44 protein-coding genes (1 of these 44 running past the window's edge) are annotated in these 57,671 nt (G+C 71.5%); 28 read left to right on the top strand and 16 right to left on the bottom strand.

Annotated elements, in window-relative coordinates; genetic code table 11:
• The 11 genes from AP234_RS14935 to leuA form a co-directional block, all read left to right on the top strand.
• A protein-coding gene (locus tag AP234_RS14935; RefSeq protein ID WP_055480257.1) for a phosphoketolase family protein crosses the window boundary here: on the top strand, positions 1-26 show its end. The gene continues 2,308 nt to the left of window position 1, outside the view; 26 of the gene's 2,334 nt are visible here — the last part of the coding sequence; the start codon falls outside the window, past its left edge; its stop codon occupies positions 24-26.
• A 182-nt stretch (positions 27-208) separates the two neighbouring features.
• The gene (locus AP234_RS14930; RefSeq protein WP_160330445.1) at positions 209-2,458 is read left to right on the top strand and encodes a PxKF domain-containing protein; all 2,250 of its coding nucleotides are present in this window, start codon (positions 209-211) and stop codon (positions 2,456-2,458) included.
• Between the two features lie 408 nt (positions 2,459-2,866).
• Positions 2,867-3,232 carry a helix-turn-helix domain-containing protein gene (locus AP234_RS14925; RefSeq protein WP_152990420.1) on the top strand — a complete coding sequence of 122 codons (366 nt, stop codon included), beginning with the start codon at positions 2,867-2,869 and terminating at the stop codon, positions 3,230-3,232.
• A gap of 26 nt (positions 3,233-3,258) precedes the next feature.
• Positions 3,259-3,627 carry a cupin domain-containing protein gene (locus AP234_RS14920; protein WP_083502122.1) on the top strand — a complete coding sequence of 123 codons (369 nt, stop codon included), beginning with the start codon at positions 3,259-3,261 and terminating at the stop codon, positions 3,625-3,627.
• A 51-nt stretch (positions 3,628-3,678) separates the two neighbouring features.
• The gene (locus AP234_RS14915; RefSeq protein WP_160330444.1) at positions 3,679-5,172 is read left to right on the top strand and encodes an amino acid adenylation domain-containing protein; all 1,494 of its coding nucleotides are present in this window, start codon (positions 3,679-3,681) and stop codon (positions 5,170-5,172) included.
• A complete protein-coding gene (locus AP234_RS14910) occupies positions 5,169-5,633 on the top strand; it encodes a hypothetical protein (RefSeq protein WP_055480252.1) in 465 nt (154 codons plus the stop codon). The genes AP234_RS14915 and AP234_RS14910 overlap by 4 nt, the downstream gene beginning before the upstream one ends.
• Positions 5,630-6,790: a cytochrome P450 gene (locus AP234_RS14905; protein ID WP_055480251.1), complete on the top strand. Its 1,161-nt coding sequence runs from the start codon at positions 5,630-5,632 to the stop codon at positions 6,788-6,790. The genes AP234_RS14910 and AP234_RS14905 overlap by 4 nt, the downstream gene beginning before the upstream one ends.
• Positions 6,790-7,026 carry a hypothetical protein gene (locus AP234_RS14900; protein ID WP_063842946.1) on the top strand — a complete coding sequence of 79 codons (237 nt, stop codon included), beginning with the start codon at positions 6,790-6,792 and terminating at the stop codon, positions 7,024-7,026. Before AP234_RS14905 ends, AP234_RS14900 begins: the two co-directional genes overlap by 1 nt.
• Before the next feature lie 9 nt (positions 7,027-7,035).
• A complete protein-coding gene (locus tag AP234_RS14895; RefSeq protein WP_083502119.1) occupies positions 7,036-7,788 on the top strand; it encodes an SDR family oxidoreductase in 753 nt (250 codons plus the stop codon).
• Positions 7,789-7,802: 14 nt separating this feature from the next.
• Positions 7,803-8,624 (top strand): PAS domain-containing protein, encoded by an 822-nt coding sequence (locus tag AP234_RS14890; RefSeq protein WP_055480248.1) that lies wholly within the window; start codon positions 7,803-7,805, stop codon positions 8,622-8,624.
• A gap of 438 nt (positions 8,625-9,062) precedes the next feature.
• On the top strand, positions 9,063-10,751 hold the full coding sequence (gene leuA / locus AP234_RS14885; RefSeq protein ID WP_152990419.1) for a 2-isopropylmalate synthase: 1,689 nt from the start codon (positions 9,063-9,065) through the stop codon (positions 10,749-10,751).
• Positions 10,752-10,821: 70 nt separating this feature from the next.
• Here leuA and mads6 read toward each other — a convergent pair whose 3' ends face one another.
• Positions 10,822-12,228, bottom strand: coding sequence for a methylation-associated defense system protein kinase MAD6 (mads6, locus tag AP234_RS14880; protein WP_055480246.1), 1,407 nt, complete (start codon positions 12,226-12,228; stop codon positions 10,822-10,824).
• Positions 12,229-12,455: 227 nt separating this feature from the next.
• Positions 12,456-12,581 (bottom strand): hypothetical protein, encoded by a 126-nt coding sequence (locus tag AP234_RS39185; protein WP_268778056.1) that lies wholly within the window; start codon positions 12,579-12,581, stop codon positions 12,456-12,458.
• Positions 12,582-12,712: 131 nt separating this feature from the next.
• Between AP234_RS39185 and AP234_RS14875 the strand changes: the two genes are divergently transcribed.
• Genes AP234_RS14875 through AP234_RS14865 form a run of 3 tightly spaced genes read left to right on the top strand, consistent with a single transcriptional unit; the run spans position 12,713 to position 14,567 of the window.
• Positions 12,713-13,762 (top strand): NAD-dependent epimerase/dehydratase family protein, encoded by a 1,050-nt coding sequence (locus AP234_RS14875; RefSeq protein ID WP_055480245.1) that lies wholly within the window; start codon positions 12,713-12,715, stop codon positions 13,760-13,762.
• Between the two features lie 42 nt (positions 13,763-13,804).
• Complete coding sequence (locus AP234_RS14870; RefSeq protein WP_055480244.1) at positions 13,805-14,053, top strand: hypothetical protein; 249 nt, start codon at positions 13,805-13,807, stop codon at positions 14,051-14,053.
• 52 nt (positions 14,054-14,105) lie between these two features.
• Positions 14,106-14,567, top strand: coding sequence for a DUF2243 domain-containing protein (locus AP234_RS14865; protein ID WP_055480243.1), 462 nt, complete (start codon positions 14,106-14,108; stop codon positions 14,565-14,567).
• A 745-nt stretch (positions 14,568-15,312) separates the two neighbouring features.
• Here the strand turns inward: AP234_RS14865 and AP234_RS14855 are convergent.
• Together AP234_RS14855 and AP234_RS14850 are read right to left on the bottom strand one after the other, a co-directional pair.
• A complete protein-coding gene (locus tag AP234_RS14855; protein ID WP_063842945.1) occupies positions 15,313-15,732 on the bottom strand; it encodes an ATP-binding protein in 420 nt (139 codons plus the stop codon).
• Positions 15,733-15,933: 201 nt separating this feature from the next.
• A complete protein-coding gene (locus AP234_RS14850) occupies positions 15,934-16,314 on the bottom strand; it encodes an STAS domain-containing protein (protein WP_055480240.1) in 381 nt (126 codons plus the stop codon).
• A 436-nt stretch (positions 16,315-16,750) separates the two neighbouring features.
• Between AP234_RS14850 and AP234_RS14845 the strand changes: the two genes are divergently transcribed.
• Positions 16,751-17,974 carry a carboxylate-amine ligase gene (locus AP234_RS14845; RefSeq protein ID WP_055480239.1) on the top strand — a complete coding sequence of 408 codons (1,224 nt, stop codon included), beginning with the start codon at positions 16,751-16,753 and terminating at the stop codon, positions 17,972-17,974.
• A gap of 16 nt (positions 17,975-17,990) precedes the next feature.
• Here the strand turns inward: AP234_RS14845 and AP234_RS14840 are convergent, their stop codons facing one another.
• The 5 genes from AP234_RS14840 to AP234_RS14820 form a co-directional block, all read right to left on the bottom strand.
• The gene (locus AP234_RS14840; protein ID WP_055480238.1) at positions 17,991-19,439 is read right to left on the bottom strand and encodes an aminotransferase class I/II-fold pyridoxal phosphate-dependent enzyme; all 1,449 of its coding nucleotides are present in this window, start codon (positions 19,437-19,439) and stop codon (positions 17,991-17,993) included.
• Between the two features lie 171 nt (positions 19,440-19,610).
• On the bottom strand, positions 19,611-20,021 hold the full coding sequence (locus tag AP234_RS14835) for an STAS domain-containing protein (RefSeq protein WP_160330443.1): 411 nt from the start codon (positions 20,019-20,021) through the stop codon (positions 19,611-19,613).
• 334 nt (positions 20,022-20,355) lie between these two features.
• Positions 20,356-20,550 (bottom strand): hypothetical protein, encoded by a 195-nt coding sequence (locus AP234_RS14830; protein ID WP_152990417.1) that lies wholly within the window; start codon positions 20,548-20,550, stop codon positions 20,356-20,358.
• Between the two features lie 177 nt (positions 20,551-20,727).
• Positions 20,728-21,168, bottom strand: coding sequence for a cyanase (gene cynS, locus AP234_RS14825; protein ID WP_055480235.1), 441 nt, complete (start codon positions 21,166-21,168; stop codon positions 20,728-20,730).
• An 80-nt stretch (positions 21,169-21,248) separates the two neighbouring features.
• Positions 21,249-21,887: a maleylpyruvate isomerase N-terminal domain-containing protein gene (locus tag AP234_RS14820; RefSeq protein ID WP_055480234.1), complete on the bottom strand. Its 639-nt coding sequence runs from the start codon at positions 21,885-21,887 to the stop codon at positions 21,249-21,251.
• Between the two features lie 205 nt (positions 21,888-22,092).
• Between AP234_RS14820 and AP234_RS14815 the strand changes: the two genes are divergently transcribed.
• From AP234_RS14815 to AP234_RS14780, 8 genes are all read left to right on the top strand, one after another.
• The gene (locus AP234_RS14815; RefSeq protein ID WP_055480233.1) at positions 22,093-22,989 is read left to right on the top strand and encodes an SPFH domain-containing protein; all 897 of its coding nucleotides are present in this window, start codon (positions 22,093-22,095) and stop codon (positions 22,987-22,989) included.
• 2 nt (positions 22,990-22,991) lie between these two features.
• The gene (locus AP234_RS14810) at positions 22,992-23,237 is read left to right on the top strand and encodes a hypothetical protein (RefSeq protein WP_055480232.1); all 246 of its coding nucleotides are present in this window, start codon (positions 22,992-22,994) and stop codon (positions 23,235-23,237) included.
• A 69-nt stretch (positions 23,238-23,306) separates the two neighbouring features.
• On the top strand, positions 23,307-23,831 hold the full coding sequence (locus AP234_RS14805; RefSeq protein WP_055480231.1) for a PadR family transcriptional regulator: 525 nt from the start codon (positions 23,307-23,309) through the stop codon (positions 23,829-23,831).
• Positions 23,828-24,541 (top strand): ABC transporter ATP-binding protein, encoded by a 714-nt coding sequence (locus tag AP234_RS14800; protein WP_200926524.1) that lies wholly within the window; start codon positions 23,828-23,830, stop codon positions 24,539-24,541. Before AP234_RS14805 ends, AP234_RS14800 begins: the two co-directional genes overlap by 4 nt.
• Positions 24,538-26,823, top strand: a complete 2,286-nt coding sequence (locus AP234_RS14795) for an FtsX-like permease family protein (RefSeq protein WP_055480230.1) — start codon at positions 24,538-24,540, stop codon at positions 26,821-26,823. The genes AP234_RS14800 and AP234_RS14795 overlap by 4 nt, the downstream gene beginning before the upstream one ends.
• 393 nt (positions 26,824-27,216) lie before the next feature.
• Positions 27,217-28,131 (top strand): pentapeptide repeat-containing protein, encoded by a 915-nt coding sequence (locus tag AP234_RS14790; protein ID WP_055480229.1) that lies wholly within the window; start codon positions 27,217-27,219, stop codon positions 28,129-28,131.
• A 289-nt stretch (positions 28,132-28,420) separates the two neighbouring features.
• Complete coding sequence (locus AP234_RS14785) at positions 28,421-29,527, top strand: PP2C family protein-serine/threonine phosphatase (protein WP_083502146.1); 1,107 nt, start codon at positions 28,421-28,423, stop codon at positions 29,525-29,527.
• 37 nt (positions 29,528-29,564) lie between these two features.
• Complete coding sequence (locus AP234_RS14780) at positions 29,565-29,834, top strand: DUF6343 family protein (RefSeq protein WP_200926523.1); 270 nt, start codon at positions 29,565-29,567, stop codon at positions 29,832-29,834.
• Between the two features lie 107 nt (positions 29,835-29,941).
• Here the strand turns inward: AP234_RS14780 and AP234_RS14775 are convergent, their stop codons facing one another.
• Complete coding sequence (locus AP234_RS14775; protein WP_055480228.1) at positions 29,942-31,648, bottom strand: serine hydrolase; 1,707 nt, start codon at positions 31,646-31,648, stop codon at positions 29,942-29,944.
• 118 nt (positions 31,649-31,766) lie between these two features.
• Between AP234_RS14775 and AP234_RS14770 the strand changes: the two genes are divergently transcribed.
• Together AP234_RS14770 and AP234_RS14765 are read left to right on the top strand one after the other, a co-directional pair.
• Positions 31,767-33,365 (top strand): amidohydrolase family protein, encoded by a 1,599-nt coding sequence (locus tag AP234_RS14770; protein WP_063842923.1) that lies wholly within the window; start codon positions 31,767-31,769, stop codon positions 33,363-33,365.
• Positions 33,366-33,491: 126 nt separating this feature from the next.
• The gene (locus AP234_RS14765) at positions 33,492-34,595 is read left to right on the top strand and encodes an alanine racemase (RefSeq protein WP_200926522.1); all 1,104 of its coding nucleotides are present in this window, start codon (positions 33,492-33,494) and stop codon (positions 34,593-34,595) included.
• Here the strand turns inward: AP234_RS14765 and AP234_RS14760 are convergent.
• The 6 genes from AP234_RS14760 to AP234_RS14735 all read right to left on the bottom strand — a co-directional run bounded on the left by AP234_RS14760 (position 34,564) and on the right by AP234_RS14735 (position 42,936).
• Entirely contained in the window at positions 34,564-35,295 is a 732-nt protein-coding gene (locus AP234_RS14760; protein ID WP_055480226.1) for an ATP-binding cassette domain-containing protein, read from the bottom strand. The genes AP234_RS14765 and AP234_RS14760 overlap by 32 nt on opposite strands.
• Positions 35,292-37,169: a dipeptide/oligopeptide/nickel ABC transporter permease/ATP-binding protein gene (locus AP234_RS14755; protein ID WP_055480225.1), complete on the bottom strand. Its 1,878-nt coding sequence runs from the start codon at positions 37,167-37,169 to the stop codon at positions 35,292-35,294. The genes AP234_RS14760 and AP234_RS14755 overlap by 4 nt, the downstream gene beginning before the upstream one ends.
• A complete protein-coding gene (locus AP234_RS14750; protein ID WP_055480224.1) occupies positions 37,169-38,098 on the bottom strand; it encodes an ABC transporter permease in 930 nt (309 codons plus the stop codon). The genes AP234_RS14755 and AP234_RS14750 overlap by 1 nt, the downstream gene beginning before the upstream one ends.
• Positions 38,099-38,101: 3 nt before the next feature.
• The gene (locus AP234_RS14745; RefSeq protein ID WP_055480223.1) at positions 38,102-39,715 is read right to left on the bottom strand and encodes an ABC transporter substrate-binding protein; all 1,614 of its coding nucleotides are present in this window, start codon (positions 39,713-39,715) and stop codon (positions 38,102-38,104) included.
• A gap of 489 nt (positions 39,716-40,204) precedes the next feature.
• Positions 40,205-41,722, bottom strand: a complete 1,518-nt coding sequence (locus tag AP234_RS14740; RefSeq protein ID WP_152990416.1) for a PucR family transcriptional regulator — start codon at positions 41,720-41,722, stop codon at positions 40,205-40,207.
• Between the two features lie 32 nt (positions 41,723-41,754).
• Positions 41,755-42,936 carry a pyridoxal-phosphate dependent enzyme gene (locus tag AP234_RS14735; RefSeq protein ID WP_055480221.1) on the bottom strand — a complete coding sequence of 394 codons (1,182 nt, stop codon included), beginning with the start codon at positions 42,934-42,936 and terminating at the stop codon, positions 41,755-41,757.
• Positions 42,937-43,118: 182 nt separating this feature from the next.
• Between AP234_RS14735 and AP234_RS14730 the strand changes: the two genes are divergently transcribed.
• From AP234_RS14730 to AP234_RS37235, 3 genes are all read left to right on the top strand, one after another.
• On the top strand, positions 43,119-44,669 hold the full coding sequence (locus AP234_RS14730) for an amidohydrolase family protein (protein ID WP_235558180.1): 1,551 nt from the start codon (positions 43,119-43,121) through the stop codon (positions 44,667-44,669).
• A 270-nt stretch (positions 44,670-44,939) separates the two neighbouring features.
• Complete coding sequence (locus AP234_RS14725; protein WP_083502114.1) at positions 44,940-54,191, top strand: type I polyketide synthase; 9,252 nt, start codon at positions 44,940-44,942, stop codon at positions 54,189-54,191.
• On the top strand, positions 54,188-57,671 hold a 3,484-nt coding region (locus tag AP234_RS37235; protein WP_200926521.1), incomplete at its 3' end, for a type I polyketide synthase. The genes AP234_RS14725 and AP234_RS37235, both read left to right, overlap by 4 nt.

The following is a 57,671-nucleotide window of genomic DNA, read 5'->3' as shown; positions in this document are numbered from 1 at the left end:
CTCCGCCTGCCGCCGACGCCCGCTGATTCCGCTCTTCTCAACGCTCCGCGGGGTGACCATCGGCGGTCAACCATGTCAGGAGCAATGTCTCTATTGACTCGTATTTTACCCTCCTGGTACTAATCGCGCACCTTGTCCGCGTCCTTCGTGACCCGAGGGGCGGGGGCGCCATGCGGACTCCATGTCCGCCAGTACCAGGAGGTTCTCCGTGAGGGGTTCACTCGAACGGCCTCGCCGGCTCAGACGACTTACCGTCGTCGGTGGGTTAGCGGCGGCGCTCGCTCTCGGTGCCGTGTCCGCGACCGCCGGTGTCGTCCAAGCACAGGGGCTGCCCGGCCAGGCCCTGACGGCCGGCACGTCCACGACGACGAGCGCTCTACTCCCGGACTACGACAACGAGATCGTCACTCGGTTCGACTCGGCCAACTCCGTCGAGCACATCCGGCACCTCGCCGTGAACATCGGCCCGCGGTTGAACGGCACCCCACAGGAGAGGGAAGGCGCGGAATACATCGGCGGCATCCTGGAGTCCTACGGCTTCAAGGTGTCCTACCAGACATGGGGTCCGGTCTCGACCAAGCGCGTCGCGAAGGTCACGTCCCCCAACGCCGACCTGCCCGGCGGCCCCAACTGGCAGATGGCCGCCTCGACCAGCGGTAAGTTCACCGGCGACAACGGCGTCGAGGGGCAGGTCGTCGACGCGAAGACCGGCCAGTCCGCCGCGGACTTCCCCTCGGACACCGAAGGCAAGATCGTGCTGGTGGACTACAGCACCACCGCATCGGTGCGGAACACGGCCGTGGCCAACGCGGTCAGCCGGGGTGCGATCGCCGTCATCCTGGCGTATCCGACCGGCAACAGCGCCCCGCCGTCGTTCACGCTCACCACGCCCCAGCCGAACCTCCCCGTGATCGGCGGCGGCAGCGCGCACAGCGCCTGGATCAGGGGACTCCTGGCCAAGGGGCCGCTCACGCTGCGGATCGCGACGAACGAGTACGTGAACCCGATGGGCACCAACGTCCTCGCCGTCCGGCATGCGGTCGGCGACCCGACCGGCACCAAGGCGCCGATCGTCATGGTCGGCGCGCACATCGACTCGGTGCTTGGCGCGCCCGGTGCCCACGACGACGCCTCGGGCAACGGCGTCTCCCTGGAGATCGCGCGGGTGCTCGGCAAGTATCCGCTGGACAAGGAGCTGCGCATCGCCGGCTTCGGTGGTGAGGAAGGAGGCCTCCTCGGCGCTCGGGAGTATGTCAAGACGCTGACCGCCGAGGAGAAGGCGCGGTTCGTCGGCGAGTGGCAGATGGACATGGTCGGCACGCCGTACGAGCCGGCCCGGCTGTGGGCGCTGACCCCGAACGGCCAGTCCAACTTCGTGGTGGAGGAGGCGTACAAGGCGGCCGATCGCGTCGGCTTCGAGGGACTGCGTAACTGCAGGCTCGGGCAGAGCGACCACCAGGCGTTCTATGACGCCGGGATCCCGGCCTCACTGTTCATCTGGCTCGACTACCGCCCGCCGGCCGTCTGCGGTTCCTCCGGCGGCTCGTACGTCACCGAGCCGGAGTACCACAGGCCGACGGACACGATGGACAACATCAGCCCCGAGCGGCTGCAGATCACCCTCGACGTCGTGGGCGGCGCGGTGGCGCACAACGCGCTGAACGCGGTCAAGGTGTCCGCGGTCTCGGACGGCGGTCAGCCGCTGGCCGGGGCGCCCGTGCGCGCCGACTGCGGCGACGGCGAGCGCAACGTCGGCATGACGGGGACCGACGGACGGCTTGACGCGGTGTTCCCGCACGCGACGTGCGACTTCACGGTTGTGGTCGACGGCGCGACGGTGGTCGAACGCGGTGTGTCCATCTCGGGTGACCGGGAGCTGGAGGTGACCGTCGACCTCACCAAGCCGACGATCTCGCTCACCAAGCCGGCCGACGGCGCGGTCTTCACGCTCGGGGCGGCGGAGATCGTGTCCTACCGGTGCGAGGACAACCTCTCCGGCGTGGCCGCGTGCACGGGTACGGTGCCCGACGGCGGCGCGCTCGACACCTCCACAGTGGGCTTCCACGAGTTCGCCGTGAACGCGACGGACAAGGCCGGCAACTCCGCCGACCAGAAGGTGACCTACCAGGTCGTCTACCCGTGGCACGCCTACTTCCCCGAGACGATGGACGGTAAGGCGGGCAGCGCCGTACCGATCAAGTTCAGCCTCGGCGGCGACCGCGGCACCGGCGTGATCGCCCCCGGCTACCCGGCCTCGCAGCAGGTGACCTGCGACACCGGGGAGGCGACCGGCGCGGCCGCGCCGACCGCCACCCCGGGGAACTCCAAGCTCAGCTATGGAGGCGGTCAGTACAACTACGTGTGGAAGACCGAGAAGAGCTGGTCCGGCACCTGCCGCAAGTTCGAGCTGAAGCTCGATGACGGCAGCAGCCACTTCACCACCATCCGGTTGAAGTAGATCCCCGGCCGGGAGCGGATCCAGACCCCGGGTCCTCCGCTAGGCCGGCAACGGGCTCCATCTCGCACGTCACGGCTCCGGTGGGCCGGCGACGTGGGAGATGGAGCCCTTTCGCGTAGCCGCGTATGGACGGTCGCGAGCGGTCCCTTATATCACCGTGTTGTGCGGCTTCCACAGTCGACCCCCATTGAAGTTTACAAAGAAGCAATCTACGCTAAACAGGCAGGGTAAACCGGGAACGAATTAGTCGAGTGACTCGAGGCTGTTCGGCGGATGTCCGGGGTTCGATGAGGAGCCCTCCCGGTGCCCCGGCGTGATTCTGCAGGTCGATGACCGCCGCCGGGATTCCCTGACTTCAGCGTCACGAGCAGTGGAGATGCGAACGGTATTCCCTTCGGATGAACAGGGGTGGAAAACGTGAATTCGCAGCGCAGTCACGTGGGTTCTGACCTGACCGTGAGCGGCGCCCTGGACATGCTGGTGGCCTCTTCCTGGGAGGACGAGATGGCGCGCGTCGCAGCGCTCTCCGGCCGGGAGCTCGTCATCTTCCTGCTGCTGGGGACAGGTGCGTCCAACCGTGCCATCGCCTCCAGGCTGAGCATCACCGAGCGCACGGTGAAGGCCCACATCGGGCAGATCCTCGCGAAACTCGGCATCGAATCACGACTGCAGGCGGGTCTCGTCTCCACGGCCTGGGCCCGGTCGGCGCCGTCCGATCATCGTACCAAAGTTCAATTGCGGAGCGGCGGGTTCGTAAAGAGGATTCAACCGTAACGGTCGATCTCGCCGAGGACACCGAAATGAAGATTAATTGGAGTGAGCACGAGGCCCTTCCGGACGGTGGAATTCCCATGGTCCGCCGCCTGGTTTTCGGGCAGAACATTTCCTGCCTGCATCTGACCGCATCCGAGCCCGGACCACTTGAACTGCAGCCGCATGCGCACGACAACGAACAGTGGGTGGTCGTCACAGCGGGCTCCATCCATTTCGTGTGCGAGGGGGAGGAGTACGAACTCAAAGCGGGAGATGTCGCCTACTTCCCCTCGGGGCGGCGCCACACCGCCACCCGGGTGGGCGAGGACGGCGCGGTGCTCCTGGAGCTGTCCGCCCCCGCCCGGCTGGACCTCGTGCCGGGATCGCTCGTCCCGTCCGCGATGCGTTTCGACTGAACGACGACGGTCTGGGAGAAGCCGATGACCTGGATATCCCGAGGACCGGCCGTGAGCGGGAGGACGATACACGACGCGGTCATGGCCGCCGCCCGGCGCGATCCCGCGCGCATCGCGGTTCGCTGCGAGGAACACGCGATCAGCTACGCGGAACTGGTCACCGACGCCGAGCGGATCGCCCGGCACCTCATCGGCACGGGTGTGTCACCCGGCGGCGTGGTGCCGGTCGTGGCGCGGCGCACCGCCGACCTTCCGGCCGTCCTGCTGGGGGTTCTGCTGGCCGGCGCGGCGTACGCGCTGCTCGACGTCCGCTGGCCGGTCGCGAGGATCGCCGCACTACTGGAGGCGATGCGGCCCACGGTGGTGCTCGCCGATCGCACGGGAGCGGAACACCTGGCCGGGGCGGCCCTGGAGTGCGTGTCGTTCGCCGAGCTCGACTCGAAGGCCGACCTGCCCCTGCCCGAGGTGACGCCGGACGACGTCGCGACGCTGTTCTGGACGTCGGGCAGCACCGGTGAGCCCAAGGCCGTGCTCTCCCCGCACCGGGCCACGACGAGGTTGTTCGGCGCCGAGCCCTGTGTGCCGTACGGCCGGGCCCCCAGGATGATCAGCGCGGCGGCGGTGGCCTGGGACGCGTTCACGCTCGAACTGTGGGGGATGCTGACCCGGGGCGGGACGGTGCTGCTCCACGAAGACGACGTGCTCCTGCCCGCCTCTGTCCGCGCCTATGTCGCCGACTTCGGCGCGACGCACCTCTTCCTGACTCCCGCGCTGTTCGACGTGCTGGTCACGGCGGATGTCGAGTGCTTCGGCGGGCTGCGGGTGCTCACGCTCGGCGGTGACCGGCCCCCCGTGGAGAACTGCCGGAAGTTGATCGACACGTTTCCGTCGATCGAGCTCTACAACGGTTACGGACCCGTCGAGAGCTGCGTCTTCGTCACCACCCACCGCATCGACAGAACCGATCTCGACGGCGACGGAGGGATCCCGGTCGGGCGGCCGGTGGCGGGAACCGACATCTACGTGGTGCGGGACGGCGCGCCGGTCCCGGGCGGAGAGCCCGGTGAGATCGCCATCGGAGGGACCGGTCTCGCCCGGGGATATCTCGGCGATCCCCGTCGTACGGCGGAGGTCTTCCGCGACCTCGTGGTGGAGGGAGGGACGCGCCGCGTCTACCTGACCGGTGATCGGGGGTGGCTGGACGGGGCAGGCACGCTGCACTTCGGCGGCAGGCTCGACAGCCAGTTCAAGATCGCCGGGCATCGGATAGAGCCGGGGGAGATCGAAGCGGCCGCCCGTGCCGTCGGGTGTGCCCAGGCGGTCGCGATGCCGGTCACCCGGAGGAACGGCACCCGGTGCATCGCCCTGTTCGCGGTGCCGTTCGAGGGACGGGTGACGGACGAGAGCATGCGCGCCGCGCTCAAGGAGAGGCTCCCCGGCTACATGGTGCCGGCGGCCGTCCATCTCCTGGACTCGATTCCCTTCACGGAGAACACGAAGATCAACAGGCGGGCGCTGGCGAGCCGGTTCGGTTATGCGCCATGACCACGGCCACGGCCGCGGCGGATCGGGAGGGATCGGATTTGACGGTACGCGCCCGGGCGGAAGAGCAGGTCGCCGTCGCGCTCGAGTACGTCCAGGGAAAACGCAGGATCGAACGGGTGCTGGAGGCGGCCGACGTGCTCCTCACCCGCTTCGCCGGCGAACCGGACATCCACCGCCGGCTGGAGATGTTCTTCGAGCTGGTGCGGCGGAATTTCAGCCAGGAGATCTCGGTGGAGTTCGACGGCTCGGTGTTCCGTACCGAGGACAGGGCTCAGGAGGCGGACGCGGTGGACTGCGCGTTCCTGATCGAATGTCCCGATGGGAGGCATGGGGTGATCACGGTCCGTTACGCGCCGCCGGGAACACTTGGCCTCACCGCCTCTGAGTGGCGCGCCGCGATGGGGCTGCTGGCCCGGATCGCCGGCCTCGGATCCGGGGGTCACGCGCGATGCGTACGGTGACGGCGGTCGATCAGAACACGTTGCTGAGCCGGCCGGACTGGTATCGCCGTCTTCCCGCAGGAAAGGACGTCCACCTCCTCGGCACGGGGGTGGTCGCGGTCACGGGAAACCGGGCGGCGCGCGAGGCGCTGACCCATCCGGGGCTGGTGGCCGATCACCCGCTCAAGGCCAGCTCCCGGGCGTTCGGCCCCAACGTGCTCGACTGTGACGGCGCCCGCCATCGTGAGTTCCGCGCGCTGCTCGCGCCGATCCTCGCCGCCGGCCGGATCGAGCGGTGGCGGCGGCTGCTGATGCCCGGTCTGATCGACGCGCTGGTGGACGACGTCCTCGGCCGGGAGACGGAGGACTTCTACCGTGACCACGCCCATCGGGTTCCTTACGGGATCGTGTGCACGATCCTCGGTGTCGATCGGTCGCTGGAGGGCCGGTTCCACGAGCTGACCCGCCCGCTGGCGCGGCTGCTCGACTACCCGACGGAGGAGACCGAGGCGACCCACGCGAGCATGGCCGCGCTGCTGGCGTTGTTGGGTGAGGAGTGCCGGGCCGAGTCGCTGCGGCCCGACTCGCTGCTGGGCACGATCGAGCGTACGCGTGACCGCAAGGGCATCGCCCTGACCGACGAGGAGGTGCGGTCGACGGCCCTGCTGTTCTTCCTGGCGGGTACGGAGACCAGCAGCGCCTTCATCACCTCGATGGTGTACTGCCTGGGCCGCTCGATCATGGACATGGACGAGTTGCTCGACGAATCGGTCCGCGACGCCTTCATCGAGGAGACGCTGCGCCTGTATCCACCGGTGCAGACGATCGCGCGGTTCGCCGAGGCCGATCTGCTCCTGGGGGACGTCCCGGTGCCGCGGCACTCCCTGGTCCTGGTCTCCCTCGCGGCGGCCAACCGCGATCCGGAGATCTTCCCCCACCCGGGGCGGTTCGATGTCGGGCGCGCCACGAAGGCATCGGTGCCGTTCTCCGTCGGACCGCACAGCTGCCCCGGGGCGCCGCTCGCCAAGACCGAGTTCATGCTGCTCCTGGAGACCCTCGCCCGCCGCTGCGCGCAGGTCTCGATCACCGGTGACCGGGTGCTGCTGGAGAGCCAGTCGTTCTCCCGGCCGGTGGGGTTCTCCGTCCGCTTTCAACCGAGATCAAAGGACGTGTGCTGATGGGAAGCAAAATCGAGGCCCTGCGTGAGTGGATCAGGGGACTGCACGACGAACCCGTCGAGATCGCCGACGACACCGACCTGATCGAGTCAGTTCTCGTGACGAGCCTGCAGTTCGTCTCGATGGTCATCGAGATCGAGCGCCTGCATGGCGGGCGGATCGAGCCCGGAGTGATCAGGATCGATTCCATGCGGTCGCTGAAGGCGATCGACGCCGCCGTGTTCCAGGGCGCTTAGCGGGCGCGGATGAGACGAGACAGCGGGAACCGTACGGCCGTCGCCGTGGTGTCGGGGACGTCGTCGGGGATCGGCGCGGCCGTGGCGACGGAGTTCCTCCGGCGGGGATACACCGTCGTCGGCGTCTCCCGGCGGGGCAACGCCGACCTGAAGGGCGATCCGCGCTATGTGGACTGCCACGCGGATCTGCGGGAGCGGGACGCCGTGCGCTCGGCGCTCGAGTCGGCCGGGGAGACGGTCGCCGACGGGGTGGCCGCCGTGGTGCTGAACGCCGGATTCTCCCCGCCCCCGCACGCCCTGGCCGACGTGCCGCCGGAGCTCACCGTCGGGACGTACGAGAGCAACGTCCTCACCGCGCTGAATCTGGTCCAGGCGACCGTTCCCCTGCTCCGGCGGAACGGCGGCGGCTCGCTGACGTTCGTCGGGGCCAGCCTGGCCAACGGATATGTGCCGGAGCGCTGGCCGTACGCCGCGAGCAAGGCCGCGATGACGACGCTGATGCGGGCGTGCTCGGTCGAGTTCGCCGACAGCCGGGTGATCGCCAATGAGGTGCGTCCCGGCCCGGTGGCGACCCCCATGACGATGGGCGAGACGGCGTACGACATCAGCGACGAGATTCTCCAGGTGATCAACGAGGGGTACGGAACCGACTGGCTGAAGGGCCCCCGGCAGGTGGCCGGGTGGATCGTCGACATCGCGGAGTTTCCGGCCAACGGACCGACCGGTCAAGTGTTCAACTACAGCAGAAAAGTGCCGCTTTAAGGGAGGACGCCGTGATGACGGACTATCCGTCGACAAAGCAGTTGGTGGACCTGTTCGACCGGGCGTCGCCGGGAATGGTGGTGACCGATTCCGGTGGGCGCGTCGTGCTGGCCAACAAGGCGGCCGGGGAACTGCTCGGTACGCAGGCCATTAAGGGCGCCGCGCTCCCCGATATTTTGGGCGTGACCGATTATCCGGCGCTGCTGTCCGCCGGACGCCCCGTCGAGAACCGCGCGGTCTCCTATCCCGATCCCGAATTCCCCGCCGGCTTCGTGAACATCGGGTTCGGCGGCGTGGACGGGGAGGTTCACGGCTTCTGGGCGCTGCGTCCGTCGACCGATCTGCCCGCGCCGTCGCCAGGCCCGGCGGGCGGGGCCGGATCGGGCGCGGCGTGGATCGCGCGAGTGGACCGGCCCGACGCCGCGTACACCTCGGCCGGCCCCCGGGCCGTCCACCTGATCAAGGCCTACTACGACCACTGCCCGGTGGCCATCCACCTGATCGAGGAGGACGGCACGGTGGCCCACGCGAACTGGAAGGACATCGAGATCGTCGGTGCGAGCCGGGCGCCGGACTCCTACGTCGGGCACCACATCCGCCGCATCTACGCGGACAAGGAGGTCGTCGAGGACTTCCTGGGCAGGTGGGGGGAGGACGCGCCGATCATCGACTTCCGGGCGGACTTCCTGAACGACGGCGAGCGGGTGCCCGTGGTCATCTTCTCCACCGCGAACGTCGTGGACGGCTCGCTCAGGAACACCCGCTGCTTCGTCTTCCCCGACGACGCCCCGCACCGCCACCGCGACCGCGTCGGGGCGCTGGACCTGAGCTTCTGACCCGGCCCGCTGGTCCCCGAATGGTGTGGATTTATTCCGGATATAACCGATTGATCGAAAAATTTCCGTCGGGGAGTTTCGCGTAGCGCAGGTCCGGGCTCATCACCTGGAAACGACGGGCGCCGCACGGCCTAAATCGCGAGTCATCGCGACCACGCCTTGCGGCGCCGGTGCACGCCCGGGTCACCGATGACAGGTGTATAGTCTCTCGCATGGTCCTGTTCGGTCTTCTTCTTCTCCGCTGCCGCAGCGGGGTTTGACGACGACCGGCACCCCGCTGCGGGGTTCCACAATGCCGGTCAGTCGTCTGACCGATGAAAAGGGACCGATCAAATGCCTCGCAGCGACATGTCTTCCCCTCGATTTCCCACAATACGGACCCCCGCCGGTCCGGTTCCCGCCGATGCGCCCGCCTGGAATCCACAGCGGCACAGCGCCATGCCCAGCCACCGTTATCGCCCCGTGCACGAGCGGGTCGAGCTGCCGCTGACCAGCCGTACCTGGCCCGACCGGCGGATCGAACGCGCTCCGCTGTGGGTGCCGGTGGACCTCAGGGACGGCAACCAGGCCCTGGCCGAGCCGATGGACACGGCGCGCAAGCGGCGCATGTTCGATCTGCTGGTGGCGATGGGCTTCAAGGAGATCGAGGTCGGCTACCCGTCGGCGAGCCAGACCGACTTCGATTTCGTCCGGCATCTCGCCACCCGCGACGACCTGCCCGGCGATCTGACCATCTCGGTGTTCACCCCGGCCCGCGCCGACCTGATCGAGCGGACCTTCGAGTCGATCGAGGGCCTGCCGCGTGTGCTGGTCCACCTGTACACCGCCACCGCGCCCACCTGGCGCGAGGTGGTGCTGGGACGGGAACGGACGGAGCTGTACGGAATGATCCGTACGGCGGCCGAGCAGGTGGCGCGGCTGGCGGACGCGCGTCCGGGTCCGCCGGTGCGGTTCGAGTTCTCGCCCGAGGTCTTCAACCTGACCGAGCCCGATTTCGTGCTGGAGGTGTGCAACGGGCTGACCGCGCTGTGGGACGCCTCCCCGGACCGTCCGGTGGTCCACAACCTGCCGGCCACGGTGGAGGTCGCGACGCCCAACGTGTACGCCGACCAGATCGAGTACATGGACCGGCATCTGACCCGGCGCGACGCGGTGATCCTGTCCGTGCACCCGCACAACGATCGCGGCACCGGCATCGCCTGCGCGGAACTCGCGGTGCTCGCGGGCGCTCAGCGGGTCGAGGGCTGTCTGTTCGGCAACGGGGAGCGCACCGGAAACGTGGATCTGGCCACCCTGGCGCTGAACCTGCACGCCCAGGGCGTCGATCCGATGATCGACTTCTCGGACATCGACGAGATCCGGCGGACCGTCGAGCACTGTAACCGCATCCCCGTCCACATTCGGCACCCCTACGTCGGGGATCTCGTCTACACCGCCTTCTCCGGCACGCACCAGGACGCGATCAAGAAGGGCATGGCGCACCACACCGCCCAGGCGGCAGAACTGGGCGTGCCGGAGGGGGAGGCGCCGTGGGCGGTGCCGTACCTGCCGATCGACCCGGCGGACGTCGGCCGGACCTACGAGGCGGTGATCCGGGTCAACAGCCAGTCGGGCAAGGGCGGGATCGCCTATCTCCTGCAGGTCGGCTACGGCCTGGAGCTGCCGCGGCGGCTCCAGCAGGAGTTCGCCCAGGTGGTGCAGCGCGCCACGGACGGCAGCGGCCAGGAGATGACCGGCAAGGAGCTGTGGAGCCTGTTCTCCGCCACCTACCTGGCGCCCTGCGACGACGGTCCCATCACACTGGCCGACTGGTACGTCACCGAGCCCAGGCCGGGTGAGCACGAGTTCGAGGGGGTGCTGCGCACTCCCGACGGTGCGGAGAAGAAGGTGTCCGGCCAGGGCAACGGGCCGGTGTCGGCCCTCACCCGGGCGCTGGGCACGATCGGCGTCGAGGTGGACATCCGCAACTTCACCCAGCACGCCACCACCCCGGGGCCGCAGAGCGCGGCGGTGGCCTACGTCGACTGCCTCGTCAACGGCACGCCTGTCTGGGGGGCGGGGCAGGACACCTCGGTGTTGACCGCGTCCATCCGAGCGGTGCTGTCCGCCGTCAACCGCGCGTCCTGACGTCCGTACGGCCCGGCCCGGTGTCGCGCCGGGCCGTACCTCCAGGTTCTCGGCTCCTCGGCGCCACGGATCAGTGCCGGCGCGAGAGACGGCGCAGGGCCCGGCGCAGTCGCCCCATGACCGGCCGGCGGTGGCCTCCCTGGGCGTCGCGGGCCTGCCGCAGCTCGGCCAGGGCCGTCGCCGCTTCGGGGCGCTTGCCCGGCGTCGGCTCGCGCATGCGCCGTACCAGATCCATGATCTCCGGCGCGACGCCGCCCGCGTCCGGCTCGGCGTCGACGCCGGGGGTGGGCAGCTCGCCGGTGAGGAGCTGGAAGGCGATCACCCCGGCGGAGTAGACGTCGGACGCGGTGGTCATCCGGTCGGGCCGCGCCCGGCACTCCGGGGCCACGTAGTGCACGTCGAGGATGTTCGGCAGCTCGTTGGCCACGGTGTGCTTGCGCGGCCCCGGCTTGGCGTAGTCGAAGCCGGTGAGCATGGCATGGCCGGAATCGGTCACGAGCACGCAGGCGGGGGTGAGCGCCCGGTGGATGACCTTGTTGGCGTGCACGTGGGCGAGGCCGGCCAGCATGTCCTCGAACACGCCGAGCTTGGCCGTGACGCCCAGTTTCCGTCCGGTGAGGTGCAGGTGCAGCGCCTGGCCGTGCACGTCGTCGAGCACCAGGACGAACCGGCTCTCGTCGTCGATCGCGAAGAAGTCGCGCGAGCGTACGACCCGGGGATGCGGCGGGATCTTCGCGAGCGCCTGGTAGGCGTTGGCGATGCGCCGCTGCTCGGCCACCCGCCGCCGCTCGGGCGCCATCGGGTCGGCCCGATAGACCCGCAGCAGGACGGTCTCGCTGGTGGGCGCGGTAGCGTTGACGGCGCGGTATTCGGTGACCCGGCTGTCGCCGCCGAGTTGCTCCTCGACCTCCCAGTTGCCGAACCGCGGCGGCGCGGTGGACCTGCGCACGGTCCCGTTGAGCGCCTCGATGATCGCCGTGCGGTACGGCGCGGCGTCCCGGCTGCAGCCGTGCCTGACCCGCGACACGTCGCTGAGCATGTCGACGAGGCCGGCGAGGTTGGTCACATGTCGCGCGTCGCGGCCACTGGGGTCGACGAGTACGGCTCCGGGGGCGGTCAGCACGACGATGTTGTCGACGTACAGCCGCTCCAGCTCACGATGCTCGTCGATGAGCAGGCCCTTCAGTGCCCGAGCCGTACCACGCAGCTTGGCGACCGGGGACCCGAACGCCTCCCGGTGCTGGGGGAACCACCGGTTCCCCGCGACCTGGAATCGGCCGCGCGCGCCCTTGACGTCGATCACGCAGAGCGAATGACCGGTGAGCACCGCCACGTCGACCTCGAACAGGTCGGCCCCGCGCGGCACCTCGATGTTGTGCAGCAGCAGCCAGTCGTCAGGGGCGTTGTCACGCAGGTGCGCGATGACCCTTCGTTCGGCGTCATTGACGGGCCGCCCGCCACCGACGATCTGAGCCATCTCCCTTGTGCCGCCTCTCTGACCAGAATGAGAACTCCATCCTCCTTGGTATCGGTATTCCCGCGCCACCACTGAATTTCCCACCTATGTCCAAGCTGACACCTCCCGTCCCCACCTCCCCTTCCGCCGTGATCTTGTAGTTGCTCGCATCCATGGCCGCTGACCGGCCGTTTCTCGTTCCTGATCTTGCAGAAACTTGCACAATGGCCCGCTGACCTGCCTGTTCATCATCCGTGATCTTGCAGCGGTTTGCGTTTCTGTTCGTCGCGGCCGTACGGCATCTCCGCGCAGAACACCAGGTCGAAGCGGTCCGGCGTCTCATGGCTGAGGATGCCGGAGTGTACGAACCGCACGCGGGCCGAGGCCCCCTCGGCGTGCCGCCGGGCGCTCCGGCTGATTGCGGCAGCCGCGTCCGCCCGTCCGTCTGATCGGCGCGACACCTGAGGGGTGGTTTGCTGGGCGATTTGTCGGGAATTCGGGGAGAATGCGAGTAGTCGTGGTCGGTGCGACCGGAAACGTCGGAACCAGCGTTCTCAGCGCACTCGAGTCCGATCCCGCGATCACCTCGGTCGTCGGGATGGCGCGGCGGATGCCCGGCTGGCGGCCGGGGAAGACCGAGTGGCGACAGGCCGACGTCTGCCGTGACGACCTCGGGGAGATCTTCTCCGGCGCCGACGCGGTGATCCACCTCGCCTGGCTGTTCCAGCCCACCCATAATCCGGTGACGACCTGGAACACCAACGTCATCGGCAGCGTCCGGGTGTTCCGCGCCGCCGCGCGGGCCGGTGTGTCCACGCTCGTCCACGCGTCCTCCGTCGGCGCCTACTCGCCGGGCCCGAAGGACCGGATGGTCGACGAGAGCTGGCCCACACACGGCTGGCCTGGCGCCGCCTACGGGCGGGAGAAGGCGTACGTCGAACGGGTCCTCGACACGTTCGAGCGCGATCATCAGGACATCCGTGTCGTCCGTATGCGCCCCGGTTTCATCTTCAAACGGGAGTCCGCGACCGAACAGCGGCGTCTGTTCGCCGGGCCGTTCCTGCCGCAGCGGCTGGTCCGGCCAGATCTGATCCGGTTCGTCCCGGACATCCCCGGGCTGCGCTTCCAGGCGCTGCACACCGCCGACGCCGCCGAGGCGTACCGACTCGCCCTCACCCGGCCCGTCTCCGGGGCGTTCAATCTGGCCGCCGATCCGGTCATCGACCCGGCCGTCCTGGCGGAGATGCTCGGGGCGCGGCGGGTCCCGGTGCCGCCGATGGTGGCCAGGGGCGCGGTCGCGGCGGGATGGCACATGCGGCTGATCCCGGCCTCGCCCGGCCTGGTGGATATGGCGCTGCGACTGCCCATCATGGACGTGACGAGAGCCCGCACCGAGCTGGGGTGGGAGCCCCGCCACAGCGGTACGGACGCACTGCGCGCGGTGATCGACGGCATGAGCGGCGGGGCGGGCATGGACACACCTCCGCTCGCGCCCGAGTCGGGGGTGGGCGGTCGGATCAGGGAGGTGACCACGGGCGCCGGGACGCGTCCGTGAGATCGAGCGATCGGACCTGAGAGGATCGAGGAGGCGGAGGGCATGCCGCTCGTGGACCGGGAATGCGCTCGGCGGCTGCTGGAGTCGGACGATCCGGACGTGGCGCTGGTGTTCGTCCGCGGCGAATGCCTCGTGCTGCCCGTCGACGAGATCGACGACGAGCATCGGGGCCTGGTGATCATACGGCGCAGTGATCTTCCGGACGACCTCGTCGGCGCTCCGATCTCCGATGACCGGGTGGAAGCGCTGGCCTGCCGGTTGGACAACGCGGCCAGGGATCTCGGCGGCTGACCGGGTGGCGTCGGGCCACTCACGTACTGTTACGGTATCGTTGCCTAACGTCATGACATCGACTCGCACCGCCGGCCTGGTGATCGGCCTCGGCATCGGCGGCTTCATCGACGGAATCCTGCTGCACCAGCTGATGGGCTGGCATCACATGCTCAGCGGGTGGTATCCGCATGACGACCGTCTCAACATGATCGGTGACGGACTGTTCCACGCGGGCTGTCTCGCGCTGGTGATCGCCGGCATCGCGATGCTGTCGCGCCGCGGCCCGCACCCCGGGCGCGAACTGCTCGGGTACGGCATAGCCGGCTGGGGCGTGTTCAACGTCCTCGAGGGCCTGGTGGACCACCAACTGCTGGGGGTCCATCACGTACGGCCCGGCCCGCACCAGGTCGCCTACGATCTCGGGTTCCTCTTCCTCGGTGCGGTTCTCGTCGCGATCGGGCTGCTGCTGGCGAACGGTCCGCGGCGTGGCGCCCGGAGTGGCCGCGGCACGAGGGGTCGCCGCCGCGGTTGACGGGCCCCTCCCGCAAAATGACGGCGTGTCGCCGCCTGACCCAAAATTCCGGAAAGCGCGTACGGACAAATCGGACAGTAAAGCGCTCTTATCGGGACATAATGGGGCTAAAGTATATAGCAAACTGTGATTCGATCGTCACTCTTCGTAGGGACCGCAGAATACTGCTCGATCTCCATTGCGTTACGCGGCGCATGAATGTGACCATGAAATCCACCGTCCGGTATCCCCCGCCGGGGCGGCGCGAAGGCGCTGCGGGGGAATCCCGTACGGCCTCGTGGCGCTCTGGAGGGATCCCGCTCGGTCCGGGCATCTCGGGGGCATGCGTTCCCCCGATGGAGCATATGGAGAGGGGGCCACGATGACTGCCACTCGGCCTCGCGTACGCGGGGGACGCCGTGACGAGAAGCGGTTTCACGACCCGGAGTTCGGCTCCTGGATCGGGGAGGTGGCGAGAACGGTCCGGGACGTAGTTGACAGCACCCCCCGGACCATCCGCCTCTGCATTCTGATCGCGGTTGCCGCCGCGTCATGGGCATACCTCAGGTAGCGGTTCACCTGTGGTCGCGGACCCCAGATTAGGGCGAGCGGTCGGCCTCGTCGGCCCGATTTACGGGATCACGACGATAACGAGGCCAATTCCAACGCTTGACCGGGGTCCGCGACCACCGTTTTTGCTCCCGCCGACAGCCGGTTTGAACCCCCGCGAGGGGTGAGGTGATCAGTGGTGGAGGTGAGAGAGCGGTCAGGCGTCGCTGTGGGCTTCGGAACCGACGGACGCCGGGTGAAGGCTCATCGACAGGCGGACCCGGGAGTGCCCCGGGGCCTGCTCGATGCTCACCGTGTCGCAGAGCAGGCCGATCAGCCACAGTCCGTAGCCGCGGTTGGCGTGGGGACCCGGTCGGGGCCGCGGCACGTCGTCGGGGCGCAGCCGGCCCGCATTGTCGACGATGTCGACGGCGAGGTGGTCGTCGTCGTGCCATACGGTCAGCGTGCCGGACCCGCCCCCGTGTTCGAGCACGTTGATGGCGGCCTCGTTGGCGGCGATGACGAGGTCGTCCAGCCGGGTTCCGGTGAGTCCGGCCTGGACGGCGTAGCTCTGGACGTGCTCGCGCAGGGCGGCCAGATCATCCGTGATCGGCCACTGCCGGAGGTGATCCTCCACCTTTCCCTCCTCGATGCCGCCCGTCTTCACCCCCGCCGGGGCTCCCCCCTCAGGGGTTCCCTCCGCCGGGACCGCCGCTCGATCGGTTGGTCACCCGAGACCATGATGGTGGCGGGTGCTTCTGCAACGCTACCGGAACCCGGAACGGTGCCCGGACCGGAGGGCGGAGGGGTGCGGCGAGGCATGACTTTTGAGCACGACCTAGTCCGATGACGACCGGATCCGGGCCCTGGCCGCGCCGAGCGCCTCCGCCAGATCGGTCGTGACGGAGAACGCCTTGATGAGCCCGGTGATCCGGAACATCTTGGTCAGCCGGGCGTTGAGATTCACCAGCGAGACGGCTCCGCCGCGCTCGCCCAGGAGTTCACGGATGTCGAGCAGCGTACGCAGGCCGGTCGAGTCGCAGAATTCCAGACCGCTCAGGTCGAGGACGAGTTCCCGGTGCTCCGGTGCCAGGGTGTCCCCGACATTCTCACGAAGTCGATCGGCATTGGAATAGTCCAGCGCTCCGGTCAGCGCGACGACCAGAATGCGGTCATCGCCGCCGCTCGGGGCCGGGGTCAGTTCGACGGAGGCTGTCACTCGCACACCTCGGCGGATGCTGTGGCACGGTCAGGGGCGGGGAGGCATTCGAAAACGACGCCCGTCGCCCGCGTGGATCCAGACGGATGTTTCGCGGGGGGTCGTCTGGGCCGCGCGCGGCAGGGCACGGTTCTCACCGCACTCCCCGGGGTTGTGTTCGACAAATCATGCCGTGCCATATGCGCAGTGGTGAACGCTTAGCGACGGACGGCATTTGTCACGCACCCCCCAGAACTGGCCGCCGGGCAGGCGAGCCTCGATCAGGCCGTCAGCCAGTTTAAGCCACGAGGACGTCACGACCCCAACGCAGACCGTGTCCCCTTGCCCGTGGCGTGGCATCGCCAAGAAATCACAAAAGTGGTTTTCCCCGCATCCACCTGGGAAAACGGCTTTTGACCATTGGCCGCCCCTAGAGGAGAAGTCGGTAAGACCGCGCATGCCTGACGGGACAAGGGGGACCCAGTTCGGCACCGGTCGGGGAACCTCCCTCGTCACGACGGCGAAGTCGGCCGCCACGGCAGGGGCAGCGGCAGCGGCACGGCACCCCATCCCGCGGCTCACCGTGGGAGTGGAAGAGGAGTTCCTGCTTCTCGATCCCGCGACCGGACGTGTAGTTCCCGCCGCCGAGGACGTTCGCCGCCGGGTGGACGGCCGGGTGGCTACCAGCCTGGTGCCAGAACTGACACAGTTCCAGCTCGAGACCAACAGCACGGTGCACACGGATCTCGGGTTGCTGCAGCGCGAGCTGTTCGAGATGCGGGGGGCCGTGGCCGTCGCCGCCGCCGCGACGGGAGTACGGCTCGCCGCCTGCGGTACGGCGCTGCACGGCAATGCCGGGATGCCGCCGCTGTCCGTCTGCCCGCGCTATCACGCCATGCTCAAGGAGTTCGGCGCGGTGCTGCGCGGTCAGGGCGTGTGCGGGTGCCACGTCCATGTGGGCATCGACGACCGCGAGGAGGCGGTGCGGGTCAGCAATCACGTACGTCCCTGGCTTCCCATCCTGCAGGCACTGACCAGCAATTCCCCCATATCCGACTCGATGGACACGGGTTACGCGAGCTGGCGGGCGATGATGATGGGCAGGTGGCCGAGTGCGCGACCTCCGCCGTACTTCCGCTCCGTTCGGCACTACGAACGCCTGGTCGACGGCATGCGGGCCAGCGGTGCGATTCTGGACCGTGGGATGATCTACTGGCTCGTCCGGCTCTCCGATCATGTGCCCACCCTCGAGTTCCGCGCCGCCGACTCCTGCGCGACGGTGGCGGAGACGACGATGCTGGCCGGGCTGGTGCGCGGGCTGGCCGCCAGCGCGCTGCGGGAGGTGCGGGCCGGCGTGCGCGCGCCGTGGATCGACGACACGCTGCTGAGCGCCGCCTGGTGGCGGGCGGCTCGCGACGGGATCGAGGGCGAGGGGCTCGACCTGATGTCCGGCAGACGCGTGCCCGCCTGGGATCTGGCGGACCGGCTGATCGAACACGTACGGCCCAGCCTGGAGGAGAGCGGAGACTGGCCGCTGGTGTTCCGCGTCCTGTGCCGGCTGCGGCGGCGTGGCTCGGGAGCGGCCCGCCAGCGCGCCGTCTACGCGTCGCGGGCCCGGCTCGCCGACGTCGCCGCCCTGCTCATACGGCAGACACCGGCCGCGCCGGCCGAACTCCCCTGACCGGCGCGATGCGGGCTCAGGCGACCACGCGCAGCGTCCGCAGGGTCGGGTCGTAGACGTCGGGGATGTTCATGCCGGCGGCGAGGCCGGTGCGCAGGTAGCGGAGGACGGCCGGGGTGATCCGTTCGCCGGGGGTCAGCGCGGGTGCGCCCGGCGGGTACGGCGTGGCCATCTCGGCGATCACCCGGCCCGCGGCCTTCTCGATCGGCACCTGCTCGGTGCGGCCGAAGAAGGCGTCGCGCGGCGGCATCACCGTCTCCAGCTCCAGCTCGCCGGGCTCGGGAAGCGCGACCTTCGCCGCCGTCGGCAGGTCTCCGGCGCCGGCCATCGCCCGCAGGGACTCGACCAGCACGTTCCTCGTGTCCATGTCGTCGCCGACCGTGATCTGCGCGCTGACCCGCCGATGGTCGCTCAGGGCCATGTTGACGTGCGCGCGCCGGCGCAGCCAGTCGGCGGCGTGATAGCCGTCGGCGCCGAGTCCGGAGACGTCGATGACGAGCTTGAGGGGGTCGAGCTCGAAGGCGTCGCAGGTCTCCATGTCCAGCACCCGCAGACCGCCGATCTGGTTGATCGCCGTGCGGGCGGACATGGCCAGGCCGATGGCGCGGTCGAGCAGTTCCTTGCCCTGCTCGACCATCTGCCGGCGCCAGCCGTCCATCGCCGCGTAGAGCAGGGTGGACGGGCTCGTCGTACCGAGAAGATCCTCGCGCTCCTTGAGCACCTGCGGATCGACGCGGTCGCCCTGCAGATGGAAGACGGATCCCTGCTCCAGGCCGTTGCCCATCTTGTGCACGCTGGTCACGCACACGTCCGCTCCGGCGTTCATGCCCCAGACGGGCAGGTTCTGTGGATGGAACGGCAGGTGTGCGCCCCAGGCCTCGTCGACGATGAAAGCGCGGTCATGGCGTACGCACACCTGCTTGATGCCGGCGAGGTCGGCGCAGGTGCCGTAATCGGTGGGGCTCGCGACCAGCACGCCCTTGGCGTCCGGCTCCGCCTTGAAGGCGGCCTCGACGGCGGCGGGTGAGGGCGGATAGGAGAAGTGGAGGTCGGCGTCCCATCGGGGATGCACCCAGACCGGCTCGACCCCGCTCAGGATCAGCCCGGAGATCACCGACTTGTGCGCGTCGCGTGCGACCAGCAGCTTCTCTCCCGGCCCCGCCACGGAGAGCATTGCGCTCTTGACCGACAGGGAGCTGCCGCAGGTGGAGAAGAACGCCTGCTGCGCGTTCACCGCCTCGGCCATCAACTGCTGGGCGTCTTCGAGCACGCCGCCCGTCATCAGGCGGTCGTCCAGCCCGTTCGTGACGAGAATGTCGGATCTGAAGACCCCCTCCCCGAGCACGGCGAGCACCCGCGGGTCCACCCCGCGCCCCTGCTTGTGCCCGGGAGGCGTGAACGACAGGTCACCGCGTTCGTGGTAGGCGACGAGGGCTTCCAGCACGGGTGCCCGAGACTGATCCATGGTGTCCCTCCTGGGTCGGTCCGCCCCTGATCCGGTTGCCCGGAGCGATCGAGGCATAACGGCGACAGGCAGGACACGGCCGCTATGTCGGAAACTCCGGGCGCGACCGGTTCAGGTGCGTGGCGGGCCCTCCCGTAATGGGGGCCCGCCACGTCCCTGATCGCATCCGGCTCAGACCAAGCTGCTCAGCGCGGACTTCTTCCGCCGTTCGTTCAAGGCGGCGTCACGGGTGGGCGCGACCAGCACATCGGCCAGCGCCTCGGCAGGAGTCTCCTTGATCGTGAACGTGTCCGTTCCGGTCACGTCGAGCACCAGCCGCAGAACGCCGTGCACTCCAGCGAGGCACATGGATCCGCCGACGCCTTTCAGAGCGTCGTGCGTCTCCAGCAGGGCCTCCAGTCCGTACGAGTCGCAGAACTGGAGCACGGACGCGTCCACCACCAGCTTGGTGCGTCCACGCTGGATGAGGTCTTCGATCGCGCCACGGAGTACATCCCCGGTGGCGATGTCGAGTTCACCAGCCAGCGCGACCACGGAAGCCGCCTGGTGATCGCTGACAGTAATCTCGAGTGGGATTGCCATATACGCGCCTTCATCCATTTTCGGGGCGTACTGTCTGAAACGACGCTACCCGGAGGAGTGTCAGGTCCCAGTAATGCCGGACGGTCGATGCGTCGGGAGTCCGTCGTGGAATTTCACCTTCCTCCCACAGAGTGGCAAATCCGTAAAAAGTCAACGGAAGCGGATCTTCGGGACGGGCGTCCCTCTACCCGGTACGGCCCTGCCGTACCTTGCCGATCCGCCGGATCCGCGGGGCCTGCCGGGTTTCGGGCACCGGATGCTCCGTCGTCACCGCTCAGGGGTGGGGGCGCTGCGGTCGGGTCGTTCAGGGGTGGGGGCGCTGCGGTCGGGTCGTTCAGGGGTGGGGGTTCGGCGGCCGGGGCCGATCGTGGGCGGGGTGATGGGTGTCGGCGGCGCGGGCGGCGAGAATCGCGGACAGGGCCTCGCAGTCGGCCGGGGTCAGGGGAGCGTGCGGGAGGAGATAGAGCAGGCCGCCGGGCCCGTCGACGAGATCGACCGGCAGCGGGCGCGAGAGTGTTTCCGTGGTCACGATGACCACCATTCTGCCGGGCGCGACCGACAGAACGCGTCCGCCGATCATGCCGATCGTCGCCCCGGGCGGCCTGCGGCGGAGCGGCCCCGCCGGTGGCCGGTGAACCGGTGGCCGGCGGGGCCGCTCCAATGGCCATCGGTCCACCGGTTCACCAGTGGAGACCGGCCGGGTCGGTCACCATTCGTACGGCAGGAACTTGCCGTTGAGCACGACCTCGACCCGGTCGCCCCCGGGGTCCGGAACCCGGCGTACCGCCATGTTGAAGTTGATCGCGCTCATGATGCCGTCCCCGAACTCCTCGTGGATCAACTCCTTGATCGTCGGGCCGTAGACCTGCAGGATCTCGTAGAACCGGTAGATCGTCGGGTCGGTCGGGACGGCCGCGCCGAGCGATCCGCGTGTCGGCTGGAGCCGCAGTGCCCGAGCCACGTCCTCGTCGAGGTCCAGCAGGTTCGCCGCCGCCGCGGCCTCCGCCTCGCTCATCGGGTGCTGGCCGAGCAGCGCCGCCACCGTCCACGGGACCGGTCGGCCCACCGCCTCGGCCAGTTGCGCCCAGGTGACGCCCAGCCTGGCCTTCGCCTCACGCACCGCCTGCACGGCCTGGTCTTTTGTCATGCCCTTCCTCTGTTTGTCGGTTTGCCGGTAACTCTAGGCAATCGGCACCGGACCTGACGTATGGGGGAAGGGTCGTGCAGTCAGATCGCGGCGATCGTGGCGGGGGCGCGCTCGGCACGGCTGAGGGCACGCAGGACGGCGGTCGCGCCGTGCCGCCGTACGGCCAGGCGCGACAGCAGGTCGATCACGGTGTCCATGGCGGACTGCGGGAACGCCGGTGTCGGAACGCCCACGCTGACCGCGAGATCGTCGGAGTGGACCGCCAGCTCCATCATCCGGGTGATCAGCAGGTCGTCGAGCCGCACCACCCTCGCCGCCCACGGCAGGCTGACCACCGGATCGCCCGCCGCCGCCAGGCCGTCCGACAGCTCCTCGAGGGTGGCGTCCACCCGGGCGATCAGCGCCGCCGGCCCCTCTTCTGCGACCTGCTCGCCCCTGTCGCGGACCCTGACGTTGGCCTCGTCGTCGAGATCGGCGCCGATCCACTGCGCCCTGTCGTAATAGCCGAGGAGAGAAAGGACCTGCTCCTGCTGCGGCACGGGCGTGGCCAGGGCCTGCGGGACGACCAGGATCTGGTTCGCCAGATGGCCGGCGAGGCCGCCGACGCTGAACTTCGGGAGTGAGCTCGGGCTGCTCCAGGCGGTCGCGACCGCCGGTTCGCGCAGCAGTTCAGCGGCCGATCGGGCCATGGACAGGTAATCGGCCTTGACACCGCTCATTCGTCGTCTCTCCTCGGTGAGCCTCGGGTCCTGTCGGTGGTTCCTCCCTCGGCGTCCGGCCCGCCTCTGCACGCACGGATCTCGGCACGCCGGGACAAGGCTCTCACAGCCGAGCCCTCGGGTGACCGAGATGTCGCCTTTGCGGAGTAGTAGCTTTGCGCTATCTTGGTGATATCACTTCGATAGCCGATGAAGGGGAGAGGCGATGGAACGACGGGCGTTCCGGCTGAACGGCTTCGCCGTACTGCTGGTCCTGCTGGTGCCGGCCGGTGCGCTGGTGCCGGGCTGGCAGAGCAAGCTGTCCGGGTTGGACTCGACGGCGTGGGAGGAGGGGCTGCCCGAGGGCGTCGGACTGCTGATCGCGCTGACGATCGTGTGGCTGGTGGTCGCCGTGATCGTGGCGTCGGGCTTCACCGTCATCAATCCGAACGAGGCCAAGGTCGTGCAGTTCCTGGGCCGATATGTCGGCTCGTTGAACGCCGCCGGGTTCCAGTGGGTGCTGCCCTTCACCACCAAGCAGCGGATCACGCTCCGGGTGCGCAACTTCGAGACCGCCAAGCTCAAGGTCAACGACGCCGACGGCAATCCGGTGGAGATAGCCGCGGTCGTGGTCTACAAGGTCGTCGACACCGCGCGGGCGGCGTTCTCCGTGGACGACTACGAGGAGTACGTGGCCATCCAGTCGGAGGCCGCCGTACGGCACCTGGCCACCAGTCATCCGTACGACTCCCACGAGGAGGGCCGCACCAGCCTGCGCGACGGCGCCGAGGTGGCCGGGGAGCTCACCGCCGAGCTGCGTGATCGCACCGACCTGGCCGGCGTGGAGGTCCTGGAGGCGCGGATCACCCACCTGGCCTATGCCCCCGAGATCGCCCAGGCCATGCTGGTCCGTCAGCAGGCCGCACAGGTGGTCGCCGCGCGTGCCCACATCGTGGAGGGCGCGGTCGGTATGGTAAGGCTCGCCCTGGACCGGCTGTCGGAGCAGGGAGTGGTCGAACTCGACGAGGAGCGCAAGGCCCAGATGGTGTCCAACCTCCTGGTCGTCCTCTGCGGCGACCGGGCGACCCAGCCGGTGGTCAACGCCGGCAGCCTCTATGCCTGACCATGCCGGAACGCAAAAAGCTCCTGCTCCGGCTTGATCCCGCCGTCTACGAGGCCGTCGCCAGATGGGCGGCCGACGATCTGCGCAGCATCAACGCCCAGATCGAGTACGGCCTGCGCCTCGCGCTCAAGCAGGCGGGGCGCGAGCCCAGGCGGCCCGGCGCGAAGGACCCCGGGGAAAGGGAGTCCGGGGAAAGGGAGTCCGGCGGCGAGCCCGCCGGGGAGGAGCACCCGCGCACCGGCCGCTGATCCGCCGACCGATCGGCCGTACATCGCCTCTATGCACACCGTGTATAGAGGCGATGTATAGTCGTCGGCATGTCGGTTTCCCACACGTTGCTGGCGCTGCTGGAACGCGGCCCTCGGCACGGGTACGACCTCAAGCAGGAGTTCGACGCCCAGTTCGGCCAGGATCGTCCACTCCATTACGGCCAGGTCTACGCCACGCTGGCGCGGCTGCTGAAGAACGGGCTCGTCGAGGTCGACGTGGTCGAGCACGGGGGCGGGCCCGAGCGCAAGCGGTACGCCATCACGGCCGCCGGCGTCAGCGACGTGGAGGGATGGCTGTCTCGGCCGGAGCGCCCCGATCTCTACCTGAACAGCACCCTCTATACCAAGGTGGTGCTCGCGCTGCTGACCGGCCGGGACGCCGCGACGATCCTCGACGTCCAGCGCGCGGCGCACCTCGACCTGATGCGCGAGCTGACCCGGCGCAAGACGCGCGGGGATCTGGCCGACGCGCTGATCTGCGACCACGCGATCTTCCACCTCGAGGCCGACCTGCGCTGGCTGGAGCTGACCGGCTCCCGGCTGGACCGGCTCGCCGCTGAGGTCCGCCGGTGACGGGCGAGGCTCCCCGGCCCTCCACCGGGCAGGCTCCGCTGCTGTCGGCCCGCGACCTGCGCAAGACGTACGGCCCGACCACGGCGCTCGACGGGGTGAGCCTGGACGTGCGACCGGGCGAGATCGTGGCCGTGATGGGCCCGTCGGGCTCCGGCAAGTCGACGCTGATGCACTGCCTGGCCGGCATCGTGCGTCCGGACTCCGGAGAGCTGCGTTATTGCGATCGGGATCTGATCACCGCGTCCGACGCGGAACGCAGCGCCCTGCGGCGGAGCGAGTTCGGTTTCGTCTTCCAGTTCGGGCAGCTCGTTCCCGAGCTCACCTGCCTGGAGAACGTGGCGCTGCCACTGCGGATGGAGGGCGTGCGGCGCAAGGAGGCGGAACGGCGGGCCGCGCACTGGCTCGACCGGCTCGACGTGTCCGACGTCGCGGGGCAGCGGCCGGGCCAGGTGTCTGGCGGGCAGGGGCAGCGGGTCGCCGTCGCGAGGGCGCTGGTCACCGATCCCGCCGTGGTGTTCGCCGACGAGCCGACCGGTGCGCTCGACTCGCTCAACGGCGAGCTGGTGATGCGGCTGCTCACCGAGTGCGTCGAGCAGTCGGAGACGGCGGTCGTGCTGGTGACCCATGAACCGTCGGTCGCCGCCTACTCCCACCGTGAGGTGGTCGTACGGGACGGCAGGATCCGTACGAGCGCGGGACTGTCCCGGTGAGCCCGGGCAGGCCGCGGCAGCTCGCGTTCGGGGTCTGGCTGGCGTTCCGCGGTGGGGTGACGGGGTGGACGAGGCTGGCGTTGACCGCGACGGCCGTCGGCCTCGGCGTGGCGTTCCTGCTGCTGGCGGCATCCGTGCCGAACCTCCTGTCGGCGCGGGACGCCCGTGAGAGCGCCCGTGTCGATTACCTCCAGGACCTGGACCGGCGTGGTGATGACACTCTGCTGCTCGGCAGGGTCGACACCGAGTTCCACGGCGTCGCGATCCGGGGCCGACTCCTCCAGCCGGAAGGCCCCGCAGCGCCGGTGCCGCCGGGCCTGACGGCGCTGCCGGGACCGGGCGAGATGATGGTGTCTCCGGCGCTGGCCGAGCTGCTGTCCGCGCCCGGCAGTGAGCTGTTGCGTGCCAGGCTGGACTATCGGGTCGCCGGACGCATCGGGGATGAGGGACTGTCCGGGCCGGGCGAGTTCGCGTTCTACGCGGCCGGTGACCGGCTGGCGGGGAAGTCCGGTGTGCAGCGGCTGAACGCCTTCGGCGAAACGGGTCAGGGAGACGGTCTCAACCCGCGACTAATGCTGCTGGTCGTCGTCGCCTTCGTGGTGCTGCTGGCCCCGGTCGTGATTTTCCTGGCCGCCGCCGTGCGCTTCGGCGGCGAGTCGCGTGACCGCCGGCTCGCCGCGTTGCGGCTGATGGGCGCCGATCGGCGGATGACCCGGTGGTACGCCGCCGGGGAGGCGCTGGCGGGCGGGCTGCTGGGGTTGGCGATCGGGACCGTGCTCTTCCTGGCCGGACGGCGGCTGATCGGCCGGTTCACGCTGTGGCACATCAGCGTGTTCCCCGCGGACGCCCGGCCGAGCCTTCCGTTGACGGTGACGATCGCCGTCGCCGTACCGGCGCTGGCGGTCGTGGTCAGCCTGGGCGTGCTGCGCAAGGTCGCCGTCGAACCACTCGGCGTGGTCCGCCGCGCCGGACAGGGGCGACGACGGCTGTGGTGGCGTCTCCTGCTCCCGATCGCCGGGCTGGCCCTCCTCGCCCCGCTGTTCGGCGGCAGGGCGGACACCCATGGGCAGCTCACCCAAGTGCAGGTGGGAGGCGGCGTGGTCCTCCTGCTCGCGGGGGTGGTGACCCTGCTGCCATGGCTGGTGGAGGCGGTCGTACGGCGGCTCGGCGGGGGCGGAGGCCTGTCGTGGCAGCTCGCCGTCCGCCGGATCCAGATGGACAGCGCCTCCTCGGCGCGGCTGGTCAGCGGGGTCGCGGTGGCCGTCGCCGGGGCCATCGCCCTGCAGACGCTGGTCGCCGGGGTGCGGTCGGTCTCCGTCCAGGACACCGGGGCCGATCTCAGCCGGGCGCAGGTGATGGCCTCGCTCGACGAGGGAGTCACGTTCACCGAGGCCAAGGAGATCACCGCACGATTCGCGGCGACTCCCGGCGTGCGCTCCGTCACGGGTAACGCCACATCCATCGCGCTCGTCGCGGACGCCGACCAGGGCATGCCGTTCATCATGGGCACCTGCGCCGACCTGCGGGAGATCGCGGAGATCGCCCGGTGCCGCCCCGGTGACGCCTTCATCACGATCACCACAGAGGACGACCCCGAGCCGCCGCGTCCCGGACAGCGGGTCGTGGTCGAGGGGACGACCTGGACCATCCCGGCGACGGCCACGCCGGTGAAGGGCGAGAGATCGCCGGATGGCGGCGCGTGGCGCGGGGCGATCCTGGTCACTCCCGAGGCAGCGGCCGACCTCGCGGCGAAGCCGCTGCGGCTGCTGCTCTACCTCGGCCTCGACCCGTCCGAGCCGGACGCCGTGGAGCTGGTACGGAACACGGCGGCGGAGGTCAGCCCCCTGATGCGTGTGTACGGCATACAGGAGGTCCAGGTCGACGACAGGTTCGCCGGGATTCTGCGGGGGATCCTCGTGGGCACGGTGGCGATCCTGTTGCTGATCGGGACGAGCATGCTCGCGACCACGCTCGACCAGCTGAGGGAGCGTCGCGCCCTGCTGGCCACGCTGACCGCCTTCGGAGTCCGCCGCGCGGTGCTGACTTGGGCCACGCTGTGGCAGATGGCGGTGCCCGTCGCGCTCGGGCTCGTGCCCGCGGCCCTGATCGGCACCGGTCTGGGGCTGGCGCTGCTCGTGATGCTGGGCCTTCCGCCCCACGTCGGCGTGGCGAACCTGCTCCTGACGGTCTCCGCAGGGGCCGGCCTGGTCACCTTGGTGACGCTGGCGAGCCTGCCGGTTCAGCTGCGGCTCATGCGCCCCGAGGGCCTGCGCACGGAATAGGCCGCTCGCCTGTCATTCTCAGCGCGGACAGCCGTTTCGGCGGGCGCTTGGCGGGGTCCCGCTGCGGGTGTTTCCGATTCGTGGGTATTCGTTAGTAACGTCGCACTCTCGGGGTACGGCTTCGCCATCGATCATGACGTTGTTGCTGGAAAAACGCGGGTTTCACAGCAATAACGTCATGATCGATTTCGCCGGGCATGTTAAGAGCGGTGCGACCTCGGCGGTCCCGCCATTGCCCACGGAGGGTTCTCCGTCCCATGCCGCGACCGGCAGGCCGATGCGGCTCGGTCGGTGACGCGGAAATCCGGGTGAGGTCACCGGTCGCGCCGCCGTAGCCTCGGGAGGTGCGCCGGTTCCACAAGGGCGGCGCCCGCGAAGCAATGAGGAGACCGCATGTCGCCCGAGGTGCCCCGGCAGCCTGGGATGTCCGAGCTGCGCGCCGACTGCGCGAGCTGTTTCGGGCTGTGCTGTGTCGCGCTGCCCTTCTCCGCCTCGGCGGACTTCGCGATCGACAAACCCGCCGGGCGGCCCTGTCCCAACCTGCGGGCGGACTTCCGCTGCGGCATCCATCGGGATCTCAGGAAGCGCGGGTTTCCGGGTTGTGTCGCCTTCGACTGCTTCGGCGCCGGACAGAAGGTGTCGCAGGTGACCTTCGGCGGCCGGGACTGGCGGGAGGATCGGGCGTCCGCCGAGCGCATGTTCGAGGTGTTTCCGATCATGCGGCAGCTCCACGAGCTGCTCTGGTACCTGAACGAGGCGCTGACCCTTCCGGCCGCCCGCCCGATCCACGCTGATCTCCGGCGGGCTCTGGCCGAAACGGAGCGTCTCACCCACGACGGCCCCGACCTTCTCGTGAAGCTGGACGTGGCGGCGCACCGGAGCGAGATCGGCGACCTGCTGCTGCGCGCGAGCGAGCTCACCCGGGCCGCTGCCGTACCGGCCCTGAAGGGCGAGCCGGCGCGTGGCCGGAAGCGGTCCGGTGGGGCCGGGCGGGCTCGGAAGAAGGAGCTCAGAGGTGCCGATCTCATCGGGGCCGACCTCAGGGGCGCGGATCTGACGGGCGCCGACCTGAGAGGGGCCTACCTCATCGGCGCGGACCTGAAGGGCGCCGACCTGCGGGTGGCCGATCTCATCGGGGCGGACCTGAGGGGGGCCGATCTCGGCGGCGCCGACCTCACCGGGAGCCTCTTCCTCACCCAGTCGCAGCTCAACGCGGCCAACGGCGACGCCGCCACCAGGCCGCCCACCTCGCTCGAGCGCCCCGTCCACTGGGCGACCACCACCCGCTCCCGCCCGCCAAGATCGTGATCTTGGCGAAATGTGGGGTCACGGGCGTTGGGCGGCAGGTCGAATGGTCACCTGTATAGATTTTTGCCACATTAGATGCATCTTTCCTCCCTGCTCAATCTCCCCCAGGTCGTGAGGGCCTCGGCCTCCCGAGAGTTTTCGCCGATGAACCACCACAGGCCTCATCGATGGGCGCATAATCGCGGGTGGCAAGGCGGCCGGCAGTCGATGCGCCCGGTCGGGAAAAGGAGTAGCACCGAAACCGCAGGGAATGTTCCATGAACTGGCCGAGGTCAGCAATGGAGTCGCCATGAAATCGCAGGGAATCCTCCGTGCGCTGCCCTTTGTCGCGATATCCGGTGTGGTTCTGGCCGACCTGCTCGTCGGGCCTACCTTGGTCTTCCTGCCGTTGCTCACCCTGGGGCCGGCCTTCGCCTCGGTCTCGGGCGGCCTCCGCCGTACCGCGGCGGTGGGCGTGCTCTCGCTGGTGGTCTACGTGCCGCTGGCGGCGTACGACCAGTTGCTCGGCCGGCCGCAGAACACCCTCACGATGGCGTCGATCGTCGGGGTCACCGGGGCCAGCATGCTGGCGAGCGTGCTGCGGACCGGGCGCGAACGCGAGCTGGCCACGGTCCGGCTGGTCGCGGAGGCCGCCCAGCGCGTGCTGCTGCGCCCCGTCCCCCGCCGGGCCGGGGATCTGACGGTCGCGCTGTCCTACACCTCGGCCGCGGCGGAGGCGCAGATCGGCGGCGACCTCTACGAGGTGGTCGTCACGCCGGAGGGGGTGCGGCTGCTGATCGGTGACGTGCAGGGCAAGGGCCTGGAGGCCGTGGAGACCGCGGCGTGGGTGCTTGGAGCGTTCCGTGAGGCGGCCTATGACCAGGCCGAGCTGCTCGGTGTCGCCGAGCGGCTGGAGGCCAGCCTCGCCCGGCATCTGAGCGGTGAGAAGTTCGTCACGGCGATCCTCGCCGAGGTGCACGACGACGAGATCTGGCTGCTCAACTGTGGCCATCCCGCTCCGCTCGTGCTGGGCCGCGACGGTGGCGTCCATCTGGCCGAGCCGCCCGAGGAGGCCGCCCCGCTCGGGCTCGCCGAGCTCGGTTCTCCCCGGCCCAAGCCGTACGGCGTCCCGTTCAAGGACGGCGACCAGATCCTTTTCTATACGGACGGCGTCGTCGAGGCCCGGGACCGGAGCGGGGTCTTCTACCCGCTCGAGGAACGCGTGCGTCTGCTGCGGGCGCCCGACCCACAGGCCGCGCTGGACGAACTGCGCGCCGATCTGCTGCGCCACGTGGGCGGGCCCGTTCCGGACGACGCCGCGATGCTGCTCCTGCGCAGCCCGGAGGCCCACGGCCGGGTGGCCGATCCAGGTGTCGGAGCCGACGAGATGGGCAGGGAGGACGCGACCGCCGGCTGATCGCAAGGACCGCCTCGTTCAAGGAGGGGAGCAGGACATGGCGAAGACACGTGCCCGCGCCCGGGACAGGTTCTGGTCGGTGTTCTCGCCCACGAGTGAACCGCCGCGCAGCGCGCTCAACCTGCGCATCGCGCTGGCGGCATTCGGGCTGATCGTCTGCGGCGGCCTCGCCGTGGTGGCCGTGGCCGCCGGGGCGACCGCGCTCGCGATCGGCCTGGCCGTGCTCGCGGTCATCGCCGTGATCGATCTGGTGGTGGTGATCCGCCGCAGGGCGCGGCGCGGCGATGGGCACTCGCTCTTCGAATGACGGCCGCCCCTCACCGACCGCCCTCACCCGGACCGCCCCTCACCGGACTGCCCCTCACCGACCGACTCCACCGGGCCGTCTTCACCGGGCCGTCCCCCCCGGTACGGTCAGGCGGCGTCCGACCCGTCCCGGGCGGGGTGGAACTCGCCCATCGGCGTGCGCAGCGTCCCCTCCTCGGTGAACTCCACCCGTGCGCCGTCGCAGCGGAAGACCAGGTCGCGCACGGGCTCCAGCTCACGGAAGCCGCCTTGGACGATCAACGCGACCAGCCTGCCGTCCGCGCGGCGGGCCACGGTCGCGGTCAGCGGGCCGAGGCGATAGGTGCCGCACAGCGCGTCGAGCACCTCGTCGGTGAGGTGCGCGGTCTCCGGCACCCGCTCGAAGCGGATCGGCGCCACCGCGGCCTCCAGCTCCACGGCCACCGCCGTGACGTCGCCGTCGAAGTCGTGGAAGAACTGCACCGGCAGCGGGGTCTCGACACCGCCCAGGTCGACGACCAGCGTGAAGACCTCCAGGTGGCGGTGGTCGAGGCGGCCGGTCAGGGAGCGATATCGCCCCGCCAGGCCGTCGCCCGCCGCGAGGACGGTCAGCTCGCCGTACGCCGGATGCCGATAGCGGCCCACGTAGTCGCGCAGGGGCCGTACGGGCGCCGGATCCCGGGACGTGGACGTCATCCGCCGGTCGGACTGCGTACGGCCCTGGCGCAGCGCGGTCTCCAGGGCGAGGAACCGCTCGCCGTGCGGGCGTGGCTCCAGCCCGAGCAGGCGGTCGTAGATGAGGCAGGGCAGCGCGTCGCGCAGCGTGCTGCCGTCGCGGTTGCACAGCATCACCACACCGCAGGCCGCCTCCGGGATGACACCGACGTGCGCGGAGAAGCCGTCGATGTTGCCGCCGTGGTGCACCATGCGGTGCCCGCGGTAGTCCTCGACGAACAGGCCGAGGCCGTACCCGACCGGGCTGCCGATGGAGAGCAGCGAGCCCTCGGGAAGGGGCGCGGCCGGGGCGCGCAGCGGCGAAAGCACGCTCTCGGGAAGGAGCGGAGGGCGGCCGTCGACCGGGAGTCCCAGCAGCGTCAGCAGCCACGGCGCCAGTTCCTCGACGGAGGAGTTGAGCGCGCCGGCCGGAGCGATGAGGCCGAGCCGGGCGTACGGCACCTCGACGACCGGCGCGCCGGGCCGGGGGGACACGTACGGCGTCGCCGCGTCGTCGTCGGACCGCGTCTCGTCCACGGAGAAGTTGGTCCTGGTCATGCCGAGCGGATCCATCAGGTGCCGCCGCATGGCCTGCTCGTACGACATGCCGGCGACGTGGCCGGCGAGCTCCCCGGCGGCGGCGTAGAGCAGGTTGTTGTACTGCCAGGTCTGCCGGAATCCCCGGTTGGGTTCGAGGTGGCGCAGCTTCGCCAGGATCTCCGCGCGGGTCGACTCGTCGCGGGCGACGTACCACAGCATGTCGTGGCGGGGCAGGCCGGAGCGGTGGCACAGCATGTCGAACACGGTGAGCTGCTCGGTCGCGACCGGGTCGCGCATGCGGAAATCCGGCAGGTATTCCCGCACCGGCCGGTCCCACGCGAGCACGCCCTCGTGCACGAGGACGGCGCACAGCGCGGCGGTGAAGGTCTTGGTGGACGAGCCGATCGGGAACAGGGTGCGCGGAGTCACCGGCAGGTCGCGCGCGAGGTCGCGGCGGCCGAATCCCTCGCACAGCGCGATCCGCCCGTCCGCGACCACGAGCACGGCGCAGCCGGGGACCTCGAATCTCACCCGTTCCCGCTCGATGATGTCGCGTAGGTCGTCGACCAGATCGTTCGCCATGCTCACACTCCATCGTGCCGGGGCCCTCGGACGCATTGTGACCGGCGACGAGAGTACGCGGACCGCTTCGGCGGGGCGGACGATGCCCGGCCCTGCGGGCGGTCGGCAGACTTGCCCGATGGGTCTTTCATTGGTGGTGCGCGGCGGGACGGTGTACGACGGCGGCGGGGCGCCGGGAGTGGCCGCCGACGTGCTGGTGGCCGGAGACCGGGTGGTGGACGTCGGAACGGCCCCCGCCGAGCATTCCGGCCTGGTGATCGACGCGACCGGGCTCGCGGTCACCCCGGGGTTCGTGAACGTGCTCAGCCACGCCTGGCCCGACCTGCTGGTGGACGGCGGCGCCGAGTCCGAGCTGCGGCAGGGCGTGACCACCGAGGTCTTCGGCGAGGCCGACTCTCCCGGCCCGGCCGACCGGGCCTACGGCGACTACCTGCGGGACGTGTACGAGGCCTCGGTGACGGCCGACTTCCGGCGGCTGGGCGACGGGCTCGACGCGATCGAGCGCGGCGGCGTCGCGCCCAACGTCGCGAGCTTCGTGGGCGGCGCCAACCTGCGCTATCTCGGCGCCGGGTTCGCCGACCGCCGGCTGTCCGGACCCGAGCTCGACCGGGTCGGCGGCGTCCTGGCCGAGGAACTCCAGGACGGGGCCCTCGGCCTCGGCACGGCGCTCATCTACCCGCCCGGCCGGTACGCCGACACCGACGAGCTGGCCGCGCTGTGCGAGGTGGTCGCCGACCACGACGGGCTGTACATCTCGCATCTGCGCAGCGAGGGCGACGCGCTGCTGGAGTCCCTCGACGAGCTGCTGACGCTGAACGAGCGCACCGGGGTCCGCGCAGAGGTCTACCACCTCAAGGCCCTGGGCCGGCGCAACTGGCCGAAGATGCGGCAGGCCGTCGAGCGGATTGCGCTCGCCCGTGAGGCGGGCCGGCCGATCAGCGCCGACATGTATCCGTACGAGGCCGGCGGCAACCCGTTGTACGCCTGCGTCCCGCCGCGTTTCCAGGACGGCGGGCCGGAGGCCCTGGCCGCGCGGCTGGCCGATCCCGCCCAGCGGCGGGAGATGGCGGCCGCCCTGCGCACCGAGACCGCCGAGTTCGAGAACCTGTTCCTCGCGGCGGGCGGCGGCTCCGGCGTGCTCCTGCCCCGCGACCTGCGTGACGGCACGCCCGCGCGCGGGCGGCGGCTGGACGCGGTCGCGGCGACGCTCGGCATGGACGACGCCGAGGCGCTGCTGGAGGTCGTCGCGCGCGATCCGTGGATCTCGGCGGTGTACTTCTTCGTCGATCCGGCCAATCTCGAGCTGGGGCTGCGTCAGCCGTGGGTGTCGATCGGTTCGGACGCCTCCGCGCACCCGGCGTCGCCGCCGTGGTCGGAGCGCGGGACCCACCCACGCACGTACGGCACGTTCGCCCGGGTGCTGGGGCATTTCTGCCGTGACCGCAAGCTGTTCTCCTTCGCCGAGGCGGTTCGCCGGATGACCGGGCTGCCCGCCGAGACGCTGCGGCTGCCCGGCCGGGGGCGTCTGACGCCCGGGTCGTACGCGGACATCGTGGTGCTCGACCCGGACGCCGTGGCGGACACGGCCACCTGGGACGAGCCGCACCGGTACGCCCTGGGCGTGCGGGACGTCGTCGTCAACGGGGTGCCCGCGCTGTCGGGCGGCATGCCCACCGGGGTCCGTCCGGGCCGGCGGCTGCGGCGGGCGGGAAGCTGATCCCACCGGTAAGCCGACCCGCCAGGAGGTCGACAGCGGGGGTTTTGCTGAGCGCCCAATGACCGCCGCGGCATGTTGGCCCGTCAGCCAATGCGCGGCGGTGCCCGTTGCCACGATGCTCGCAGGGTGAGTCAAGGAATCGAGGTGCCGACGGGTGCGGCGGCCGTTCGCCTGCCGGAGGATCTGGACACGCCGGCGCTCGTCGTGGACGCGGCACGGATGGACGCGAACATTGCTCGGATGGCCGAGCGCGCCCGGGCGGCCGGGGTGGCCCTACGTCCGCATGCGAAAACGCATAAATGCGCACAGATCGCCCGTCGGCAGCTCGACCACGGGGCGAGTGGGCTGACCGTGGCGACGCTGAGCGAGGCCGAGTCGTTCGCGGCGGCGGGCTGCGACGACCTGTTCATCGCCTATCCCCTGTGGGCGGGCGGCCCCCGGGCGGCCCGGCTGCGCCGGCTGCACGAGGCCGTACGGCTCCGGGTGGGCGTGGACGGCGTCGCGGCGGCCGAGCGGCTCGCCACGGCCGTACGGGGGGCCGGTCCGCTCGACGTGCTGGTCGAGATCGACTGCGGTGGGCGCAGGACCGGCGTCCCGCCCGAGGCCGCCGCCGCCCTGGCCGCCGACTGCCTGCGGCTCGGCCTCAACGTGCTCGGCGCCTTCACCCATCCGGGGCACGCCTACGCCGCGCCCACGGCCGCCGGGTCGGCGGCCGAGGACGAGCGGGCCGCGCTGGCCGTCGCGGGCGTCGCGCTGGAGAAACTGCTCGGTCGCGCCCCGGTCCTGAGCGGCGGCTCGACGCCGACCGTGCTGGCCGGCGTGGCGGCACCGGTCACCGAGGCACGCCCCGGCACGTACGTCTTCGGCGACCGGCAGCAGACGCACCTGTCGGGGCTGCCGCGGCACGAGATCGCCCTGGTCGTGGCGGCCCGCGTGGTGAGCGCCCCGCGCCCCGGCGAGGTCGTGATCGACGCCGGGTCCAAGGCGCTGGCGAGCGACCGTCCGGCGTGGCTGGAGGGGTACGGCCTGCTGCTGGAGGCCCCCGACGCCGTCGTCGAGGCGGTCACCGAGGAGCACGCCGTGGTCCGGGGATGCGGTGACCGCCTCGCGGTCGGCGACCTCGTCGGCGTCGTGCCCAATCACGTGTGCACGGCCGTGAACCTCGGCACCCGGCTGACCGTCGTGGCCGACGGCGCGGTCATCGACGTGTGGCCCGTCTTTCCCCGCTGACCGGCAGGCGGTCGCCGATGCTGGGGACCGCCGCCATCAGGGCGCGCGTGTAGTCGTCGCGCGGGTTGTGGATCACCTCGTCGGCCGGGCCCACCTCGACGAGCCGGCCGCCGCGCATCACCGCGATCACGTCGGCGACGTAGCGTACGACCGCCAGGTTGTGGGAGATGAACAGCACGGTGAGCCCGAGCCTGGCGCGCAGGTCGCGGATGAGGTTGAGGATCGCGCCCTGTACGGACACGTCCAGAGCGGAGGTGATCTCGTCGGCGATGAGCAGTTCGGGACGGGCGCCGAGCGCGCGGGCGATCGCCACGCGCTGGCGCTGGCCGCCGGACAGCTCGCGGGGATATCGGGAGGCGACGGCCGGGTCGAGCGTCACCAGTTCGAGGAGCCGCCCGACCTCGGCCTCCCGCTCCCGGCGGGGCAGCCGCAGGCCCTCCGCGACGCTCGCCCCGATGGTCAGCCGCGGGTCGAGCGAGTGGTACGGATCCTGGAACACCATCTGGGTACGGCCCGGCGGGAGCCCGGTGATCGTGCCGCCGCTGACGGGGGCGAGGCCGACCAGCGCCCTGGCCAAGGTGGACTTGCCCGACCCCGACTCGCCGACGAGCCCCACGGCTCCGCCCGGCGGGATGTCCAGGCTCACGCCGTCGACGGCGGTGAACGAGCCGTACCGAACGGTCAGATCGGTGATGTTCACTTCGATGCCCTCCCTGCCGGGGCCGCGGCCTGGGGGTGCCAGCAGGCGAGACGCAGGCCCGGGCCGTGCTCTTCCAGCGGCGGTCGCCGCGCCGTGCACTCCGGGGTGGCGAAGCCGCAGCGTGACGCGAAGGCGCACCCGGCCATGTCGGTCGAGTCGGCCGCCGACGGCGGGCGGCCCGGGATCGTCGCGAGCGGCCGGTCGCGGTCGGTGCGCATGTCGGGCAGGCAGGCCACCAGTGCGCGGGTGTAGGGATGCGCGGGGTCCGACAGACGCTCGACCGGCAGCTCCTCGACCACCCGCCCCGCGTACATGACGACGACCCGGTCGCAGATCTGCGAGATCACCGCCATGTCGTGCGAGATGAACAGCGCGCCGGCGTCGGTCTCGGCGGTGACCTCGGCGAGCAGCTCGAGGATCTGACGCTGGACGGTGACGTCGAGCGCCGTGGTCGGTTCGTCGGCGATGAGCAGCCGCGGGGTGCCCATGATGCCCATCGCGATGATGGCGCGCTGCCGCATGCCGCCGGAGAACTGGTGCGGCCGCTGCCGGGAGCGCCGCTCCGGATCGGGGATCCGTACCCTGCGGAGCCGGTCGACGGCCCTGGCCAGGGCGGACCGCCGGGGCAGCCCCTCGTGCACGATCGGCACCTCGGCGAGCTGCGAGCCGACGGTGAGCGCCGGGTTGAGCGACGACATCGGGTCCTGGAAGACCATGGCCAGCGAGGTGCCGAGCAGCTTGCGCCGGGCGCCGCGGGAGAGCCGGTCGAGGTCGTGCCCGGCGACGGCCCGGTGCGCGGTGGTGACGACGCCCGGGTACGGCACCAGCCCGCTGATCGCGAGCGCGGTGAGGCTCTTGCCGCTGCCCGACTCTCCGACGACGCCGACGATCTCGCCGGGCCGCACCGTCAGCGACACGTCGTGCACCGGCCGTACGCCTCCGGGGAACGTGATGGTGAGGCCGCGCAGGTCCAGCGCGGCGGGAGTCTCCTCCGGGGAAGCGGCGGGTGCCGTCGCCGGGGTGGTGGCCGCCGGTGTCGCCGGCCGTACCGGTCGCTGCCGGCCCGCGTCCTTGGCCGCGACCCTGGCCAGGCTCTCGCCGAGCAGGTGGAAGCCGATGCCCGCAGCGGTGATGGCGATCGCGGGGGCCAGCGCGACCTCCGGGTTCACGTACACCCGGGGCAGCCCCTCCGACAGCATGCGGCCCCAGTCGTAGTCGGGCGCCTGCACGCCGAGACCGAGGAAGGAGAGCCCGGCCAGGCCGAGCAGGCTGGATCCGAGGATCATGGCGACGTTGAGGATCAGCGGCTCGGCCACGTTCGGCAGGATGTGCCGGGTGAGGACACGCCGGCGGGGCACCCGCAGCATCCGGGCCGCCGCGACGTAGTCGGAGCCAGCGACCGAGGCGGTGAGCGTGTGGGTCAGCCGGGCCAGGGCCGGGGCGGCGGCCAGGCCGATGCCGAACACCGCGCCGCGTGCGCCGAGGCCCAGCACGATCGTGGTGAACATCGCGAGCAGCATGCCGGGGAACGCCACCAGGGAGTCGATCAGACCGACCACGAACCGGGCGGCCCACCGGGGCAGCACCGTGGGCAGCGCGCCCAGCGGGATGCCGACGGCCGCGCCGATCAGCGTGGCGGCCAGGGCCAGGAGCAGCGACAGCCGGCCGGCGACGAGCACCCGGGCCAGGATGTCCCTGCCCAGGTTGTCGGTGCCGAGCGGATGGCCGGATGACGAGCCCTGGAGGATGTTCGCCGCGTCGATCCTGGCCGCGTCGTCGGCCCACAGCGGCGGGCCGACGACCGCGAGCACGACGAACGCGGTCACGAGCAGCAGCCCGGCCAGCCCGGCGGGAGAGCGCAGTATTCGCCGCATCAGCTCTCCCGGATCTGTGATCGGGGGTCGAGGAATGCCAGCACCAGGTCCACGACCAGGTTGACGAGCAGGACGATCGCGCCGTAGACGAGGATCGCCGCCTGCGCCACCGGATAGTCCTTGTCGATGATGGATTCGACGATCCGGGAGCCGATGCCCGGCCAGGCGAAGACGTACTCGACGACGACCGTCCCGGTGATCAGCGCGGAGAGCAGCAGCCCGCCGACGGTCAGCGTCGCCGTCAGCGTGTTGGGCAGCAGGTGGCGCAGATAGAGACGCCAGGCCGGAAGCCGTTTGGCGCGGGCCGAGCGCACGTAGTCCCGGCCCAGCTCGCGCAGCGTCTCGACGCGCACGAGCCGGGCCAGGACCGCGGCCGGTCCGACCGCCAGGGCGGCGACCGGCAGGACGTACGACTCGAACCCGCCCCTGCCCGCCGGGGGCAGCCAGCGCAGGTTCACGGCGAACACCACCACCAGTCCCACGGCCAGGAGGAAGTCGGGGATGGTGCCGAGTGCCCCCGACACGCCGGTGAAGGTCAGCTCGCTGCCCCGGTTGCGTCCGTTCTCTGTCCGTACGGCCAGCAGCATGCCGAGCGGCACGGCGATGAGAAGGGCGACGGCGACGGCGAGGGCGGCCAGTTCGAGCGTGCTGGTCAGCCGGGCCGAGATGATCTCGGTGACCGGCTGACGCGAGGTGAAGGAGATGCCGAGGTCGCCCGAGAACACGCCCCGCAGGTATCGGAAGAACTGGGCCGTGATCGGATCGTCGAGGCCGAGTTCGGCCCGGCGCTGGTTCACCAGCTCGACCGGCGCCGTCGGCCCGAGCGCGGCCCGGATCGGGTCGCCGGGCACCATGTGGATCATCGCGAACGACGCCACCAGCAGCACCAGCATCGAGGAGACGAACCTCACGAGGCGTCTGGCGACCATCGATCAGTCCTTCAACATCCGGGTGAGGGTCGGCTGCGCCAGCCCGCCCGGCATGAACATCTCGGCGTTCTTCGTCGCGAGCAGTTGGGTCTCCTCCGCCACCGGCACCACGTCGAAGTCGTCGAAGAGCGCCGACTCGGCCTGCGCCCAGGCGTCGCATCCGCCCTTGTCCGGGAGCAGTTCCGCGGCCTTGCCGGTCTGCTCGGTGTACTTCGCGTTCTGGATGTTGGCGAAGTTGGAGCCGTCGGGGACCGTGGGGCCGGACAGGTAGCCGGTGAGCTGCGAGGGCAGGCTGACCCCGATCGGCACGGTGGAGACGTCCCAGTCGCCGGTCTTGAACAGCGCGTCGCTCCACGCGCCGCCGGCCGAGCCCTTGATCTCCACCGCCACGCCGATCTTCTGCCAGGCGTCGGCCTGATACTCGGCGCCGGCCTGCGCGCCCGCGCCGAAGTCGCTGTTGTAGATCAACTTGATGGCGAGGGGCTTGCCGTCCTTCTCCCTGGTCCCGTTCGCGCCGGCCTTCCACCCGGCCGCGTCCAGGGCGGCCTTCGCCGCCTCCGGGTCGTACGTCGGTCGATGGCCGGTGACGCTGTCGACCCGGCACGGCCGGGGCGAGAGGGTGGTCATGCCGGTGGACTGGGCGCCCGTGCCCTGGGTGGAGATCTTCGCCAGCTCGTCCAGGTTGAGCGCCTGGCTCAGCGCCTTGCGCACCGCCGGGTCGGCGCCGGGCCGTCCCTTGCCCTGGTTGTAGAAGAACTCGCTGTTGCCGCCGGGCAGGATGGTCTTGATGATTCCCGGCATGCTCTCCACCCGGGCGCGGTCGGCGCCGGTGAAGACGGCCGCGTTGATGCTCCCGGTCAGCAGCAGGTTCGCGGCGGTCGACTCGTTGGGGACCACCTTGAGCACGACCGTCTGGGGGATGCCGGGGTCCGCGGTTCCACTGCCGCCCGGCCCCCAGGCGTACCCGTCGCGCACCTTGAGCGTGTAGTGGTCGTTCGGCACCGATTCGATCAGTTCGTACGGCCCCGAGCCGGAGGTGGACTTGGCGAGCATGGCCGGGTCGGCCAGGCCCTTGCGGCACACGATGAAGATGGCCACGGTGCTGTGCAGGAGGAAGGGGCTCGCCTTCGGGGTGCTCAGCGTCACGGTGCCCGCCGCGTCGTCGGCCTCGGCCTTCACCCCGGCCGGGATCAGCACGCCGAGCAGCGGCGACTTCGTCTCCGGGTCGGCCACATGGTTGATGCTGTTGGCCACCTCGGCCGGACCGAGCGGCGACCCGTCGGCGCAGGTGACGTTCTTCCTGAGCGTGAACGTCACCGACGAGGGCTCGACCTGCCAGCTTTCCGCCAGCCCGGGGACGAGATCGCCGTCCCTGCCGATGTAGGTGAGCGTGTCGTAGGTGTAGGACAGCAGCAGGTTCGTGCTGCCTTGTACGGCTGTCGCCGGGTCGAGTGCACCCGGGTCACCGGTGATGGCCATCGTGAACGTGGCGTTCTCGGCGTATTCGGCGGGCGCGGCGGACCCGCCGTCGGACGGCTGGGCGGAACCGCCTCCACCGCACGCGCTCAGAGCCAGCGCGGAAGAGGCGAAAAGAGCGAGGATCGCCGGTTTCTTCAATTGTCACTCCGAACAGGCCTGGGCAGGTACCCGATGGTCCGGGCACGAACGGCGCGGTAAAGACACGACCAGGATGGTCGCCGTTCGGAGGCCCGTCTTCGGGAGGGCGCACAAGATGGGCCACCGTGATTGTGAGCTTGGCCAAGCCGACATGCGTTCACCGGCATCGAGGGAGCGGAGCGAGGACCGCACGCCGGGCCCCGCTGGGTGGTCCGGTGATCGTGGGTCGGTGTGGCGGGGAGCGGAGCGGGAGGGAGCGAGGACCGCATGTCGGGGTGCGGCTGGGGGTGGTCCGGTGATCGTGGGCCGGTGTGGCGGGGAGCGGAGCGGGAGGGAGCGAGGACCGCACGCCGGGCCCCGCTCGGCGGGGCCTGGCAGCGGACCGGAGCTTCCTCCCGGCGCATTCTCGGGCCCCGCGGAAATTCCGAGCCTGCGAGGAATTTTCGTGGGTGGAGCGACCGACCTCGCCAAGGTTTTGTGGACACCCCCTCACCCGAAGTCGGCCAGCCGCATCTGCAGGTGCAGCAGCAGGCGTTCGTCTGGCTGGTCGAGGTGCAGTCCGAACAGGCTGCTCGCGCGGGCGATCCGATAGCGGAACGTGTTGGGGTGGACGTGCAGCCGGGCCGCTGCCGCTGCCACGTCGCCACCGGCGTCGAACCAGGCCCGGAGCGTGGGCAGGTAGGCGGTGTCGTGTTCGCCGTCGTACTCGGCGATCCGCATCGCGATCCCGGACTGGAGCGCCTCGATGTCTCGGGTCGCGTCGGCCACCTCGGCGAGCAGCAGGGCGTCGCGTTCGTCGTCCACGTGCGCGATGTCGCCCTGACCGGAACCCTCGGCGCGTACGCGCAGGGCGAGCAGCCGGTCCAGCCGGAGGCGGGTCCGGGCGAGGTCTTCGACCCGGTCGACGGGGTCGCTGACGGCGACGGTGCCCCTGGCCGCCTGGTCGCCGGGCGGCGCCAGGCGGGACACGACCGCGCGGAGCTGGGCGTCCAGCCGGACCCTGCCGGCGTCGGGCAGCAGCGCGTACACCCGGCCGTCGATGGCGGCCGCGAGGCCGTACCCCTGGAAACGCTGCGCCTGGAGGCTCAGCACGTCGGACAGGCGGGCGTCGAGGAGTTCGCGGTCGCCGGCCTGCTCCCCGCGGCTGAACGCGACGAGCACGGTGGGGCCGGGCAGCGCGTATCCGAGGGCCCGGCCGGCCGACCCCGGCCGGTCGAGGAGTTGGCGGAGGAGATGTCCGCGGGTCTCCCGGTCGCGGGAGGCGAAATGATCCTGGTGGGCCAGGCAGGCGGCGACCACGTCCGCCGAGCGCAGCAGGATCTCGTCGGCGTCGGGGTTGAGCGTGTCCCTGGTGCCCATGACCCAGATCGATCCCAGCGGCTCGCCGCCCGAGCGTACGGCGATCGCGAGCCGTGCCGTGCTCTCCCTGCCGCCGGGGAACTCGGTCACGCCCGCGCTCCGCCACAGCGTCGCGTACCAGTCCTCCCGCTCGGCGTGGTCCGGGACGGCGCGGTCGAGGATGCCCTGCCGGCGTACGTCGTCGAGGGGCTGACCGGGGATCGTGCTGAACGCGATGACCCGGCGGCCCACGTCCTCGATCGAGACGGCGCCGCCCAGCGCAGCCGCGAGCGCGTCGGCGATCTGGAAGGCGTCGTGCCCGGCGAGCCGTCCGAAGGAGTCGCGCAGCGCCAGCTTGATCCGGTCGTAGATGTCGCTCCAGCGCGCGTCGTCCGGCGCGACGAACACGGCCTGGTCCTGGCGCGCGTTCACCAGCGTCTTGGCCGCCTGCGACTCGCGTACCGCGATGGCGACGCAGGACGGGAGACCGGCGTCGGGGTCGGCGCACAGCGCGAACTGGTCCGGGTCGGGCTCGGGGTCGCCGGGGGAGTGGACGATGACGTCACGGACCATGGCGTTCGGTTCCGGAACCCGCACGGGGCGCAGTGCGGCGGTGTTCAGGACGGCGCCGAACTCCTCGACCGATGCGCCGCAGAACGTCTCGATCACCGGTCCCATGATACGGATTTGCCGGATGAATGTCATTGATAGTCGCTTTTACTCCGGTTTGACCCGTTAGGTGGGTGACGGGCCGCCGGGTTCGTGCCCTGATCCGCCCACCGAATTTCCCCGGTGGCTCCCCCCGCGGCTCCCCCCGTGGTTCCCCCTGTGGTTCCCCCCGTGGTTCCCTCTGTGCCGACGCACAGCACGACTCCGCCGCCGTCGCCGAGCCGTACGGCGTCGCGCAGCGGGCCGCAGTCGGCCGCACCGGTGAGGCGGTGCAGGGCGGCCAGGGTGGCGGCGCCGCAGAAGCCGATGTCCAGCCCCAGTGCGGCGAGCTCCCGCGTGGCCGAGCCCACCTCGTCGTCGCCCACCGCGATCGTGCCGGTCAGGCCGTCGCGGAGGGTCGGCCAGGCGGGGGCCGACGGGGTGCCGCAGTTGAGGCCGGCCATGACGGTGCCCGGGGTCGGCACATTGACCGGGCGGCCGGCGCGCAGCGACTCGGCCACGCACGCGGCCGTCACCGGTTCCACCCCGATCACGGCCGGGCCGTACGCCTTCGGAGCCTCGTGTACGGCCCAGCGGACCGCGGCCGCGGCCAGGGAGCCGACGCCGACGGGGACGAGCACGATGTCGACCGGCTCGGTCAACTCGGCCGTGATCTCGCGGAACAGGGTGGCGTAGCCGTCGATGACCCACTCGGCCGACGGCACACCCGGCGCCGGCGAGAAGTCGGCGATCAGTGCCCTGCCGGGTGCGCCGCCGTCGCGCTCGGCGGTCGCCGCCGCGTCGTCGTAGGACCCGGCCGTGACGATCACCTCGGCCCCCTCGCCCGCGATCAGGCGGGCGCGCTCGGCGCCGACGGCGGCGGGCAGGTGGATCCGGCAGGCGAGCCCGAGCCGGGCGGCGCAGCGGGCCACCGCCCGGCCGTGGTTGCCCGCGCTCGCGGCGACCAGCGTCCGGGTGCCGGGATGGCGGCGCAGCGTCTCCTCCACCGCCCACGACGCCCCGAGGAACTTGAAGGCGGGCAGGCCGAAGCGGTCCGACTCGTCCTTCATGACGACGGCCCGCCGGTTCTGACCTCCGGTGATGTCCGGCAGTCGCCGCAGTGGCGTGGGGGCGTACCCCTCGAGTCCCCGGTGGAAGGCGGTGACCTCGGGGCCGGGCGGCGGGGCGACGCGCTCGGGGCGGAGGTGCGGGTTGACGACGGCGAGGGCCTGCATGATGGCAAGTCTCGGCCATGCGGGTCGGAGAACGCGTTGTGCCGGAGGACGAAGCCGTGACCGGGCGTTTGTCCGGCCGGCCGCAATCGCCGGGGCCGGTTGTCGCTTTCCGACGATGAGCGGCTTCGGAGCGGCCGCATAGCGTTTCCGGCATGACCTCTCCCCACTTGTCGAATCCCCACATGCCGAATCCCCACATGTCGAAGCCGTCGTCCGTGCCGTCGTTCGAGCCGTCGTACGGGCGCCCGTCGGAGTCGCCGTCGAGGCTGCTGCTGCGCAACGCCCGGGTCGGGCTCGGCGGCCCGGTGCGGCACGTCTCGATCATGGGCGGCCGGGTGACCGCCATCCGGGACGAGCCGCCCGGCCCGGCCGAGACCGAGGGCGCGGAGAACGTCGATCTCCAGGGTGCGACCCTGCTACCCGGACTGTGGGACGCGCATGTGCACTCCGTTCAGTGGGCCAGGGCCCGCCGCCGGATCGATCTCGGCGGCGCTCGGTCGGCCGGGGAGGCGGCCCGGCTCGTCCGGCCGCACCTGCGGCCCCCGGGGGCGGGCGGCGGGCCGAGCGGCGGGCTGGTCGAGGGGTTCGGCTTCCGCGACGCCCTGTGGCCGGACCGGCCGGACAAGTCGCTGCTCCCCGCGGACCGTCCGATCGTGCTGATCAGCAACGATCTCCACACGGTCTGGCTCAGCCAGGCCGCGCTCGCCCTCATCGGCAGGGGCGACCATCCGACCGGGGTGCTGCGCGAGAGGGAGTGCTACGACGCGCTGGCCGCGCTGCCGCCGCCTCCGCGCGAGGTGATGGACGGGTGGGTCGCCGAGGCGACCGTCGCCGCCGCGCGTCTCGGCGTGATCGGGGTGCTGGACTTCGAGTTCGCCGACAACGTGACGGAATGGTCGCGGCGCGTCCGAGAGGAGCACGTCGCCGTGCGGGTCGTCTGCTCGATCCCCGGGCACCGGCTGGACGACGCGATCGCCGGAGGGCTGCGTACGGGCGACCCGGTGCCGGATTCCGGCGGACTGCTGGAGGTCGGCCCGGTGAAGATCTTCGTCGACGGCTCGCTCAACACCCGCACCGCCTACTGCGACGAGCCGTACTCGGGCTCGGGCGACCTCGGGCGGCTGGAGACACCGCCGGAGGAGCTGGTCGCGACGATGACGCTCGCCGCCCGGCACGGCCTCCAGCTCGCCGTGCACGCCATCGGCGACCATGCGTCCTCGATCGCGCTCGACGCCTTCGACGCCGTCGGGTGCCCCGGGCGCATCGAACACGCCCAGCTCGTCCGCGCCGCCGACTTCGCCAGATTCGCCCGGCCCGGTCTGGTCGCCGGGGTGCAGCCGGCACACGCCCCGGACGACCGCGAGGTCGCCGATGTCCACTGGCGCGGCCGGACGTCCCGGGCCTACGCCTACGCCGACCTGCTCGCGGCGGGTGCGGCACTGGAGCTCGGCTCCGACGCCCCGGTCGCGCCGCTCGACCCGTGGGACGGCATCGCGTCGGCGGTGACCAGGACGGACGACGAGCGCCCGGCGTGGCATCCCGAGCAGGCCGTTCCGCTCCGGGCGGCGCTCGCCGCCGCGGCCCGGGGGCGCTCGGCGGTGCGGGAGGGCGACCCGGCCGACCTGATGATCCTGGAGCGGGACCCGTCCCTCCTCTCGCCCGCGGAGCTGCGCCGCCCGCGGGTGCTCGGCACTCTCCTGGCCGGCCGGTGGACGCACCGGGAATCGCTGTGAGCCTGCGGCGCCACGCACGCCGAGCGGGAGAGGAATGGAGAAAATACTACTTTCGGCATAGACAGCAACATAAGCCGTAAACCGGGCATCAAGTTATTCTTGACCACATTCGACTAAATCGTGCATGAAGTTCCACAAAAACTGTCGAGAGTCGTCCCCGTAACCCGTAATTTCGTAACTAAAGATGTTTAGGATGGATCAGGCCCTACTGTGTCCTGGTTTCGGGGGAATTTGTGCGCGGTATATCGCCTGTGGCGGGAGTCTTCCCCCATGAGTGAATGGGCGGGGCAAGACGTGGTCGCGGTGGTGGGCATGTCCTGCCGCTTCCCCGGGGCTTCGGACGTGAACGCGTTCTGGGAGCTGTTGCGTGACGGCGTCGACGCCGTCACGGACATGCCCGCAGAACGGTGGGAGACAGAGCCGGGGTTCGCCGCGTTATCGGACGAGGCCCGGCGCGGCGGGTTCCTGGAACATGTCGACCGGTTCGACGCCGGCTTCTTCGGCATCTCGGCGCGGCAGGCGGCGACCATGGATCCGCGCCAACGGCTGCTGCTGGAACTGAGCTGGGAGGCATTCGAGGACGCCCGGGTGCCGCCCGACCGTCTCAGGGGCGGCCGGGCCGGAGTCTTCGTCGGCGCGATCTGGGACGACTACGCCGCGCTGGCCCACCGGCACGAGGCCGCCACCGGCTCGCCGTACGCGATGACCGGCCTGCACCGCGGCATCCTCGCCAACCGGATCTCCTACGTCTTCGGCCTGCGCGGGCCGAGCCTCGTCGTGGACACGGCCCAGTCGTCCGCCCTGGTCGCCGTGCACTTCGCGGTCGAGAGCCTGCTGCGCGGAGAGTGCGACATCGCGCTGGCCGGTGGGGCGAACCTGGTGCTCGCCCCGGAGAGCGCGGCCACCTCGGCGGCCTTCGGCGGGCTGTCGCCGAGCGGGCGCTGCGCGACCTTCGACGCCTCGGCCGACGGGTACGTGCGCGGCGAGGGCGGCGGTCTGGTCGTGCTCAAGCCGCTGGCGCGGGCGCTGTCGGACGGCGACAGGATCCACTGCGTGATCCTCGGCGGCGCCGTCAACAACGATGGCGGCGGGGAGACGCTCACCACCCCCGACCGGGACGCGCAGGAGGACGTCATCCGGCGGGCACATGCCTCGGCGCGGGTGCGGCCCGCCGACGTGCAGTACGTCGAACTGCATGGCAGCGGCACCTTCGTCGGCGACCCGGTCGAGGCGGCCGCGCTCGGCGCGGTGTTCGCCGGCCACGACGGGCACGCGGTGCGCGTCGGGTCGGTCAAGACCAACATCGGGCATCTGGAGGGGGCGGGGGGCATCGCCGGGCTGCTGAAGACCGCGCTGTGCCTCCGGCACCGGCGGCTCGTGCCCAGCCTGCACTTCCGGGACGCCGGGCCGCGCATCCCACTCGACGAGTTCGGGCTCCGGGTGCAGACCGAGACCGGGCCGTGGCCGGACGAGGACCGGCCGCTGGTGGCCGGAGTGAGCTCCTTCGGCATGGGCGGGACGAACTGCCATCTCGTGCTCGCCGAGCCGCCCACACCTGTGGACGACGCCGCGCTTGCGGACGCCGTGCCTGTGGAAACCGTGCCTGTGGAAGCCGGGCCGGTCGCGCGGCCGACGCCGTGGCCGGTGTCGGCGCGGAGCCGGGCGGCGCTGCGCGGGCAGGCGGACCGGCTGCTCGCCCATCTGCCCGGCCACCGTGACCTGGACGTGGGGTTCTCGCTCGCCACCACCCGCTCGGCCTTCGAGCATCGCGCGGTGCTCCTCGCCCCCGACCGCGCCGGATATGAGCGGGGGCTCGCCGCCCTCGCGGCGGGGCTGCCCGCGCCCGGCCTGGTGGAGGGCGTCGCGGGCGGCGGCGAGGTCGCCTTCGTGTTTCCCGGGCAGGGCTCGCAGTGGGTGGGGATGGCCCTTCCGCTGCTGGCCGCCTCCCCGGTCTTCCGTGACCTGATGACCACCTGCGCCGAGGCCCTCGACCCCTACCTGGACCGGCCGCTGCTTGACGCGCTCGGCGATCCGGCCGCCCTGGAGCGGGTGGACATCGTGCAGCCCGCGCTGTTCGCGGTGATGGTCGCGCTGGCCGGGCTGTGGCGCTCCTACGGGGTGGAGCCGAGCGTCGTGACCGGGCACAGCCAGGGAGAGGTCGCCGCCGCCCACATCGCGGGCGCGCTCACCCTGCCGGACGCCGCCCGCGTCATCGCCCTGCGCAGCCGGGCGCTCGTGGCGCTGGCCGGCCGTGGCGCCATGGCCTCGGTGGCGCTCCCGGCCAGGGAGGTCGCGGCCCGGCTGCGCGCGTTCGAGGGCCTGGCCATCGCCGCCGTCAACGGGCCGAACGCGGTCGTCGTCTCCGGCGAACCCGACGCGGTGGCCGCCTTCGTGGCGGCGTGCGAGGCCGACGGCGTTCGCGTGCGCCGCGTCGCCGTCGACTACGCCTCGCACTCCCCGCAGGTCGAGGCCGTACGCGCCGATCTGCTCGACGCCCTCGGCTCGATCAGGCCGGCCCCGGCCCGCGTTCCGTTCCACTCCGCCGTCACGGCCGGACCGCTGCCCGGCGAGGAGTTGACGGCCGACTACTGGTATCGCAACCTCCGGCAGGAGGTCCGCTTCGAACAGACCGTGCGCGGCATCGGAGCCGACGTACTGATCGAGGTCAGCCCCCACCCCGTGCTCACTGGCGCGCTGCAGGACACCGTCCCGGAGTCGGCCGTCCTCGGCACGCTGCGCCGGGACGAGGGCGGCCTGGACCGCTTCCTCACCTCGCTCTCGGAGGCGTACGTGGCGGGAGCGGCGGTGGACTGGGCGCGGTGTTTCACCGGCACCGGGGCGCGGGTGATCGACCTGCCGACGTACGCCTTCCAGCGGGAGCGGCACTGGCTCGAGCCGGGGCGGCGCCGGGAGCCCGGCACGGCGGAGCCCGTCGAGCGGGCCGGTACGGCCACGCCGGCCGCCGCAGCGCCGCCGCTGCGGCAGGACGCGACCGAGGTGGTGCGGGCGCATGTGGCGGCCGTGCTGGGTCACCACGAGCCCGCGACCGTGGACATGGACCGGGCGTTCAAGGAGTTGGGGTTCGACTCCCCGATGACGGTCGACCTGCGCAACCGGCTGGTCGCGGCGACCGGTGTGCGGCTGGGCAACTCCGCGCTGTTCGACCATCCGACGCCCGCCGCGCTCGCCGCGCACCTTGCCGCGCACCCGGGCACCGCGGCCGATCAGGTGGCGGGACCGGTCCAGGAACACGCGCCGGCGAGCACACGCGATGAAGCGGTCGCGCCCGGCGAGCCGATCGCGATCGTGGGCATGGCCTGCCGCCTCCCGGGCGGCGTGACCAGCCCGGACGAGCTGTGGGAGCTGGTGCGCGACGGGCGCGACGCCACCTCGGAGTTCCCCGGCGACCGAGGCTGGGACCTGGCCGGCCTGTTCGACCCCGATCCCGATCGCCCGGGTGCCACCTACACGCGGCGCGGCGGCTTCCTGCACGACGCCGGGGAGTTCGACGCCGGGCTGTTCGGGATCTCACCGCGCGAGGCGCTGGCGATGGACCCGCAGCAGCGGCTGCTGCTCGAACTCGCGTGGGAGTCCTTCGAACGCGCCGGCGTCGATCCGAGGTCGTTGAGCGGCAGCCGTACCGGCGTCTTCGTCGGCGCCATGGCCACCGACTACGGCCCCCGCCTGCACGAGGCGACCGGGAGCCTCGCGGGCTACGGCCTCACCGGCACCGCGGGCTCCGTCGTCTCCGGCCGGATCGCGTACGCCTTCGGCCTCGAGGGCGCCGCGCTCACCGTGGACACGGCGTGCTCCTCGTCGCTGGTCGCGATCCACCTCGCCGTGCGCGCGCTGCGGCAGGGAGAGTGCGCGCTCGCTCTCGCCGGCGGCGCGACCGTCATGTCCACGCCCGGGATGTTCGTGGAGTTCAGCAGGCAGCGGGGGCTCGCACCGGACGGCCGGTGCAAGCCGTTCTCCGCCGCGGCGGACGGCACCGCCTGGGCGGAGGGCGCCGGCATGCTCGTCCTGGAACGGCTCTCCGACGCCCGCCGCCACGGGCACCGGGTGCTGGCGGTGATCAGGGGGACGGCGGTCAACTCCGACGGCGCGTCCAACGGGCTGACCGCCCCCAGCGGGCTGTCCCAGCAGCGGGTGATCCGCCAGGCGCTCGCCGACGCCCGGCTGCTGCCCGCCGACCTCGACGCCGTCGAGGCGCACGGCACCGGGACCGCGCTCGGCGACCCGATCGAGGCCGAGGCGCTGATCGCGGCGTACGGCCGGGAGCGGGACCGGCCGCTCTGGGTGGGCTCGCTCAAGTCGAACGTCGGGCATGCCCAGGCCGCCGCCGGGGTGGCCGGAGTCATCAAGATGGTGCTCGCCATGCGGCACGGTGAGCTGCCGAGGTCCCTGCACGCGGACGTGCCGACGCCGCACGTGGACTGGTCCGCCGGCGCGGTCGAGCTGCTCACCGAGGCGCGCCCGTGGCCGCGGGCCGGCGCACCACGCAGGGCGGCGGTCTCCTCCTTCGGCATCAGCGGCACCAACGCCCACCTGATCCTGGAACAGGCCGATGGGCCGGAAACCACGCGGGAGGCGCCGGCCGGGCCGGTGCCGTGGGTGCTGTCGGCGCCGGAGGAGGCCGCGCTGCGCGAGCAGGCGGCGCGGCTGCTGACCGTCGCCGACCATCCTCGGCCCGCGGACGTGGGCCGCACTCTCGGCACGGCACGCACCGCGTTCGGTCACCGGGCGGCAGTGGTCGCCGCCACTCCGGAGGAGCGTCGCGACGCCCTGCACGCGCTCGCGGCGGGCGGCGAATCGCCCCGCCTGCTCCGCTGCGCCGGCACACCCGGCGGGCTCGCCTACCTGTTCACCGGCCAGGGCGCGCAGAGACCGGGCATGGGCCGGGGACTGTACGAGACGTTCCCCGCGTTCGCGCGGGCGCTCGACGCCGTGTGGGCCGGACTGGACGGCCTGCTGGACCGCCCGTTGCGCGAGGTGATGTTCGCCGAGCCCGGCACTGCCGAAGCCGCGTCGCTCGACCAGACCGTTTACACCCAGGCGGCCCTGTTCGCGCTCGAGGTGGCGGAGTTCCGGCTGCTGGAGGCGTGGGGGATGCGGCCCGCCGCGCTGGCCGGGCACTCGATCGGCGAGCTGGCCGCCGCGCACGTCGCCGGGGTGCTCGACCTCGCCGACGCCTGCCGCCTGGTCGCCGCGCGCGGGCGGCTCATGCAGGCGCTGCCGGTCGGCGGGGCGATGGTGGCCGTGGCGGCGGGCGAGGAGGAGGTCGCCGCGCTGCTCCCCGACGGTGTGGCGCTCGCCGCTGTCAACGGTCCAGAGGCCGTGGTGATCTCCGGCGACGAGCCCGGCGTCCTCGACGTGGCCGCGCACTTCACGGCGCTTGGCCGCAGGACCCGGCGGCTGCGCGTCAGCCACGCCTTCCATTCACCCCTGATGGAGGGCATGCTCGCCGACTTCCACGCGGCCGCCAAGGAGTCGGCGTACGCGCCGCCGCGCATCCCGATCGTGTCCACCGTCACGGGCGGCGAAGCCGACCTCGCCGATCCGGCGTACTGGGTGCGGCAGGTGCGCGAGCCGGTCCGCTTCGCCGCGGCCGTGCGGCGACTGTACGACGACGGCGCGCGTACCTTCGTCGAGCTGGGTCCCGACGGCGTCCTGGCCGCGCTCGGCCCCGCCTGCGCGGGCGAGGACGCGGCGTTCCTGCCGGTGCTGCGTGCGGAGCGGTCCGAGGCCGACACCGTCGCCGCCGCTGTGGCGCACGCCCACACCCGCGGCGCCGCCGTCGACTGGGGCGCCTACTTCGCGGGCGCCCGGCTCACCGAACTGCCGACGTACCCCTTCCAGCGGCGGCGCTACTGGCTCGCGCCCGGAGGCGCCGACACCGGCCACCCCTTCCTCGGCGAGCCCGTCCTCGTAGCGGCCACCGGGGAGACGCTGTTCACCGGGAAGCCGTCCCGGCGGACCCACCCGTGGCTCGCAGATCACGTCATCGGCGGCACGGTGCTGCTGCCGGGCGCCGCCCTGCTGGAGATGGCGCTGTACGCCGGTGGCCGGCTCGGCTGCCCTGACGTGGCCGAGTTGACCCTGGAGGCGCCGCTCCCGCTGCCCGAGGACGGCGACGTCACGCTCCAGCTCGCCGTCGGCCCCGCCGACGACACCGGTCGGCGTCCGCTCGCGTGCTACGCCCGGCACGGCGACGCCGGCGACTGGACCAGGCACGCCACCGGCACCCTGGCCCCCGCCGACGGCCCTCCCGCCCCGGCGGAGCCCCCGGTTCGTACGGTCGCCGGGGAGGCGGACGCCCTCGACGCGACGGAGGCGTACCACAGGCTCGCCGCGCGCGGCTACGGCTACGGCCCGGCCTTCCGCGGTCTGCGTGCGGCCGGTCTGGACGGCGAGGCCGTACACGCGGAGGCGGCACTGCCCGACGGGCTCGCCGCCTCCGGCTTCGGCCTGCACCCGGCTCTGCTGGACGCCGCCCTGCACGCCTCGATCCTGCACGGGGCGGACGGGGCGGGGGACGTCGGCGGCGTTCCGGTGGTGCCGTTCGCCTTCGAGCGTGTCTCCCTGCACCGGACGGGCGCGCGCGAGCTGCGGGTGCGGGTCACGCAGGCCGGAGCCGGTGCCGTCTCGATCGTGCTGGCCGACGAGCACGGCCGCCCCGTGGGCGTCATCGGCTCACTCGTGCTGCGCGCCGCCTCGGCGCAGAGCGCACCGCCGGACGCCCTGTTCACGGTGGAGTGGACGCGGGTGCCGGTCCCGGCGGGAGACGCCCCCGCCCCTCGCGTCGAGCATGTGCCGTACACGGAGGGCGTGCCGGACGCCGCGGCCGTACACGCGGTCGCCCGGCACGGCCTGGCACTGGTGCGCGCCGCCGTGTCGGACGACCGCGGCGGCGACGACCGGCCGCTGGTGCTGGTCACCCGTGGCGCGGTCGCCGTCGACGACGACGAGGACCTGGCGGACCCTGCGGCGGCCACCGTGTGGGGCCTGGCGCGTTCCGCGCAGACCGAGCACCCCGGACGTGTCGTGCTCGTGGACACCGATGGGCACGAGGCGTCCGAGCGCGCGCTCGCCGCCGCCGTGGCCACCGGCGAGCCCCAGCTCGCGCTGCGCGCGGGGGTGGTCCACGTGCCGAGGCTCGCCCGCCCGGGCCACACCGGTGCGAGCCGCGGCCTGCACCCGCCCGGCGGCGCCGCGCACTGGCGGCTCGCCCGGGACGGGAGCGGCACGCTGGAGGGCCTGTCCCTCGTCCCCGACCCGGAGGCCGACACCCCGCTCGCCCCCGGCCAGGTGCGGATCGGGGTCCGCGCTGCCGGGGTCAACTTCCGCGACGTGATGCTCGCCCTGGGCCTCTATCCCGAAGACCCCGGCGGCTCCGGTGGCGGCGCCCTCGGCCTGGAAGGGGCCGGGGTCGTCACCGCGGTCGGTCCCGGCGTCGACGCGTACGCCCCCGGCAACCGGGTCATGGGCGTCTTCTCCCATGCCTTCGCCACCACGGCGGTGACCGACGAGCGCATGATCGTACGCGTCCCGGACGGATGGTCGTACGCACGGGCGGGCACCGTCCCCATCGCGTTCCTCACCGCCTACCACGCGCTGGTCGAGCTGGCCGGGCTGCGTGCGGGCGAGAGCGTGCTGATCCACTCGGCGGCCGGCGGCGTCGGCATGGCCGCGGTCCAGATCGCCCGGCATATCGGCGCCGAGGTGTACGCCACGGCGAGCCCCGGCAAATGGGACGCGGTGCGCGCCCTCGGCATCCCCGACTCGCACCTGGCGTCCTCCCGCACGGCCGAGTTCGAGCGGCGCTTCGGCGTCGCGAGCATGGACGTGGTGCTCAACTCGCTCGCCGGCGAGCTGGTGGACGCCTCGCTGCGGCTGCTCCGTCCCGGGGGCCGGTTCGTGGAGATGGGCAAGACGGACCTGCGAGACCCGGCCGGGCATCCGCATCTGCGCTATCGGGCGTTCGACCTGCTCGACCTCGATCCCGAGCACATCGGCCGCCTGCTCCGCGACGTGATGGCACTGTTCGAGCGGGGCGCGCTGACCCCGCTGCCCGTCGCCACCTGGGAGCTGCGCCGGGCGCAGGACGCGTTCCGACACATGAGCCAGGCACGGCACACGGGCAAGGTCGCGCTCGTGACGCCCGCGCGGCCCGGCCCCGGCGACGTGGTCCTCATCAGCGGCGGCACCGGCGCGCTCGGCCGCGCACTAGCCCGGCACCTGGTCACCCGCCACGGCGTGCGCCGGGTGATTCTGGCCGGTCGGCGCGGGGCCGAACCGAATGGTGACGCACCGGACCGTTATGCGCCGGACGCGCAGGTGCCGTCCGTGGCGGTGCCGGACGCGCAGGTGCCGTCCGTGGCACTGCCGGGGGCCGAGGTCACCGTGGCGGCCTGCGACGTCGCCGACCCGGTCGCACTCGCGGCGCTCCTGACCGAGCATCGGCCGACCGTCGTCGTCCACGCCGCGGGCGTTCTGGACGACGCCACGATCACCCGGCTCACCCCGGAACGGCTGGACGCCGTGCTCCGGCCCAAGGTCGACGGCGCGCTCAACCTGCATCGGGTGACCGACGATCTGTCCGCGTTCGTGCTCTACTCCTCGGCCATGGCCACGCTCGGCGGGGCCGGCCAGGCGGCGTACGCGGCGGCCAACGCCTTCATCGAGGCACTGGCCCGCCACCGGCGGGCGCGCGGTCTCCCGGCGACGGCCCTGGCCTGGGGACCCTGGACCGAGGGCATGACCACCACGCTCACCGTCGCCGACCGCTTCCGGATGTCCCGCACGGGCCTGGCCCCGTTGTCCACGGCCGAGGGGCTCGGCCTGTTCGACCACGCCATTGCCCTGGACGAGCCGGTCGCCCTGCCCGCCCGCCTCGACCTCGCCGCCGTGCGGGCGCTCGGCGCGGACGCGGCACCGATCTTCCGCGCCCTGGCGCCCGTGGCCGTACGGACACAGTCCCCGCAGGCGGACGCGCCGCTCGCCGAGCGGCTGGCCGCGCTCGACGCCGACGCCCGCGTCCGTACGGTCCTGGACCTGATCGGCGCCCAGGCCGCGATCGTGCTGGGGCACGAGAGGACGGGGGCGATCGACGCCGAGACGCCGTTCAAGGAGCTGGGCTTCGACTCGCTCACCTCCGTCGAGCTGCGCAACCGGCTCGGCGCGGCCACCGGCCTGCGCCTGCCCGCCGCCCTGCTGTTCAACCACCCGACGCCCGCGGCCCTGGCCCGGCACCTGATCGCCGAGCTGACGCCCGACGCGCCCAACCCGGGAGCCACCCTGCTCGCCGATCTGGACCGCCTGGCCGCCGCCCTGGTCGATTCGCCGACCGACGCGGCCCTGCGCGCCGATGTCGCCGCCCGCCTCAAGGCCCTGTCGGCTCAGGTGGCGGCCTGGCCCGAGGCGTCGCCGTCCGACGACGGGGAAGACGCCGAGGTCGCCGGACGACTCCAGACGGCCTCGGTGGCCGAACTGCTCAGCTTTATCGACGAGGAACTCGGATGAACACCGGCATTTCAGGTTCGGGGGACGGGCGGATGGCGGACAACGAGCAGGTCGTTGAGTATCTGAGACGGGTGACCGTCGAGCTGCACGAGACGCGCAAGCGGCTGCGTGAGCTGGAGGACCGCGACCGGGAGCCGATCGCGATCGTGGGGATGGCGTGCCGGTTCCCGGGTGGGGTGTCGTCGCCGGAGGGGTTGTGGGAGCTGGTCGTGTCGGGGCGGGACGCGATCGGGGAGTTTCCACAGGACCGGGGTTGGGATGTGGAGGGTCTGTTCGATCCTGATCCGGATCGGGTGGGGAAGAGTTATGTGCGGGTGGGGGGGTTCCTGGAGGATGCGGCGGGGTTCGATGCCGGATTTTTCGGGATCTCACCGCGTGAGGCGTTGGCGATGGATCCGCAGCAGCGGTTGCTGTTGGAGACGTCGTGGGAGGCGCTGGAGCGGGCCGGCATCGACCCGACGTCGGTGCGCGGCAGCCGTACCGGCGTCTTCACCGGCGCAATCGCGCAGGACTACGCCGCACCGCTCTACGACGCGCCGGAGGGATTCGAAGGGCATCTGCTGACCGGCACGACGGCGAGCGTGGTGTCCGGCCGGGTGGCCTACGCCCTGGGTCTGGAGGGGCCCGCCGTGACCGTGGACACGGCGTGTTCTTCGTCGCTGGTCGCGCTGCACCAGGCGGTGGGTGCGCTGCGCGCCGGCGAGTGCTCCATGGCCCTGGTCGGCGGCGTCACGGTGATGCCCAACCCCGGAATGTTCATCGAGTTCAGCCGGCAGCGGGGGCTGGCGCCCGATGGACGGTGCAAGTCGTTCGCGGCGGCCGCGGATGGTACGGCCTGGGCCGAGGGCGTGGGCGTGCTGGTGGTGGAGCGGTTGTCGGATGCGCGTCGCAACGGGCATCGGGTGCTTGCCGTGGTGCGTGGCAGTGCGGTGAATCAGGACGGTGCGTCGAATGGTTTGACGGCGCCGAACGGTCCGTCGCAGGAGCGGGTGATCGGTCAGGCGCTGGCCAACGCTGGGCTGTCGCCGGTGGACGTGGATGTGGTCGAGGCGCACGGCACGGGGACCACGCTCGGCGACCCCATCGAAGCCGAGGCCCTGATCAACGCGTACGGCCGGGGCCGGGAGCATCCGCTGCTGCTGGGCTCGCTCAAGTCGAACATCGGGCACAGTCAGGCGGCCGCAGGAGTCGGCGGCGTCATCAAGATGGTCGAGGCGATGCGGCACGGGGTGGCGCCGAAGACGTTGCACGTGGATGCGCCGTCGCCGCACGTGGACTGGTCGTCGGGGTCGGTGGAGCTGCTGATCGAGGCGCGGGAGTGGCCGGAGACCGGTCGTCCGCGCCGGGCCGCGGTCTCCTCCTTCGGCATCAGTGGCACCAACGCGCATGTGGTGATCGAGCAGGCCCCCGCCGAGACCGAGACCGAGACCGAGACCGAGACCGCGCCCGATCCAGAGCGCGGGCCGGTGCCGGTGGTGGTGTCGGCGCGTGATGAGGGTGCGTTGCGTGCGTTGGCGGCGGGTCTGGTGCCGGTGGCCGAGGAGCATGGGGTGGCTTCGGTGGCGGCGGGGCTGGCCTCGCGGGCGGTGTTCGAGCACCGGGCCGTGGTGGTGGACGGTGTGGCGGGGTTGCGTGCTCTGGCTGATGGGGGTGAGTCGCCGGGTCTGGTGCGGGGGGTCGCTTCCCAGGCGACGGTGCGTCCGGTGTTGGTGTTTCCGGGTCAGGGGTCGCAGTGGGCGGGGATGGGTGCGCGGCTTCTTGCGGAGTGTCCGGTGTTCGCCGAGCGGGTGGCGGAGTGTGGTGCTGCGCTTGGGCGGTTTGTGGATGTCGATGTGGTGGGGGTGTTGCGGTCGGGGGTGGTGCCGGAGCGGGCCGAGGTGGTTCAGCCGGTGCTGTGGGCGGTGATGGTCGGTCTGGCTGAGACGTGGCGGTGGCTGGGGGTGGAGCCTGCTGCGGTGATCGGGCATTCGCAGGGGGAGATCGCTGCTGCGGTGGTGTCGGGGGCGTTGTCGCTGGCCGATGGTGCGGCGGTGGTGGCGTTGCGCAGTCGGGCGTTGGGGGCTCTGTCGGGGTCGGGGGCGATGGCCTCGATCGCGGCTCCGGCCGAGCAGGTGGACGATCTTCTGAGCCGTTATCCCGGGGTGGAGATCGCGGTGGTGAACGGTCCGGCCGCGACGGTGGTCTCGGGCCCGGTGGCGGCGGTCGAGGCTCTGGTGGCCGGGTGTGAGGCGCAGGGGTTGCGGGCGCGGCGGATCGCGGTGGATTACGCCTCGCATTGTGCGTTGGTGGAGCCGATCGAGGAGCAGGTTCGGGCGATCGAGGTGGCTCCGCGGTCGGCGGGGGTGCCGTTCTACTCCACGGTCACGGGTGGTCTGGTGGACACCGCGATGTTGGACGGGGGGTATTGGTATGCGAATCTGCGGGGTCGGGTGCGGTTCGCCGAGGCGGTGGCGGCTGCGCGGGCGGCGGGGCATCGGGTGTTCATCGAGGTCAGCCCGCATCCGGTGCTGACGATGTCGATTGCGGACATCGAGGATGCGGTGGCGGTGGGCACGCTGCATCGTGATCAGGGGGGTCTGGACCGGTTCCTGTTGTCGGCGGGTGAGGCGTTCGTCGCGGGCGTTCCCGTCACCTGGCCGAAGATCGACGCCACACCGGCCGAGCTGCCGACGTACCCCTTCCAGCACCGGCGCTACTGGCTGGAGACCACGTCGGCGACGGGCGAGCTCGACCCCGACGAGGCGCGGTTCTGGCATGCGGTCGAGCACGAGGATCTGCCGGCTCTGCGCGAGAGCCTGGGCCTCGACGACGACACCGCCCTGCGTGACGCGCTGCCCGCCCTGGCCACCTGGCGCAGGGGACGCCGGGCCAGGTCCACGGTGGACGCCTGGCGGTACAAGATCTCTTGGTTGGAGACGCCGGAACCCGCCGACACCCCGGCGCTGACCGGCACCTGGCTGGTCGTCGTACGGGACGGCGCAGAGCCGACCACCTTCGTCGTGGACGTGTTGAGGCGGCACGGGGCGACGCCCGTGGTGACCCCCCTGCCGGTACGGGAGCGACTGGAAACGACGGGGGAGATCGGCGGTGTGGTGTCCCTGCTCGACGCCGGGGACACGCTCACGCTGCTGCGTGCGCTCGACGAAGCGGGGACGGACGCCCCGTTGTGGCTGGTCACCAGGGGCGCCGTCGCCGTCGGCGATGAGGTGGTGCGCGCTCCGGCCGAGGCCGCAGTGTGGGGCCTCGGCCGGGTGATCGGGCTGGAGCGACCCGCCCGCTGGGGCGGCCTGGTGGACCTGCCGGAGATCCTGGACGCCGCAGCGGGGTCTCGCCTCGCCGCCGTGCTCGCGGGGACCTCCGGCGAAGACCAGGTCGCGATCCGGCCGGGCGCGACCCTGTCCACCGGCTGTTGGGCCCGCAGGCTCGTGCACGCCTCCCTCGACGGTGCTTCTCCCGCCCGCGCCTGGCTCCCGGAGGGGA

This window comes from Sphaerimonospora mesophila (assembly GCF_001417795.1).
GTDB lineage: Bacteria > Actinomycetota > Actinomycetes > Streptosporangiales > Streptosporangiaceae > Sphaerimonospora > Sphaerimonospora mesophila.
This window is presented reverse-complemented; position numbering and strand designations above follow the sequence as displayed.

What these genes read in the sequence shown, in the direction of transcription:
- AP234_RS14920 (WP_083502122.1), top strand. Translation starts at nt 3,259, where the DNA reads ATGAAGATTAATTGGAGTGAGCACGAGGCCCTTCCGGACGGTGGAATT.
- AP234_RS14910 (WP_055480252.1), top strand. Translation starts at nt 5,169, where the DNA reads ATGACCACGGCCACGGCCGCGGCGGATCGGGAGGGATCGGATTTGACG.
- AP234_RS14900 (WP_063842946.1), top strand. Translation starts at nt 6,790, where the DNA reads ATGGGAAGCAAAATCGAGGCCCTGCGTGAGTGGATCAGGGGACTGCAC.
- AP234_RS14895 (WP_083502119.1), top strand. Translation starts at nt 7,036, where the DNA reads ATGAGACGAGACAGCGGGAACCGTACGGCCGTCGCCGTGGTGTCGGGG.
- AP234_RS14890 (WP_055480248.1), top strand. Translation starts at nt 7,803, where the DNA reads ATGACGGACTATCCGTCGACAAAGCAGTTGGTGGACCTGTTCGACCGG.
- leuA (WP_152990419.1), top strand. Translation starts at nt 9,063, where the DNA reads ATGCCCAGCCACCGTTATCGCCCCGTGCACGAGCGGGTCGAGCTGCCG.
- mads6 (WP_055480246.1), bottom strand. Translation starts at nt 12,228, where the DNA reads ATGGCTCAGATCGTCGGTGGCGGGCGGCCCGTCAATGACGCCGAACGA.
- AP234_RS14875 (WP_055480245.1), top strand. Translation starts at nt 12,713, where the DNA reads ATGCGAGTAGTCGTGGTCGGTGCGACCGGAAACGTCGGAACCAGCGTT.
- AP234_RS14870 (WP_055480244.1), top strand. Translation starts at nt 13,805, where the DNA reads ATGCCGCTCGTGGACCGGGAATGCGCTCGGCGGCTGCTGGAGTCGGAC.
- AP234_RS14865 (WP_055480243.1), top strand. Translation starts at nt 14,106, where the DNA reads ATGACATCGACTCGCACCGCCGGCCTGGTGATCGGCCTCGGCATCGGC.
- AP234_RS14845 (WP_055480239.1), top strand. Translation starts at nt 16,751, where the DNA reads ATGCCTGACGGGACAAGGGGGACCCAGTTCGGCACCGGTCGGGGAACC.
- AP234_RS14840 (WP_055480238.1), bottom strand. Translation starts at nt 19,439, where the DNA reads ATGGATCAGTCTCGGGCACCCGTGCTGGAAGCCCTCGTCGCCTACCAC.
- AP234_RS14835 (WP_160330443.1), bottom strand. Translation starts at nt 20,021, where the DNA reads ATGGCAATCCCACTCGAGATTACTGTCAGCGATCACCAGGCGGCTTCC.
- cynS (WP_055480235.1), bottom strand. Translation starts at nt 21,168, where the DNA reads ATGACAAAAGACCAGGCCGTGCAGGCGGTGCGTGAGGCGAAGGCCAGG.
- AP234_RS14820 (WP_055480234.1), bottom strand. Translation starts at nt 21,887, where the DNA reads ATGAGCGGTGTCAAGGCCGATTACCTGTCCATGGCCCGATCGGCCGCT.
- AP234_RS14815 (WP_055480233.1), top strand. Translation starts at nt 22,093, where the DNA reads ATGGAACGACGGGCGTTCCGGCTGAACGGCTTCGCCGTACTGCTGGTC.
- AP234_RS14810 (WP_055480232.1), top strand. Translation starts at nt 22,992, where the DNA reads ATGCCGGAACGCAAAAAGCTCCTGCTCCGGCTTGATCCCGCCGTCTAC.
- AP234_RS14805 (WP_055480231.1), top strand. Translation starts at nt 23,307, where the DNA reads ATGTCGGTTTCCCACACGTTGCTGGCGCTGCTGGAACGCGGCCCTCGG.
- AP234_RS14790 (WP_055480229.1), top strand. Translation starts at nt 27,217, where the DNA reads ATGTCGCCCGAGGTGCCCCGGCAGCCTGGGATGTCCGAGCTGCGCGCC.
- AP234_RS14785 (WP_083502146.1), top strand. Translation starts at nt 28,421, where the DNA reads ATGAAATCGCAGGGAATCCTCCGTGCGCTGCCCTTTGTCGCGATATCC.
- AP234_RS14780 (WP_200926523.1), top strand. Translation starts at nt 29,565, where the DNA reads ATGGCGAAGACACGTGCCCGCGCCCGGGACAGGTTCTGGTCGGTGTTC.
- AP234_RS14775 (WP_055480228.1), bottom strand. Translation starts at nt 31,648, where the DNA reads ATGGCGAACGATCTGGTCGACGACCTACGCGACATCATCGAGCGGGAA.
- AP234_RS14770 (WP_063842923.1), top strand. Translation starts at nt 31,767, where the DNA reads ATGGGTCTTTCATTGGTGGTGCGCGGCGGGACGGTGTACGACGGCGGC.
- AP234_RS14755 (WP_055480225.1), bottom strand. Translation starts at nt 37,169, where the DNA reads ATGCGGCGAATACTGCGCTCTCCCGCCGGGCTGGCCGGGCTGCTGCTC.
- AP234_RS14750 (WP_055480224.1), bottom strand. Translation starts at nt 38,098, where the DNA reads ATGGTCGCCAGACGCCTCGTGAGGTTCGTCTCCTCGATGCTGGTGCTG.
- AP234_RS14735 (WP_055480221.1), bottom strand. Translation starts at nt 42,936, where the DNA reads ATGCAGGCCCTCGCCGTCGTCAACCCGCACCTCCGCCCCGAGCGCGTC.
- AP234_RS14730 (WP_235558180.1), top strand. Translation starts at nt 43,119, where the DNA reads ATGCCGAATCCCCACATGTCGAAGCCGTCGTCCGTGCCGTCGTTCGAG.
- AP234_RS14725 (WP_083502114.1), top strand. Translation starts at nt 44,940, where the DNA reads ATGAGTGAATGGGCGGGGCAAGACGTGGTCGCGGTGGTGGGCATGTCC.